49 protein-coding genes and 1 tRNA gene (1 of these 50 cut by a window edge) are annotated in these 57,671 nt (G+C 53.8%); 34 read left to right on the top strand and 16 right to left on the bottom strand.

Features of this window, described 5'->3' with window-relative positions:
- The 10 genes from G340_RS0111285 to G340_RS0111230 form a co-directional block, all read left to right on the top strand.
- Nucleotides 1-1,011, top strand: partial view of a TRAP transporter large permease subunit gene (locus G340_RS0111285; protein WP_020073764.1) — the 3' portion only. It extends 318 nt beyond the left edge of the window; only the last 1,011 of its 1,329 coding nucleotides appear in the window; its start codon lies off the left edge, out of view; it ends in the stop codon at nucleotides 1,009-1,011.
- Nucleotides 1,012-1,359: 348 nt separating this feature from the next.
- Entirely contained in the window at nucleotides 1,360-1,689 is a 330-nt protein-coding gene (locus G340_RS0111280) for a DUF3870 domain-containing protein (RefSeq protein WP_009060259.1), read from the top strand.
- Nucleotides 1,690-1,724: 35 nt separating this feature from the next.
- Complete coding sequence (gene ald / locus G340_RS0111275; RefSeq protein ID WP_020073763.1) at nucleotides 1,725-2,837, top strand: alanine dehydrogenase; 1,113 nt, start codon at nucleotides 1,725-1,727, stop codon at nucleotides 2,835-2,837.
- Nucleotides 2,838-3,204: 367 nt separating this feature from the next.
- Nucleotides 3,205-4,149: a dipeptidase gene (locus tag G340_RS0111265; RefSeq protein ID WP_020073761.1), complete on the top strand. Its 945-nt coding sequence runs from the start codon at nucleotides 3,205-3,207 to the stop codon at nucleotides 4,147-4,149.
- A gap of 250 nt (nucleotides 4,150-4,399) precedes the next feature.
- On the top strand, nucleotides 4,400-4,723 hold the full coding sequence (locus G340_RS17965; protein WP_154653188.1) for a hypothetical protein: 324 nt from the start codon (nucleotides 4,400-4,402) through the stop codon (nucleotides 4,721-4,723).
- A gap of 210 nt (nucleotides 4,724-4,933) precedes the next feature.
- A complete protein-coding gene (locus G340_RS0111250; protein WP_020073758.1) occupies nucleotides 4,934-6,106 on the top strand; it encodes a TolC family protein in 1,173 nt (390 codons plus the stop codon).
- 51 nt (nucleotides 6,107-6,157) lie between these two features.
- Complete coding sequence (locus tag G340_RS0111245) at nucleotides 6,158-6,832, top strand: response regulator transcription factor (protein ID WP_020073757.1); 675 nt, start codon at nucleotides 6,158-6,160, stop codon at nucleotides 6,830-6,832.
- A complete protein-coding gene (locus G340_RS0111240; RefSeq protein ID WP_020073756.1) occupies nucleotides 6,829-7,875 on the top strand; it encodes a HAMP domain-containing sensor histidine kinase in 1,047 nt (348 codons plus the stop codon). Before G340_RS0111245 ends, G340_RS0111240 begins: the two co-directional genes overlap by 4 nt.
- A gap of 58 nt (nucleotides 7,876-7,933) precedes the next feature.
- Complete coding sequence (locus G340_RS0111235; RefSeq protein ID WP_020073755.1) at nucleotides 7,934-9,127, top strand: efflux RND transporter periplasmic adaptor subunit; 1,194 nt, start codon at nucleotides 7,934-7,936, stop codon at nucleotides 9,125-9,127.
- A gap of 12 nt (nucleotides 9,128-9,139) precedes the next feature.
- On the top strand, nucleotides 9,140-12,184 hold the full coding sequence (locus tag G340_RS0111230; protein ID WP_020073754.1) for an efflux RND transporter permease subunit: 3,045 nt from the start codon (nucleotides 9,140-9,142) through the stop codon (nucleotides 12,182-12,184).
- A 413-nt stretch (nucleotides 12,185-12,597) separates the two neighbouring features.
- Here G340_RS0111230 and G340_RS0111225 read toward each other — a convergent pair.
- The 6 genes from G340_RS0111225 to G340_RS0111200 all read right to left on the bottom strand — a co-directional run bounded on the left by G340_RS0111225 (nucleotide 12,598) and on the right by G340_RS0111200 (nucleotide 19,937).
- Nucleotides 12,598-12,673 (bottom strand) — tRNA-Lys (locus G340_RS0111225).
- Between the two features lie 188 nt (nucleotides 12,674-12,861).
- A complete protein-coding gene (locus G340_RS0111220) occupies nucleotides 12,862-14,784 on the bottom strand; it encodes a methyl-accepting chemotaxis protein (protein ID WP_326522387.1) in 1,923 nt (640 codons plus the stop codon).
- 478 nt (nucleotides 14,785-15,262) lie between these two features.
- The gene (locus G340_RS0111215; RefSeq protein ID WP_020073752.1) at nucleotides 15,263-15,526 is read right to left on the bottom strand and encodes a metal-sensing transcriptional repressor; all 264 of its coding nucleotides are present in this window, start codon (nucleotides 15,524-15,526) and stop codon (nucleotides 15,263-15,265) included.
- Nucleotides 15,527-15,554: 28 nt separating this feature from the next.
- The gene (locus G340_RS0111210; protein ID WP_009061578.1) at nucleotides 15,555-15,782 is read right to left on the bottom strand and encodes a heavy-metal-associated domain-containing protein; all 228 of its coding nucleotides are present in this window, start codon (nucleotides 15,780-15,782) and stop codon (nucleotides 15,555-15,557) included.
- 23 nt (nucleotides 15,783-15,805) lie between these two features.
- Nucleotides 15,806-18,121: a heavy metal translocating P-type ATPase gene (locus tag G340_RS0111205; RefSeq protein ID WP_020073751.1), complete on the bottom strand. Its 2,316-nt coding sequence runs from the start codon at nucleotides 18,119-18,121 to the stop codon at nucleotides 15,806-15,808.
- 244 nt (nucleotides 18,122-18,365) lie between these two features.
- Nucleotides 18,366-19,937 (bottom strand): ClC family H(+)/Cl(-) exchange transporter, encoded by a 1,572-nt coding sequence (locus G340_RS0111200; RefSeq protein WP_020073750.1) that lies wholly within the window; start codon nucleotides 19,935-19,937, stop codon nucleotides 18,366-18,368.
- A gap of 610 nt (nucleotides 19,938-20,547) precedes the next feature.
- On the opposite strand from G340_RS0111200, the gene G340_RS0111195 reads away from it, so the two are divergent.
- The 17 genes from G340_RS0111195 to G340_RS17960 all read left to right on the top strand — a co-directional run bounded on the left by G340_RS0111195 (nucleotide 20,548) and on the right by G340_RS17960 (nucleotide 37,834).
- Nucleotides 20,548-21,537 (top strand): LacI family DNA-binding transcriptional regulator, encoded by a 990-nt coding sequence (locus tag G340_RS0111195; protein ID WP_407635365.1) that lies wholly within the window; start codon nucleotides 20,548-20,550, stop codon nucleotides 21,535-21,537.
- An 18-nt stretch (nucleotides 21,538-21,555) separates the two neighbouring features.
- Entirely contained in the window at nucleotides 21,556-22,959 is a 1,404-nt protein-coding gene (locus G340_RS0111190; RefSeq protein ID WP_020073748.1) for an L-fucose/L-arabinose isomerase family protein, read from the top strand.
- Nucleotides 22,960-22,961: 2 nt separating this feature from the next.
- Nucleotides 22,962-23,798 (top strand): transketolase, encoded by an 837-nt coding sequence (locus G340_RS0111185; RefSeq protein WP_020073747.1) that lies wholly within the window; start codon nucleotides 22,962-22,964, stop codon nucleotides 23,796-23,798.
- The gene (locus G340_RS0111180; protein WP_020073746.1) at nucleotides 23,779-24,708 is read left to right on the top strand and encodes a transketolase family protein; all 930 of its coding nucleotides are present in this window, start codon (nucleotides 23,779-23,781) and stop codon (nucleotides 24,706-24,708) included. The genes G340_RS0111185 and G340_RS0111180 overlap by 20 nt, the downstream gene beginning before the upstream one ends.
- A gap of 2 nt (nucleotides 24,709-24,710) precedes the next feature.
- Nucleotides 24,711-26,198 carry an FGGY-family carbohydrate kinase gene (locus tag G340_RS0111175; protein WP_020073745.1) on the top strand — a complete coding sequence of 496 codons (1,488 nt, stop codon included), beginning with the start codon at nucleotides 24,711-24,713 and terminating at the stop codon, nucleotides 26,196-26,198.
- A 102-nt stretch (nucleotides 26,199-26,300) separates the two neighbouring features.
- A complete protein-coding gene (locus G340_RS0111170) occupies nucleotides 26,301-27,329 on the top strand; it encodes a D-ribose ABC transporter substrate-binding protein (RefSeq protein WP_020073744.1) in 1,029 nt (342 codons plus the stop codon).
- A 225-nt stretch (nucleotides 27,330-27,554) separates the two neighbouring features.
- Complete coding sequence (locus G340_RS0111165; protein ID WP_027103976.1) at nucleotides 27,555-28,196, top strand: DUF2291 domain-containing protein; 642 nt, start codon at nucleotides 27,555-27,557, stop codon at nucleotides 28,194-28,196.
- Nucleotides 28,197-28,207: 11 nt separating this feature from the next.
- Nucleotides 28,208-29,749: a sugar ABC transporter ATP-binding protein gene (locus G340_RS0111160; protein WP_020073742.1), complete on the top strand. Its 1,542-nt coding sequence runs from the start codon at nucleotides 28,208-28,210 to the stop codon at nucleotides 29,747-29,749.
- Nucleotides 29,750-29,765: 16 nt separating this feature from the next.
- Nucleotides 29,766-30,842, top strand: coding sequence for an ABC transporter permease (locus tag G340_RS0111155; protein ID WP_020073741.1), 1,077 nt, complete (start codon nucleotides 29,766-29,768; stop codon nucleotides 30,840-30,842).
- Complete coding sequence (gene rbsD / locus G340_RS0111150; protein WP_020073740.1) at nucleotides 30,839-31,240, top strand: D-ribose pyranase; 402 nt, start codon at nucleotides 30,839-30,841, stop codon at nucleotides 31,238-31,240. Before G340_RS0111155 ends, rbsD begins: the two co-directional genes overlap by 4 nt.
- Nucleotides 31,241-31,252: 12 nt before the next feature.
- Nucleotides 31,253-32,137 (top strand): ribokinase, encoded by an 885-nt coding sequence (locus G340_RS0111145; protein WP_020073739.1) that lies wholly within the window; start codon nucleotides 31,253-31,255, stop codon nucleotides 32,135-32,137.
- Nucleotides 32,138-32,384: 247 nt separating this feature from the next.
- Entirely contained in the window at nucleotides 32,385-33,947 is a 1,563-nt protein-coding gene (locus tag G340_RS0111140; RefSeq protein WP_020073738.1) for a dockerin type I repeat-containing protein, read from the top strand.
- Nucleotides 33,948-34,106: 159 nt separating this feature from the next.
- The gene (locus tag G340_RS0111135; protein ID WP_020073737.1) at nucleotides 34,107-34,772 is read left to right on the top strand and encodes an acyltransferase; all 666 of its coding nucleotides are present in this window, start codon (nucleotides 34,107-34,109) and stop codon (nucleotides 34,770-34,772) included.
- 13 nt (nucleotides 34,773-34,785) lie between these two features.
- The gene (locus tag G340_RS0111130) at nucleotides 34,786-35,637 is read left to right on the top strand and encodes a pyridoxamine kinase (RefSeq protein WP_020073736.1); all 852 of its coding nucleotides are present in this window, start codon (nucleotides 34,786-34,788) and stop codon (nucleotides 35,635-35,637) included.
- A gap of 151 nt (nucleotides 35,638-35,788) precedes the next feature.
- Nucleotides 35,789-36,331, top strand: a complete 543-nt coding sequence (locus tag G340_RS17525) for an RNA polymerase sigma factor (RefSeq protein WP_177309668.1) — start codon at nucleotides 35,789-35,791, stop codon at nucleotides 36,329-36,331.
- Nucleotides 36,273-37,676, top strand: a complete 1,404-nt coding sequence (locus tag G340_RS0111120) for a DUF4179 domain-containing protein (RefSeq protein ID WP_020073734.1) — start codon at nucleotides 36,273-36,275, stop codon at nucleotides 37,674-37,676. Before G340_RS17525 ends, G340_RS0111120 begins: the two co-directional genes overlap by 59 nt.
- Nucleotides 37,677-37,696: 20 nt before the next feature.
- Nucleotides 37,697-37,834: a hypothetical protein gene (locus G340_RS17960; protein ID WP_020073733.1), complete on the top strand. Its 138-nt coding sequence runs from the start codon at nucleotides 37,697-37,699 to the stop codon at nucleotides 37,832-37,834.
- A gap of 115 nt (nucleotides 37,835-37,949) precedes the next feature.
- On the opposite strand, the gene G340_RS0111110 is transcribed toward G340_RS17960, so the two are convergent.
- The 5 genes from G340_RS0111110 to G340_RS0111090 form a co-directional block, all read right to left on the bottom strand.
- A complete protein-coding gene (locus G340_RS0111110; protein WP_020073732.1) occupies nucleotides 37,950-38,612 on the bottom strand; it encodes a hypothetical protein in 663 nt (220 codons plus the stop codon).
- Between the two features lie 380 nt (nucleotides 38,613-38,992).
- Entirely contained in the window at nucleotides 38,993-39,187 is a 195-nt protein-coding gene (locus tag G340_RS17955; RefSeq protein ID WP_154653184.1) for a hypothetical protein, read from the bottom strand.
- 326 nt (nucleotides 39,188-39,513) lie between these two features.
- The gene (locus G340_RS0111100; RefSeq protein ID WP_020073730.1) at nucleotides 39,514-40,236 is read right to left on the bottom strand and encodes a DUF4367 domain-containing protein; all 723 of its coding nucleotides are present in this window, start codon (nucleotides 40,234-40,236) and stop codon (nucleotides 39,514-39,516) included.
- On the bottom strand, nucleotides 40,229-40,765 hold the full coding sequence (locus G340_RS0111095; RefSeq protein ID WP_326522386.1) for an RNA polymerase sigma factor: 537 nt from the start codon (nucleotides 40,763-40,765) through the stop codon (nucleotides 40,229-40,231). Before G340_RS0111095 ends, G340_RS0111100 begins: the two co-directional genes overlap by 8 nt.
- A 195-nt stretch (nucleotides 40,766-40,960) precedes the next feature.
- Nucleotides 40,961-41,638 carry an HAD family hydrolase gene (locus G340_RS0111090; protein WP_020073728.1) on the bottom strand — a complete coding sequence of 226 codons (678 nt, stop codon included), beginning with the start codon at nucleotides 41,636-41,638 and terminating at the stop codon, nucleotides 40,961-40,963.
- Nucleotides 41,639-41,798: 160 nt separating this feature from the next.
- On the opposite strand from G340_RS0111090, the gene G340_RS0111085 reads away from it, so the two are divergent.
- From G340_RS0111085 to G340_RS0111060, 5 genes are all read left to right on the top strand, one after another.
- A complete protein-coding gene (locus G340_RS0111085) occupies nucleotides 41,799-42,971 on the top strand; it encodes an NAD(P)-dependent malic enzyme (RefSeq protein WP_020073727.1) in 1,173 nt (390 codons plus the stop codon).
- Nucleotides 42,972-43,115: 144 nt separating this feature from the next.
- On the top strand, nucleotides 43,116-44,471 hold the full coding sequence (locus G340_RS0111080) for a S1C family serine protease (protein ID WP_020073726.1): 1,356 nt from the start codon (nucleotides 43,116-43,118) through the stop codon (nucleotides 44,469-44,471).
- Between the two features lie 396 nt (nucleotides 44,472-44,867).
- Entirely contained in the window at nucleotides 44,868-46,484 is a 1,617-nt protein-coding gene (locus G340_RS0111070) for a peptide ABC transporter substrate-binding protein (RefSeq protein ID WP_326522385.1), read from the top strand.
- Between the two features lie 151 nt (nucleotides 46,485-46,635).
- Complete coding sequence (locus G340_RS0111065) at nucleotides 46,636-47,025, top strand: hypothetical protein (protein WP_020073723.1); 390 nt, start codon at nucleotides 46,636-46,638, stop codon at nucleotides 47,023-47,025.
- Entirely contained in the window at nucleotides 47,003-47,371 is a 369-nt protein-coding gene (locus G340_RS0111060) for a hypothetical protein (RefSeq protein ID WP_020073722.1), read from the top strand. The genes G340_RS0111065 and G340_RS0111060 overlap by 23 nt, the downstream gene beginning before the upstream one ends.
- Before the next feature lie 48 nt (nucleotides 47,372-47,419).
- Here the strand turns inward: G340_RS0111060 and G340_RS0111055 are convergent, their stop codons facing one another.
- From G340_RS0111055 to G340_RS0111040, 4 genes are all read right to left on the bottom strand, one after another.
- The gene (locus G340_RS0111055; protein WP_020073721.1) at nucleotides 47,420-49,324 is read right to left on the bottom strand and encodes an ABC transporter ATP-binding protein; all 1,905 of its coding nucleotides are present in this window, start codon (nucleotides 49,322-49,324) and stop codon (nucleotides 47,420-47,422) included.
- On the bottom strand, nucleotides 49,321-51,054 hold the full coding sequence (locus G340_RS0111050; RefSeq protein ID WP_020073720.1) for an ABC transporter ATP-binding protein: 1,734 nt from the start codon (nucleotides 51,052-51,054) through the stop codon (nucleotides 49,321-49,323). The genes G340_RS0111055 and G340_RS0111050 overlap by 4 nt, the downstream gene beginning before the upstream one ends.
- Nucleotides 51,055-51,409: 355 nt before the next feature.
- Nucleotides 51,410-52,351: a glycosyltransferase family 2 protein gene (locus G340_RS0111045; protein WP_020073719.1), complete on the bottom strand. Its 942-nt coding sequence runs from the start codon at nucleotides 52,349-52,351 to the stop codon at nucleotides 51,410-51,412.
- Nucleotides 52,351-54,720, bottom strand: coding sequence for a YfhO family protein (locus tag G340_RS0111040; protein WP_326522384.1), 2,370 nt, complete (start codon nucleotides 54,718-54,720; stop codon nucleotides 52,351-52,353). Before G340_RS0111040 ends, G340_RS0111045 begins: the two co-directional genes overlap by 1 nt.
- Nucleotides 54,721-55,362: 642 nt before the next feature.
- Here G340_RS0111040 and yfbR point away from each other — a divergent pair.
- Together yfbR and G340_RS0111025 are read left to right on the top strand one after the other, a co-directional pair.
- Nucleotides 55,363-55,977, top strand: a complete 615-nt coding sequence (yfbR, locus tag G340_RS0111030) for a 5'-deoxynucleotidase (RefSeq protein WP_020073716.1) — start codon at nucleotides 55,363-55,365, stop codon at nucleotides 55,975-55,977.
- Nucleotides 55,978-56,109: 132 nt separating this feature from the next.
- Nucleotides 56,110-57,180: an LCP family protein gene (locus tag G340_RS0111025; RefSeq protein WP_020073715.1), complete on the top strand. Its 1,071-nt coding sequence runs from the start codon at nucleotides 56,110-56,112 to the stop codon at nucleotides 57,178-57,180.
- A gap of 50 nt (nucleotides 57,181-57,230) precedes the next feature.
- On the opposite strand, the gene G340_RS0111020 is transcribed toward G340_RS0111025, so the two are convergent.
- The gene (locus tag G340_RS0111020) at nucleotides 57,231-57,485 is read right to left on the bottom strand and encodes a Smr/MutS family protein (RefSeq protein WP_020073714.1); all 255 of its coding nucleotides are present in this window, start codon (nucleotides 57,483-57,485) and stop codon (nucleotides 57,231-57,233) included.
- Nucleotides 57,486-57,671: the final 186 nt, after the last annotated feature.

Raw genomic sequence — 57,671 nt, 5'->3', positions numbered from 1 at the left:
ACAAAAGCAAAAATCACTCTGGTAATCTGTTCCATTCTGGTATGCGGTCTGCTGGGAACCCTCGGCGGCGGAAATGCGGTCATCGCGCCGATTTTGATTCCGCTGATGGCGACCCTGGGCGTAACGCCCACCGTGGTGGCGGCGCTGTTTAAGGTATCGGGAGAGGTCGGCCTGATGGTCGGGCCGCTGACCGGCGTTACGCTGATCACCATGGAGGTGACCGGGCTTTCTTACGGCCAGCTGATGGTAGGCGCCGTAATTCCCTTTGCAATATTCTGGCTGGGCGGCATGTGGTTTGCGGTGAAGCGCACCCAGCGCCGTACAGAGGGCAAGGAATTCTACCGGCTGGACGATATGCAGAACATCAATGAAATTGTTGTCACCCCCAGAGAGCGCACCACCACCATCGTGTTTTTGCTCTCCTTCCTTTTGCTGATCGCCTATGGAATTATGACGAAGCAGGGCACCAGCTACGCGCTGATCGTCATGATCCTTCTGTCGGCGGTGGTCGGCATTGTAGGCCGAATGGATATTGACCACGTGGTCGAATCCATGTCGAAAGGAATCGCGTCACAGGCGAAAATGTTTGTCGTGTTCGTCACCATCGACGTGCTGCTGAACCTGGTCACTCTGGGCGGCGGCTTTGACGCGATCTCGAATCTGCTGGGCGGCGCGGCCGGCTCCAGCCCCACGGCCGTCATGCTGATCGCCTCTGTGGTGGGCGGCTTCGGAATCGAAGCGGCAGCTGTTGCGGAAATCAAGATCATTGCGGAGATGTTCGGCGCGGCGGCGGCTTCCAGCGGACTGCCCATGACCATGTTTGCCATCGCGATTTTGTCCGCGACACGCCTGACGGGCGGCATTTACCCCACCAGCAATATGATGGGGCAGCTGGGGATCGCCCAAAGCGAAAACACCCGCGAAATGCTGGAGGCGAACTGGATCTCCAGCGGTGCGGCCATTGTGTTTGTGATCATTTGGGCTTTGATCGGGCCAATGATTCTCACCTGACCGCACCAGAGACGGCAAAAAGCAACATCCAAAGGTGCTCCCGCAGCCCGCTGCCGCGCAGAGCGGCAATTTCTCTTGACGCTGCGGGCATTTTTGGACTAACATAGCAACGGTTTTATTTTTCAGTAAGGCAGCAAACCTGCATTGCGGTAAAAAGTGGGATCCCGTTGAAGCGCTTGGCCAAAGAGGTCCTTCGGCCAAAATGAAAAAGCAAGGGCTTTATCGAGTTCATTTTGTCCCTGAAAGGCGGTTTTTGAACAGTCCGCTTTTCTCGAATGACCACGTCCGCAGACATGCCGAACGATCGCTGAAAATGGAACCAGAAGCATAAGAAAGGGGTTTCAGGGTATGGATTATCCCGAAAACACGGTGTATCTGGTAGGCCACGCAAAGGTAGCCAGCGACAATCCGATCAGCATTTCGTACGGAATTTTTTTCCTGCCATTTGTGGTGGATCTGCATACACACCAGATTGTGGATGTATCTTGTAATGCGATCCTCGATATCAGCAGGGATTTTGTGCGAAGCCTGCTGGTGGGGTGCGACCTTCTGGATGGGCTGGATGATGCGATCCATCGGGTGCGAAGCCGGTATTTCGGCTCCTCGCAAAAGGCTTTGGTGGCAGCTCTGCGCGACGCAAACGGAAGACTGCGTGATATTTTGTCCGCCCAGCAGTAAGCGGGACGGAACTAAAAATGGGAGGCATTGCTGTTATGAAAATTGGAACCGTAAAAGAGATCAAGAACAATGAGTTTCGTGTGGGGCTTACTCCGGATCATGTGAAAGCGTATCACCGCGCAGGGCATCCGGTTTATGTGGAAAAGGATGCCGGAATCGGCTCCGGCTTTTCCAACGAGGAATATAGTTCCGCGGGGGCCGTTGTGCTTGACACCGCAAAGGAGGTATGGGATGCCGTCGAAATGATGGTCAAGGTGAAGGAGCCGCTGGAGGCGGAGTACCCGTATTTTCGCAAGGATCTGATTTTATACACATATCTGCATCTGGCGGCGGACCGCCCCCTGACGGACGCGCTGCTGAGCGCCGGAGCAAAGGGTGTGGCTTATGAAACCCTGATCGAGCGGGACGGCAGCATTCCGCTGCTGGCACCCATGAGCCAGATTGCGGGCCGCCTGAGCGTTCAGGAGGGAGCGAAGTATCTGGAAAAACCGATGGGAGGCTCCGGTATGCTGCTTTCCGGCGTACCCGGCACACCCAAGGCGAAGGTGGTGATCCTCGGCGCGGGCACGGTTGGCGCCAACGCCTGCAAAATCGCTGTCGGCATGGGGGCCGATGTGACGATCACAGACATCAGCCTGCCGCGCCTCGCGTACCTGGACGATATTTTCGGCGCGCGGATTCAAACCATTTACAGCACCGATTCCGCGGTGGAGAAAGAGCTGGCGCAGGCCGATCTGGTGATCGGCTCGGTGCTGATCCCCGGAAAGAAAGCGCCGAAGATCATCAAGCGCTCCTACCTCAAAAGCATGCGCCCCGGCAGCGTCATCGTAGACGTGGCGGTGGATCAGGGCGGCTGCTGCGAAACAACCCATGTCACTTACCATGACGACCCGGTGTACACGGTGGACGGCGTGGTGCATTACTGTGTGGGCAATATGCCCGGCGCGGTGCCCAGAACCTCCACCATCGCCCTGACCAACGCGACGCTTCGCTATGGCCTGCAAATTGCGGAAAACGGGCTGGAAGAAGCCTGCCGTAAGAATCCGGTGCTGTACTCTGCGGTCAATACCTATAACGGAAAGTGCACCTGCCGGAATGTAGCCGACGGTTACGGAATGGAGTCCTGTTCCGCGGATCAGTTGTTTTAAAACCCTTGGCGCCCGTAACCAATCGGATCACAGGAACAAAGGGGATTCCGGTATCATAAAAAAGCTATCACAAAGATCGGTAGGAGAAGGCGCGCTTTCTTTGGGCAAGGTGGACGGCTGCTACTATGTGATCAACTCTATGGGTGGGTTTGCGCCGGAGGGAACCGTGCGGCCTCTGCCGTCAGAATCCGCAGCGTTGTTGTCAACGATCTCGCCGTCCGCCACGCCGGCGTAGTGCCTGGGGCGGATTGCTCCGCGGGCTGCCGGGTCGTCCGTTTTGGATTCTGCGGTAAATGAAAAGGAGACTCCCTGCCCCTGCCGCAATTTTGCGCGGGAGCGGGGAAGCCTACCGGAAAGAAGGGGAAATATGCCTATTATTGATCTGCACTGCGATACCGTTTCCGTTCTTTTAGAGAGCGGGGAGCCGCTGTTTTCCAGCGACAGGAACGTCAGTATTGAAAAAATGCGCTCGTCGGATGTGTTCTGCCAGTTTTTTGCGATGTTTATCCGCCTGACTGATTTTAAAAGCGTCGACGCCGCGTATGAATACCTGAAAATAATGCAGAGCCATTACCTGCGCGAGATGGAGCAGAACCTCGAGTACATTCGTCCGGTGCTGTGCGCCTCGGACCTGCACAAAAACCGGGAGGAGAAAAAACTTTCCGGAATCCTTACCGTGGAGGAGGGCGGCGTAATCGGCGGCTCCCCGGAGCGCCTGGAAGAGCTGCACGATATGGGTGTACGGCTGATCACCCTTACCTGGAACTACGAGAACTCTCTCGGTTACCCGAATTCGGATGACCCCGCCGTCATGGGCGCGGGCTTGAAACCGCTGGGCAAACAGATTGTGGAGCGCATGAATGAGCTGCACATGCTCGTGGATGTTTCCCACCTGTCCGACGGCGGCTTCTGGGATGTGATGGAGCTGACACGCGGGCCGTTTGTGGCATCTCATTCAAACGCGAGAGCGGTGCGCGATTTCCGCCGGAATCTGACGGATGAGATGCTGCGCGCGCTGGCGGAGCGTGGCGGTGTGACCGGCATCAATTTTTACCATAAGTTTTTGGGGGAAGACGGACAGGGCAGCGTCGCCGACATGGTTCGCCATATAAGGCATATCCGTAAGGTGGCGGGAATCGACGTAATTGCGCTGGGGAGCGACTTCGACGGCTTCTCCGGCCCCTGTGAAGTTCGCGACTGCACACAGTTTTACAAGCTGACGGATGCGCTGACCGCCGCTGGCTTTACCGATGAGGAAATTGAAAAAATCTGCTGGAAGAACGCTCTGCGCGTGATCGACAGTGTGTTGTAATTAAGAAAGGCTTTGAGCACCTGAAAAAGCGTGGGAACAGGATGAATATAGTTTGGGGAATCGCCGCTCAAAATCGTTGGGGGGGTTCCCCGTGACTTGAAAATCGCACGGTTTTTAAGTGAATTGACTTTATTTCGCGCAACAGGAAAAGATTGGTGGTCTGATTACCGGACTTACCAATCTTTTTTCTGTTTTTTCTGATGACCAGGCACTGAATTGGAACAGGCTCTCTGTTTTGGTTTCTGCTGATTTGCAGAAGCTGTTTGACCTTGCGCACGGTTTCTGCCGCCGTCATGCCATCCTCCTGTCATCATTTATTTACCCTGAATTGAAAGCGTATTTATCTGTGAAGAAGCTGCCGATAAAAGTGAAACTGAGAATAAAAACTGCGGCAGCAGGTCTTTGTATGCCCCAAAATGCAGCGGGCAAAAGGTTTGCAGCCGACAAAAACATGCGGCGGAAAGTCGACGGTGACATTGGCAGAATGCAAACAGAGGACAAGCGGTTGAAGGTGGAGCGTGAGCTGCTGCGGGATTTTCTTTCGCTTGCCGAAAGAAAGCGAGTGCCAATATGAAATCGTGTCGTCTGCAAGCACAGGCAAAAGCATATGCCGTCCGGCAATTTTTTCTGAATTTTCTCTCTCAATTCAGATGGAAAATTCACAATGAATTCACACCGCTTTATTATACTTTCCAATGGCAGCCAATAAAAATGTCAAAATTAAGAAAGTAAAATTTTAAAAGATAGACGCCACAATCACTGTTTTATGGAGGGAAAGATTGCAATGAAAAATAAAAAAATTGCAGCGTTGGCAATTGCTATTGTGCTCACCGCCAATATGGCGCTGCCTGCTTTTGCGGCAGAAAACACCGAGCAGGACGCCCCAAAGAGCACCGCTTATCTGGTGTCTTATTCACAGATAGAGCAAATAGTGCTGGACAATAACCTGCAAGTGGAAAATAATGAGCTGACCCTGGATAATCTGATGGAAGAGGATGAGCTGAAAAAACAATATGAAAGAATTTCCGATTCAATCGATCAAACTTCGGCGACGCTGGCAGCGGTAATTGGAAATGCGTCGGCTACTCAGGATCTGAAAACAGTTGCGGCGGGAACCAGTGCCGCACTTGCCGTTTTAAAAACCCTGTTCGCATCTCAGGAGGATGCTTCGGAGGATACGATCAATTTGACGGAACTGCAGATTAAGCAGGCAAATAATCAGCTGGTCAAAGCAGCACAGAGCCTGTTTTCCACATACCATCAGCTGCAATACAATCTGGAGTCGCTAAAAAACAACCGCACGGCTTTAGAGGATTCCGTTCGAGCCGCTCAGGTGCGTTACCAACTGGGAGCAGGAACCGCTGCTGCGGTGGAAGACGCAGAGGCTTCCCTTGCAACATTGAATAAAAATATCACCGATTTGCAGAATCAGTCCTTATCCATCAAATATCAAATGAACCAGCTGCTCGGCCACCAATATAACGACCAGATTGTATTTGGGAAAATGCCTGATCCGGATATCAAATATGTCGAGACAATCCAGCTGCAGGATGATATTGCCGAAGCACAAAAGGCCAGCTACAAAATTCAGATCACAAAATTACAGCGTTCTATTTTGAACGAGGACACCCACCAGGAGAAAGACAAGAGAAAAGCAAAAAGCAACGACATCGACGCAGAAATTCAGAAAATCAGCGCATCGATGGCCACCCAGCTGGACACGATCAAGCAGCAGCAGGCCGCGCTTGCACTGGAGCAGAAAAATCTGGATATTGCAAAACGAAAATGGGATCAGGCGGTTCAGCAATATGAACTCGGCGTCATCTCATCCATTACACTGAATCAATTGAAAAGCAACTATCTGAATCAGGAGATTATTGTGAAAACCGCAAAATCCACCCTGTTCTGGAATATTGAATCCTACCGCTGGCTGGTAAAAGGACTTCCCGCTTCCTGAATTTTCTAATTTTTTTGAGCAATTAAGAAGTATATAAGAGAGGGGTTTTTTATGCTTCATATTTTAGTTGCGGAAGATAATCAGAGTTTGCGCAAATTGATGACAATTTACTTAAAACAGGCCGGTTATCAGGTCAGCGAAGCCAACGACGGCAACGAAGCTTTGAAAATCATAGAAAATACACAGGTGGATTTGCTGATCAGCGATTTGATGATGCCCAACGTAGACGGGTATAGGCTAACCGATGCGCTGCGCAGAGATAACAATATGCTGCCGATTTTGATTGTTACGGCAAAGGAAACCTTAGAGGATAAAAAGAAAGCGTTCACCAGTGGCACAGATGATTATATGGTAAAACCGATTGATATGGATGAAATGCTTTTGCGCGTCGAAGCTCTGCTGCGACGCGCAAAAATCGCCAGTGAGCACCAATTGAAAATTGGAGATGTTCTTTTGAATTACAACGAGCTGACCGTAACGGTGGGGGATCTGGTTTATGAACTGCCCAAAAAGGAATTTTACGTGCTTTTTAAGCTGTTAAGCTACCCAAAGCAAATATTTACGCGCCAGCAGCTCATGGATGAAATTTGGGGGTATGACAGTGAAGCAGATGAGCGCACTGTTGATGTCCACATCAAAAGACTAAGAGAAAAATTCGATTCGTTAACCGAATTCAAAATCATTACGGTGCGCGGTTTGGGATACAAGGCGGAGAAATATCTATGAAGCTACACATTTATTCCATACGGGTTAAGTTTGCCTTTATTTTTATCGGTATATTGTGCATTTGCTCTGTAATGGCCAGTGCAACCACGATCTTTATGACACAAACCGGGATATTTGACGGCGACCTGATGAAAGCGATCTTTATCAGCTTTTCTCTGTATTGCTCCTGCGGCAGTCTGTTAATGTGGCTGGCGGTCAGTCTTATTACCCGACCGATTCAGCAGCTGACTTCTGCCACAAAAAAAGTGGCAAAAGGCAATTTTGACGTGCGGGTGGATTATCACAGCCTTGTTAACGACGAGGTTGGAGTGCTGATTCAAAATTTTAACCAGATGGCGGAGAAGCTGGAAAACATGGAATATATGAGAAAGGATTTTCTTTCCAGCGTATCCCACGAGTTTAAAACTCCCATTGCTTCTATTAAAGGGTCGGCAGCGCTTCTGTTGGAAAAAAGAGTCAGCGAAGAAGAAGCGCAGAATTATCTGGCGATTATAAAAGAGGAGGCAGGCAGACTGTCTAATTTGGTCTCCAATATGTTAAGGCTGACGAATGTTGAAAACCCGGCGGTACCAATAGAACCGGTACGATTTGCGCTGGATGAGCAAATTCGGAAAACCATCCTGTTATTTACAAGCCTTTGGGAAGAAAAGCGTTTGGAAATGGATATTCAGCTGGATAAAACCGAATTTGAAGGGGATGAAGAGCTGATTCAGCAGATATGGATTAATTTGATTGAAAATGCCATCAAGTTTTCTGAGGAAAACGGTACGGTATCCATTTATCTGCGGCAAGTGGGAGACGATGCCGTTGTAACCATCGCCGATGGCGGAATCGGAATTCCAGAAGAAAAGCAAGCCCATATTTTTGAAAAGTTTTATCAGGCAGATCCATCCCATTCCTCTAACGGAAACGGCCTGGGACTTTCCATTGTCAAAAGCATTCTGGACCGGATCGGGGGCTCTGTTGAAGTGAAAAGCAAGGAAGGCCAGGGCGCCGTGTTTGTCGTCAGATTACGGCGCTTTCACGGTATCCATCCAATATAAATGGAATCAAAGCGTCCAAAATAAGCAAAAAATGTTATTCTGTTAAGGGGGGCCATGCATGCCAAAAAAGAAATTACTTTATGTTATCGCAGGGGGAATCGCACTGGTTGTGGTGATTGCAGCGGCGGGCAAAATGATATCTTCCGCCAAAACCGCTCAAGAGGCAAATGCCATACCCAGTATAAAAGAAACCGCCGTAAACGTCGTTATTGCCAAAAAATCCGCAGTGGAATCCAGCGTTTCTTTTAACGCTTCTCTGGAGGCGTCCGAGGAGGGACTGGTGAGTGCGAAGACTCCGGGAAAAATCATTCAGATTTTTTTTGAAAACGGGAAATCGGTGTCTCAGGGAGAGGTGCTCGCAAAATTAGACGAGACCGATATTAGAAATAACATTAAAACCTCGCAGGCACAATTAAATGCGGCAAAAAGCCAGCTGGCCTCTTCACAGGTCGGGCTGCAAAAGATACAGGCTAATTTGGAAAACACGCAGCGGAGCTACGACCGTACCAAAGCCATGTACGAACAACAAATTGTCAGCAAGGCGGATCTGGAGAATGCGGAAGTCGCGCTCAAGGTCGCATTGGCGGATATGGAATCCGCAAAGGCAGGAATTGATGCCCAGAAGGCCAATTTGCAAACGGCAGAAACCAGTTTGTCCATTTTAAACGACTCATTAAAAAACACGTCAATTACTGCTCCGATCAGCGGAGTGATGAGCGGCAAAAACATCGCGATCGGTCAATACATAAATACCGGTACGGTAATTGGGACAGTACAAAACGCTGACCCCATCTACGCTGTGATAGATGTTGCCGAAAGTGATTTATCCTACGTGAAAAAAGGCGCGGCGGCCAGCTTTCAGCTGAGTGACGGCAGCGAAACAAAATATAACGGCACGGTGGAAATTGTCGGCGGCGCCGCTGATCCCGTATCCAGAAGATTTCAGTGCAAGATAAAGCTGGATAATTCAAAAGGGGTACTAAAACCCGGGGTTTTTGGAAGGGTAAGGTTTGCCGCCGATGGGAACAAGCAGGTTATCTCCCTCCCTGTAAAAGCGCTGGGAGAGAGCGAAGGAAGTTACTATGTTTTTCTGAATGAAAACGGAACTGCGAAAAAGCAGTCCGTCACGGTTGGCAAACTGTTTCAGGATTCCGTTGAGATAACATCGGGAGTGGAAGAGGGAAACAGCATTGTCTGCACCAATGTAGGCACATTGCAGGATGGTGATGCCATTCGGGCCGTAGCGGAATAAGGGGGCAAAAGGATGTTTTTAACAAATATCAGTTTAAAACGGCCTGTGTTTGCCACCGTTATTTTTATTGCCTTGTTGGCGGTCGGTGTCATAAGCTATGCAGGCCTGCCGGTCGACATGATGCCGGACGTGGATGCCCCCACCGTTTCTATTACCATTGTACAGTATGGCGTGGCACCGGATCAGATGGAATCCAAGGTGACAAAAAAAGTAGAGGATGCGGTCGGGCAAATATCCGGTGTAGAACACATCAGTTCCACCATTACGGAAGGTGTTTCCACTACCGCCGTTTCCTTTGAACTGGATAAGTCCTCCACAGAAGCACTGCAGGAGATTAAAGATAAGCTGTCCAATATTCGCGGTAATCTGCCAAATGATATTCAGGAGCCGGTAATCGCCAAATACGATGCTGATGCTGCTCCTATTTTTTCTCTGGCGGTAACCGGAACCCTGCCGGAGAAAGAGCTGTCGCAGATAGCGGACGACAAAATTGCGAAAAAGCTGCAGACAATCAGCGGCGTTGGAGCAGTAAATCTTTACGGCCAGCAGGAGCGGGAAATTCAAATTAAGTTCGACAAAGAAAAAATGAATGCGTTTGGTCTGACGATTTCAGAGATCACCAACAGTTTGGGCAGCGATAATATCACTCTTTCCAGCGGCAAGGTATCGAATGACGATTCGCAGATCGGCCTGAAAACCAACGCCAATGTTGAAAAAGTCGATGATTTTTTGAATATTATCATTGCCAAGCGGAATGGCAGCGCAATCTACTTAAAAGATGTTGCTCAGGTGGTAGATGGAGTGAAGGAAAGAGAGAGCCTGTGCTTTTATAACGGCAACCAGGCGATCGGCATCGACGTTTTAAAACAGTCTGGCTCCAATACCGTGCAAGTGGCCGAATCGGTGAAACAAGCCATTGCACAACTTCAAAAGACCCTGCCTGCCGGGGCGGAAATTCAAATAGTCAGCGACAACTCCATTCCGATTCATGAATCCGTTAACGATGTGATGAAAACCATGATAGAAGGATGTATTCTGGCCGTCATTATTGTTTTCATTTTTCTTACAGATATTGCGAGTACGGCGATCAGCGGCATTGCGATCCCGGTATCCATTATTACAACCTTTGGCGTAATGAAGGTCATGAATTTTACACTGAATACCGTTTCTCTGATGGCACTGTCTTTGGCCGTCGGACTTTTGATCGACGACGGTATTGTGGTCATTGAAAATATCGTGCGGCATTTGCGCATGGGCAAAAATCCAATTCAGGCAGCCAGGGACGGTACCTCCGAAATCGGTCTGGCCGTTCTCGCCACCACGCTCTCACTGGTAGCAATGTTCTTGCCCATAGCCATGATTAATGGTCTTGTCGGTAAGTTCCTGATTCAATTCGGCATGACGGTTGCCGCCAGTGTTCTGATTTCGATGTTTGTATCCTTTACTTTGGTGCCCATGCTTTCCTCAAAACATCTGAAGTCCGAAGAAAAGCCCGTTCCGCTGATCGGCGGTCTTTTAAAGCGCTTTAACCACGGCTTTGATCGTCTGGCAAATGCTTATTCTAAATTATTGAAGTGGTCATTAGAGCATAAAGCGATTACGATAGCGGTCCCATTGGCTCTTTTGGTTGCCAGCCTGTTGGTGGTAACCAAATTGGATGTGGGATTTATTGCTACGAGCGACACGGCACAAATCGATGTAGAGGCCGTTCTGGATTCAGGTTCGCCTCTGAACAGCGCTTCCCAAACAAACAAACAAATGGAAGAAATCTTAAAAAAGAACGGTAACGTAAAATATATATACGCAACCGTTCAACCGGAAAAGGTCAATCTGCTGGTAAAAATCTCCGACAAGCAGGAGCGCAAGGAGAGCATTCAGCAGGTGGCGGCGCAATTGCGGGAAAGCCTGAGGGAGGTGCCGGGAGTAGAATTATCTGTTCTTGTGGGCGGCGGATTTATTCCGGGAAAAATGGCGCAGTACCACCTGAAGGGCTCTGATTTCGCCCAGCTTGAGGAGTATTCTCTCCTGGCGAAAAAAGCGGTGAAGGAAATACCCGGATCGGAAGATGTCAGTCTGAGCTACAAAGCGGGAAAACCGGAGGTAACACTTGAGGTTGACCGCGAAAAGGCCGCCGATTTGGGAGTAAGTCCGGTTGTCATCTCCAACACCCTTGGCGTCCTGTTTAACGGATCCGTAGTCAGTCAATATGAAACGGAATCAGACCGGTATGATGTTCGCATGCAGCTGCGCGACGAAGACAGGAAGGATTTTGACAGCCTTGAGGGGATTTTTGTGCCCAGCACCAGCGGGAAGATGATCCCCATCGATCAAGTCACAAAAAAGGTCTTTACTACCTCCGCCTCTACGATCAACCGGTATGACAAAGAGCGGGAGATTCAGCTGTCGGCCAATTATGTTGGCATTTCGCAGGGATCTTTTGATAAGGTGTTCAAAAGCAAACTTAGCAGTGATGCTCCGATTCCGGACGGCATAGAACTTACCTCCGGCGGCACACAGGATCAAATGAACGACAGCATGATGGGCCTGGTGACCGCCCTGCTGATGGGCGTGCTGTTTATCTTTCTGGTTATTGCGGCACAGTTTGAAAGCTTTTTGGATCCATTTGCAATTCTGCTGTCTTTGCCGCTTGCAATTATTGGAGCCATTCTGGGCTTGCTGGTCGGTCAAAAAGAACTGGATATGATGTCCGGCATCGGCGTTATCATGCTGATGGGTCTGGTATCTAAAAACGCCATTCTGCTGATCGACTTTGCAAAGCAAAATTACGATCAGGGAATGCCGTTAAAGGAGGCCCTCATTCAGGCAGGGCATACGCGTTTAAGACCGATTATTATGACCTCACTGGCGATGATCTTCGGTATGCTTCCCTCCGCTGTCTCAAACAGCGCCAGTGCAGAGCTCCGCTCCGGTATGGCCTTTGCCGTAATAGGCGGACTCATTACCTCTACGCTGCTGACACTGATCGTAGTCCCTGTCATTTATACATTACTGCATAATATGAAGGATTTTTTTAAAAAGAAAAAGTCGAAGCTTTAGAGTCCTCTGCAATGATCACGATAAAGAAACAGCCGGAAGAATTACGGTAATTCTTCCGGCTGTTTCTTTACGCTTTATGTCAAAGGGAAGGAATCCTTGAATGAAAGTCATGATGAAAACCACCAGTTTGACCGGTGGGACGCGCCAGACCCAAAGTGCAAAAAAATATACCGGCTCATCTCTAAAAGGCCCTGAAAGCCCTCCCAGGGGCATCCCGTGCGCCGTATATGCTCAGGCAGTTAATGTTGCAAGCCTTTCGTTTGCATCGAGGAAGATCGATTGTCGTTCACTTCGCTCAGTGCCTGAAGGCGAAAGCAGACGGGGGTTCTCCACCGGCAGAACCGTCGATTTGATGTGCTGAAACCAAAAGAAGAAAGAGAGAAAGGAATTTGTCCTTTCTCTCTTTCTTCTTTTGGTGAACCATCGGGGATTCGAACCCCGGACACCCTGATTAAAAGTCAGGTGCTCTGCCAGCTGAGCTAATGATTCATCTGTGTTGAGAACTTGTATATTATATCAATTCAACCGGGGCTTGTCAACACAAAACGGGATTTTTTTTGATTTTGGAGCGCATTTCGACCCGAAAAATAGAATTCCCCACTGTGCTCGCATCATACGTTCGGGCGGAGGAAGGATTCCCCCGCCCGAAACAACTGAGTTTGCGTCTTTTGGTTGGTTTATTCTTCGTCCTTTGCGACGTTTCCGCCCCTTATCTGGAAGCGCTTCATCAGCTCTTTGAGCATTTCAGATTGGCTGGAAAGCTCTTCGCTGGCTGCCGCACTTTCCTCTGCGGTTGCAGAGTTCGTCTGTGTGACCGAAGAAATTTGCAGCATGCCGTTGTCCAGCTCTGTAATCGCTTTGGCCTGCTCGTTGGAGGCCTCGGCAATCCGGTTGATCAGCTCGTTGACCTGACCGCTTTTTTCCACAATCTGATCCAGTGATTTTGCGGTCTGGTTTGCAATTACCATTCCCCTTTTCACGGAATCTATAGCTCTCTGAATCAGGTCGGAGGTGGTGGTGGTCGCCTGCGCGCTCTTTGAGGCCAGGCTGCGCACCTCGTCCGCTACCACGGCAAAGCCCTTGCCGGCCGAGCCTGCGCGCGCCGCCTCTACGGCCGCGTTCAGCGCCAGAATATTCGTTTGCGCCGCAATATCGTCGATCACCTTGATGATATTCAAAATCTCGTTCGCCGCATGGTCGATGTCGCGCATGGACTGCAGCATCTGGTTCATCTGCTCGTTGCCTTGCTGCACAAAACGGATCGTTTCATTCGAGAGCCCTTCCACAGAAGTAGCGTGAGAAGCATTGTTTTTGACATGCTCAGAGACATTCTGCAACGACGAATTCAGCGTTTCTACCGTGCTGGCCTGCTCCGCGGAGTTCTGCGCCAGGTTCTGCGCGCCCAGAGCCATCTCTTCGGCGCCGGCGTTCACCTGATATGCCGCCTGAGAAATGCCCTCGAAGGTTTCGTTGAGCGAATTCAAAATCCGGGTCAGCGATTCACGAATCGGGGCGAAATCGCCGCGGTACTCCACATTGCTCTCTGTGACCAGATTATTGCGGGACACTTCATCCAGCACATGGGAGATATCCTGAATGTACAGTCGAAGCTGCTGTACAGTGTGGCCCAAGGCACTGGAGAGACGGGCAATTTCATCGCGGCCCTTTACCTGTGGCACATCGGTCTGCAAGTCGCCCTGTGCCAACAGCTCGATTCTCTCGGTGGCCTCCTCAATCGGCTTTGTCATCTTAGCGGCAAACAGCAGCGAAGCGACCAGTGTGATCAGCTGAAGCAGCACCGCAATCCCCACGTTGATCAGCAGGGTGCGGTACAGATCCTGCATGATCTGGCTGATCGGGCGGGAAACCGCAATCGCCCATTTTTCGGGGCCCGAAATCTGTGTAAAGCCCACCTGCCTTCTCTGCCCCTGATACAGCGTATACTGGACGCCGGTTTCTCCGCTGGTCGCACGCTGATACAGCTCCGCCACAGGCGCTACGCTTGGATCCGTCTTGACTTTTTCGGCGTAATTCACCGGCTTCGCCACTGTGTCTTTGGTGGGGTGCAGCACGGTTTTTCCGTCCTGACTGATGACAAAGGCATACCCCTCGCTGCCGATTTTAATGGAATCGAGCATTTTGGCAAACGCATCGTAAGTTATTTCACCATACATCACTCGACCGCCGCCTGCCGGCGCACCGATGGTCACGGTCAGGTCGTCGCCACGGCGGCTCTTTACCGGGTCGGCAATATAGGCCGCTCCGCCCTTCGCGGACTGGAACCATTTTTCCTGCGACACGTTACCGTCCTGCTGCGTATTGCCCTGACTGTCGGCAAGCGCAAAATACGCAAAGCCTTCCAGACCGGCCTGCTCCTTTAAGTATTGCTGCTGTGCCGCCGCATCCGCTGAGCTTAACACAGAAGCTTTTGCGATTTTCTCTACCTCTCGTCTATACTCGTCCAGCTTGGAGCCCAAATACTGCTTGTAGGATTCCGCCAGATATGACGAGGTCTGTTCGGCCTGCGTCATAGAATTGAGGTAAGACAGCCAGCAGGTAATTCCCGTAGCCATTATGTTGGTGAACAGCACCAATATCATTATGAAAAGATGCAACTTTGTTTTTAAAGATTTCACAGCGTCTATTCTCTCCCTTGCACAAATTTAACCGGGTCGAAAAGTAATAGCCGGTTCTCATTTTTCGGCTACTTACAGAGATTTCTTCCTTATGAGTATACCTAATTATAATTATCGGACGCTATTTGCTTTTTTTGAATGAAAAATGTGTGGAAAATGAAAAAAGTTGGAGAAACCACGAGCTTTCAGAGGATCAGTGTAGAATTTTGTCAATTTACGAAACTTGCTGTATTTTTCAGAAAAGCGTCAAAATGATATCGGCCGTATGAAGGTGATTTTCCTTTTCAGCCCTTTTGACAGTGAAAAGAAATTCGTTGTTTTATTTCGGAATATGACAATCCGGAAAGTCTTGCGATATTGGTAAAAAACGCCGGATTGCGCAATCAAAATCGATTTTATGTAAAAAAGGTTCTGCCGCCCGGCAGAACCTTTTTTATCTCAATTATTTCGAGAGTTTATCCATCACGCCGATAATCTCATCGATTTTTTTCTGTTGCTCATCGCTGTTTAACGCCTGACTGACACAACCGGTCAAATGGGCGTGCAGCACTTCGCGGTTAATGCTTCGCAAAATCGCCTGCGTGGCCATCAGCTGGTTGGAAATATCGATACAGTACCGATTCTCCTCCACCATGCGGATCAGGCCGTCGATCTGGCCGCGGGCTGTTTTGAGCATCCGCAGCGTTTTTTCTCTATCTGCCTGCATCCTTACCACCTCCTTATTTGGAGCCGGATCAGCCGAACAGCCCCTTCTTCTCTTTCACAGAAACCAGCTTGTAGCCGGCGTCCTCCACCACTTTTGAAAACTCCTCGTCCGGCACGTCACGGCTAAGGGTAACCGTGGCCTCTTTGTGCTTCAGGTTTACCTTGGCCTGTACGCCCTCGATTCCGTTCAGAGCCTTTTCCACACGCGCCTGGCAATGCTCACAGGTCATTCCTTCAATTGCAAGTAGCTTTTTCATAGTACCGTTTCCTTTCTGATTTGTCAAATTTCTGGTTCCCCGTCAAACCGGCGGCGGGGCTTAAAGAATTTCAGACGCAGGGCGTTCGTCACCACGCACACGGAGCTCAGGCTCATCGCCGCCGCCGCGAACATGGGGTTCAGCTTCCAGCCAAGCAGCACGTAGAACACGCCGGCCGCCAGCGGGATGCCGATACTGTTGTAGAAAAATGCCCAGAACAGATTTTCTTTGATATTGCGAATGGTCGCGCGGCTCAGCTGAATCGCTGTCACCACGTCCATCAGATCGCTCTTCATCAGCACGATGTCTGCGGATTCGATGGCGATATCGGTACCGGCGCCGATGGCGATGCCGACATCGGCCCTAGCCAGTGCGGGGGCGTCGTTAATGCCGTCGCCGACCATGGCCACACGCTTGCCGGATTCCTGTATGGAGCGGACTTCTTCTTCCTTATCCTGCGGCAGCACCTCCGCCACTACGCGGTTGATGCCCATTTGCCGGCGAATCGCTTCGGCCGTGCGTTTGTTATCGCCGGTCAGCATGACTACATCGATGCCCATGGCGGTAAGCTCACGCACCGCCTGACGGCTGGTGGGCTTGATCACGTCGGCCACGGCGATTACACCGAGAAGCCTGCCGCCCTTTGCGAAGAACAGCGAGGTTTTTCCCTGCTCCGAGAAGGCTTCGGCCTGCTGCTGCAGGAGGCCGGTATCCACCTTCTGCTCCTGCATCAGCGCGAGGTTACCGGCGGCATACGGTTCCCCGCCGATGCTCGTAAGGATTCCGCGGCCCGATACGGCCTGGAACTCTCCGACCGGCGAAAGCTCCAGAGCGAGCTCGGCGGCCCTTTCAACGATCGCCTCCGCCAGCGGATGCTCCGACGGCTTTTCGATCGACGCGGCGGCGGCGAGCAGCTCCTGCTCTTGAATGCCGGGTGCGGGAACAATATCTGTGACGCGCGGCTTGCCTTCGGTGATGGTGCCGGTTTTATCGAGCACCACGGCGCTCACGGTGTGGGCGGTTTCGAGCGCCTCGGCAGATTTGATCAGGATGCCGTTGGAGGCGCCCTTGCCCGTACCGACCATAATGGCCACGGGGGTTGCAAGTCCCAGCGCGCAGGGGCACGAAATCACGAGCACCGCAATCGCGATGGAAAGCGCAAACTCAAACGACTGCCCCAGCAGCAGCCACACGACGGCAGCCAGCAGGGCGATCCCGATGACCACCGGGACAAACACGCCGCTGATCTTATCCGCCAGCTTTGCGATCGGCGCTTTGGAGGAGCTGGCTTCTTCCACCAGCTCGATAATCTGCGCCAGAGTGGTGTCGCCGCCCACCTTTTGGGCTTCCATTTTGAAAAATCCGGTTTTGTTCAGCGTGGCGGCGATGACGGAATCACCTACGGTCTTTTCCACCGGGATGCTCTCGCCGGTAAGCGCGGACTGGTCAACCGCGGAGGAACCCTCCACGATCACGCCGTCGACCGGGATGCTTTTTCCGGGGCGAATCAGCACGATGTCTCCGACTCTGACCTGCTCGACGGGAATATCCACTTCTTTTCCGTCGCGCAGCACCTCCGCCGTTTTCGGCGCCAAGTCCATCAGTTTTGAAATCGCTTCGGAGGTTTTGCCCTTTGAGCGCGCCTCCAGATATTTACCAAGGGTAATCAGCGTTAAAATCGTACCCGCGGACTCAAAATACAAATCCATCAGGTAATGGTCGACCACCGCCATATCGCCTGCACCCAGCGCGTAGCCGATTTTATAGATGGCAAAAATGCCGTAGGCGATCGCCGCCGTGGAGCCGATGGCGATCAGCGAATCCATGTTGGGCGAACGCTTCCACAGTGTTTTGAAGCCCACCTGGAAATACTTGCGGTTTACGTACACAATCGGCAGCAGCAGAAGAAGCTGGGTAAATGCAAACGGAATCCCGTTCTCTGCGCCGTGGAATGCGTTTTTGATCATATCCGGCACCGGCAGGCCGATCCACTCTTTCAGCATGTGGTGCATCGCCAGGTACATCAGCGGTATCCAGAACGCGAAAGACACAATCAGCCGCGTACGCATGGATTTCAGCTCTTCCTGCACCGGGTCCACGGTCTTCTGCGCGGCCGCAGCCGCCCCGTGAGTAAAGACGCTTGCGCCGTAGCCCGCGCTTTCCACCGCTGAAATGATGCCGTTGTCATCGAGAATGCTTTCGTCAAAATGAACCGTCATGCTGTTTGAAAGCAGGTTGACGTTTACGTCCTCCACGCCCTCCAGCTTTTTTACGCTTTTCTCCACCGCGGCGGAGCAGGCGGAGCAGCTCATTCCGGTCACATTATATTTTTGATTCATATAGCCACCTCCCTATACCCCGGGTGGGGTGTACCTATACTCTACTCCCTCGGAGTGCGTTTGTCAAGAATTACAGAAATTTTTTCTTTGAAGATAGCCTTCCCGATGGATGCTCTTTCTATTTTCACAGGATATTTATTTTTTAGAGGCGGTTTTTCCAGTGAAAGCAGCGGTGGCCTGTCATTGACTCCAATCTGCAAAAAAACAGGCGCTGCTCCTTCAAAGAAACGGCGCCTGTTTTATTTTAAGGCGATTCACCCTGCGCGGTTCGGCACAGGCTGCGCACCTGCTCGCGGATATTGCTCTCCTGTGTTTCCGAAGAAAGAATGACCAGATAATCCCCTGGCAGAATCCGCGTTTTGCCGCTGGGAATCAGCTCCTTGGTTCCGCGCCGCAGGCCCACAATCAAAAGGCCCTGCGGCCATTTGACCTCTTTTATCGTGCGGTTTGCGGCGGTGCTGCCGTATTCCACCGGGAACTCAATCAGGCCGCCCTGCTCAGGATGAGGGGAGGAGTTTCCGCTCTTTTCCAGATAGCGGTCCAGCAGGGAATCGTAGATCGGCTCAATTTTCAGCATGTCTGAAACGAGGAGCGCGACAAATGCGCAGGCTGCTACCGGCAGCAGATGAACCAGTGAGCCGGACATCTCTGCCGTGAGCAGAATGCTGGTAACGGGCGCTTTTACGGAAGCCGCAAGCGCGCCGGCCATGGCGCAAACGGCAAAAGCCGAAACATACTGCGACGGCAGGCCCATTCCGGCGGCAACGTACCCTACGATGCTGCCGGAGAGCGCACCCACGGTGAGAATGGGGAAGAAGATGCCGCCCGGCACACCGCTGCCGAAGCTGGCACCGGTAAACAGTAGCTTTACAATCATGTAAACAAACAGCATGCCAAGGCCGAGCTGCGTGCTTTCGGAAAGACGGATCAGGTCGCGCCCGCCGCCGAGCGTCAGCGGCAGAAACAGGCCGCAGGGCAGTGCGATCAGCAGTGCTGCGCACGGGCGCGCCGGCGCCGGGAGCTTGGCGTACAGCTTTTGAAAATCGAGCAGCGTACGGTTGAGGAGCGAACCGATCAGGCCCGAAATGATGCCCAGCGGCAGCAGCCACCCGTAATAGGGGATGGGCAGGACGGGTACGTCGGTAAAATCAAGAACGGGCCTCAGCCCGAAAAAGTTTTTGGATAAAAAGTCCGCTGTCAGAGAGGCGGCGGTCGCCGAGATTAAAATGAGCGGAGAGAAGCTGCGGTGGATTTCCTCGAGCGCGAACACCATTCCCGAAAGAGGCGCGCTGAATGCCGCGGAAAGTCCCGCTGCCGCGCCGCCGGTGATCAGGTAATCATCCTCCAGCGTGCCGTGGCGGCCGCAGCGCTCCGCCGCAGCCTGCCCCGCCGCTGCGCCGATCTGGATCGACGGGCCTTCCCGCCCCAGGGAGAGGCCGAAAAAGGAACATAGAATACCGCCGGCAAACCGCACGGCCAGAATCGACTTCCACTTCATTTTTAGGCCGAGCAGTACAACGCCCTTCACCTGCGGAATGCCGCTGCCGGAAGCCATCGGCTCAAGCTTTATCATCCAATTCAGCAGAAAACCGACTCCCGCAATCAAAGCCAGCCACGGCAGCAAGAGCAGGGGGTGTGTTTTCAGGTAAGCGTAAATTTGCACGGAGGTATCCACTCCGTTCTCAATGCTCATTCTGTAAAAGATGGAGAGGAAACCCGCCAGCACTCCAACCCCAATTCCTTTCAGGGTCAGGCTCCATTTGAGCTGGTTCATTCCGGAGAGGATGCGGTAGATTCTGGTTTTTGCTTTTTCCACGTAAAATACAGCTCCTGTTCAGGAAAACGCGGCCCCGCAGGCCGCATTTTGAATCCTGTTATAAATCTTAAAATGAATCACAGAAAAGCAGCTCAAGTGGCGGAGCCACTAAGCTGATGGTTCAATCATCTCTTCCGCCCGAAGCTTTGCTTCGGCTTGCGGCGTGAGGTTATTATAACACTTTGTCTGACGGCCTTCAAACCGAAGGGTACGTCCAAAGTGAAAAAATTACAAAATATTTGTGAGAGTTTTTATATAAAATCCACAATTCCTTTTTCGATAGGGTTCTCTGAGAAACAAGTGATTTTTCATAAAATCTATAACTCGAAATAGATATTTTGCAGAATAATTCTGCTTAGATTTGAAAATTTAAAAAAATATTTATATAAAAATTTATATAAATAAACATATAAAAATATGAAATATCAATTACTTTTAGACAAAGAGCAGTCTTTTTAAACAATAATTTAGATTAATATTTATTATAACTATATAAATTTATGAAATAATATGAAAATAACTAAAAATTAGATTGTAAATTTTTAAATGATGTGTATAATGGTGAGCAACAGGAAGGAAATGAGGGATTCCGTTGAAGGGAACCATAAAATTGATCAGCGAAATGACCGGTTTTTCTCCGGCAACCGTTTCAAATGCGCTGAACCATAAAAGAGGGGTCAACAAACAGACGGTGGAACGTGTTTTGCAGGCTGCGCAGGAGATTGGGTACTCCGTAAAGCCCAGAATATCCAAAATCAAATTTGTCATTTATAAAAAGAACGGCCTGATTATCAACGACAGTCCATTTTTTCCGGCTGTGATCGAGGGAGTGGAGCGTCAGGCGAAAAATCTGCAGTTTGAAACCATGTTCTGCAATATCGACAGCAGCAGCTCCGACTGCGCGGAGCAGGTACATAGCATTTTGGAGGATACCAGCGCCGCGGTGATTCTTCTCGGCACGGAAATGACGGAGCAGGATTTTCAGCTGTTCCGCAATCCCAAGTGCCACCTGATTCTGCTCGACGGCTGGAGCGATACCATCACATTCGACAGCGTTTTGATCAGCAACACCGACTCCGCCTGCCATGCGGTGGAATACCTGATCAAAAAGGGGCATAAAAAAATCGGCTACCTGCGTGGGCGCTTTCGCATTAAGGCGTTTTCGTACCGCAGCATCGGCTACAAGCGGGCGCTTGGCAGGGCGAATTACTCCGTTGAGCCGCAGCACATCATCACCCTGGGCACTACGACGGAGTCCGCTTACCGCGACATGGTGGCCCACCTGGAATGGGCAAGGGATTTGCCCACGGCCTTTTTTGCCGACAACGACGTGATTGCCCTCGGCGCCATGCGCGCGCTGCAGGAAAAAGGCTACCGCGTGCCGGAGGATGTTTCGATCATCGGGTTTGACAACATTCCGTACGGCGAGATTTCCAGCCCGCGCCTGAGCACCATCCACGTGTTCAAGCAGGAGATGGGCGAAATCGCCGTTCGGCGGCTGAACGACCATATCCGGCAGGAGAGCAAGGTCAAAACGAAAATACAGGTCTGCACCGAGTTTGTGGAGCGCGAGAGCGTTCGGGACCTGAATGCAACGTGACAAAGGGAGGTTTTTTGAATGGAAAAAATCAAGCTGGGGTTTGCGCCGACCAGAAGAAGCATTTTCAGTGCGCCGGACGCGCTCAAATACCGGAACCTGACGGCCGACCGGCTGCGGGAGCTGGGCGTGGATTTTGTGGATATCACAGACGTCAACGACGAGGGCCTGCTGTTCGACGACACCGATATGCAGAAAATTGCCGAAAAGTTCAAAGCGGAGAGGATTGACGGCCTGTTTCTGCCGCACTGCAATTTCGGCACCGAATATGTGTGCGCAAGGCTTGCCAAAGAGCTGAATGTTCCGGTGCTGCTGTGGGGCCCGCTCGACGAGCGCCCCGAACCGAACGGTGTGCGCCTGCGCGATACCCAGTGCGGCCTGTTCGCCACCGGCAAGGTGCTGCGGCGCTTTCAGGTTCCCTTTACCTACATGACGAACTGTCGGCTGAACGACCCCGTATTCGAGCGCGGCCTGCGCGATTTTATGGCGGTGTGCAACGTGGTCAAAACGTTCCGGCATACCCGGATTCTCCAAATCTCCACCCGTCCGTTCGATTTTTGGACCACCATGTGCAACGAGGGTGAACTGCTCGAGCGCTTCAACATTCAGCTTTCTCCCATCCCGATGCCGGAGCTGACGCAGGAAATGCGGCTGGCCAGACAGCAGACCCCCAACGAGGTGGAGCAGGTGCTCGGCTACATACGCGAGAACATGGAGGTTCGCATCGCGGAGGAGGCGCTTGAGAATGTGGCGGCGCTGAAGGTCGCGATGAAGCATCTGGTGAAAAAATACGGCTGCAACGCGGTGGCGATTCAGTGCTGGAACGCCTTGCAGCAGGAGATCGGGATCATGCCCTGCGCGGCAAACGCGCTGATGAACGACGAGGGGATTCCGGTGGTGTGCGAGACGGATATTCATGGCGCGATCACCGCTCTTCTGGTGGAGGCCGCCGGAATGGGCGAAACCCGTTCGTTCTTTGCGGACTGGACGGTGCGCCACCCCGATATTGAAAACGGGGAGCTGCTGCAGCACTGTGGCCCGTGGCCGGTTTCGGTCGCGCAGCAAAAGCCGGTTTTGGGCTATCCGCTGGCGTTCAAGCACCCGGGGAGCCTGACCGCCGAGGCAAAGCACGGCGAACTGACCCTATGCCGGTTCGACGGCGACAACGGCGAATACTCCATGCTGCTGGGCAACGCCAAGGGCGTTGACGGCCCGAACTGCATGGGTACCTACCTTTGGATCGAAGTGGAAAACATCAAGCGCCTGGAAGAAAAAATCGTCTGCGGCCCGTATATCCACCACTGTGTGGGCATCCACAAAAATGTGGTGCCGGTTCTGTATGAGGCCTGCAAATACATTCATGTAAAACCCGATTTTTATGATCCGATTGAGGAGCAGGTGCGCGCTTATCTCAGGGGGGAATAAAAATGGTGAATTTGCAGGAAAAGGCATGGCAGATCAGACAAGAAGTGGTGACGCTGATTCACAGGGCAGGCAGCGGCCACATTGGCGGCGACATGAGCGTGACCGATATTCTGGTGGCGCTGTACTACAAGCACATGAACTGTTCGCCCGAAAATCAGAACGACCTGAACCGCGACCGCTTTATTTTGAGCAAGGGCCACTGCGTGGAAGCGCTGTACTGCATTTTGGCGGATCGGGGCTATTTCCCGAAGTCGGATCTGGACAATTATTCGGGCTATCTTTCCAAATACATCGGCCATCCCAGCGATAAGGTCAACGGCGTCGAGATCGGCTCCGGCTCTCTGGGGCACGGCCTTTCGTACAGCATCGGCATGGCGCTGGCCGGAAAAATGGACGGTGCGCCGTACCGCGTGTACACCGTGATGGGCGACGGCGAGCTGGCCGAGGGCTCTGTGTGGGAGGGCGCTATGGCGGCGGCCCACTACAAGCTCGACAACCTGACGGCCTTCGTCGACCGCAACCGCCTGCAAATCTCCGGCTCAACGGAGACGGTGATGGCGCAGGACAGCCAGGAGGAGCGCTGGCGCGCGTTCGGCTGGCATGTGCTCTCGGTGGACGGGAACAGCACCAAAGCGCTGGATTTTGCCTTGCAGGAGGCAAAGCAGGTAAAGGGCCGGCCCACGATGATCATTGCAAACACCACAAAAGGCTGCGGTGTGTCGTTTATGGAGAATCAGGCGGCGTGGCACCACAAATCCTTGGACGACGAGCATTATGAAATCGCGATGCGCGAGCTGGAGCAAAGGAGGGCGGCGGCACATGAACAAGATTGCGAATAAGCAGGCGATCTGCGACGTATTGCTGCAGGAATCGGAGCGCGACAGGGATATTGTCGTGCTGTGCAGTGATTCCCGCGGTTCCGGCTCCATGACTCCCTTTGCCGAGCAGCGGCCCGGGCAGTTTGTGGAGACCGGCATCGCCGAGCAGAATCTCGTCACAATCAGTGCCGGGCTGGCCAAATGCGGCAAAAAGTCGTTTGCCGTTTCCCCCGCGTGCTTCCTCTCCACCCGGAGCATGGAGCAGGCCAAGGTGGATGTGGCGTACAACCACGCGAACGTGAAGCTGATCGGCATTTCCGGCGGCGTCAGCTACGGCGCGCTGGGCCTGACGCACCATTCCACCAATGACATCGCGGCGATGGCCTCGATTGTGAATATGCGGGTGTACCTCCCGAGCGACCGCCTGCAGACGGCGTGTTTGATTCGGGCGCTGCTCAAGGATGCAGAGCCCGCGTATATCCGGGTGGGCCGCAACGCCGTGGAGGATGTTTACGAGGAGGGGAAGGTTCCCTTTACATTGAACAAAGCTACTTTGCTGCGCGACGGCACGGATGTGACGATCATCGCGTGCGGCGAGATGGTTTCCGCCGCAAAGCAGGCGGGCGAGCGGCTGGAGCAGCAGGGTGTTTCGGCCCGTGTGCTCGACATGTACTGCCTCAAGCCCATTGACCGGGAGGCGGTTGCAAAGGCCGCGCGGGAAACGCGGGGAATCGTTACGATTGAGGAGCACACCGCGTTCGGCGGGCTCGGCTCCATGGTCAGCCAGATTGTCTGCGCGGAGCACCCTGTGCGGGTAAAGAGCCTCACGCTGCCGGATGAACCGGTGATCACCGGAAAATCCCAGCAGGTATTTGATTATTACGGCCTGAATGCCGACGGCATTGTAAAGGCCGCGATGGAGTTGATCTGACGATGCGGCAAACCTATTTGCTTGCGATAGACCAAAGCACTCAGGGCACCAAGGGGATGCTGTTCGACGCTGAGGGGCAATTGACCGCCCGGTGCGACCGCTCCCACGCGCAGCACATTGACGACAGGGGCTGGGTGGAGCACGACCCGGAGGAAATTTACCGCAACACCGTCGCCGTTGTGCGCGATGTGGTGGAGCGGGCGGGGATCGACAAAAATCAGGTCGCGGCCGTCGGCATCAGCAACCAGCGCGAAACCGCCGTGGTGTGGGATCGCGAATCCGGCCGACCGGTTTACAACGCCATTGTGTGGCAGTGTGCACGCGGCGAGCAGATCTGTGAGGAAATCCGCGCGGCGGGCTACGCGGAGCGGGTTCGCGAGAGCACGGGCCTACCGCTTTCGCCGTACTTTTCGGCGGCGAAGATCGCCTGGGTGCTCCGAAATGTGGACGGCGTGGAGGAGCGCGCCAGAGCCGGGGGCGTTTGCTGCGGCACGGTGGACAGCTGGCTTTTGTACCGCCTCACCGGCGGAAAGACCTATGCCACCGATTACTCCAACGCGTCGCGCACGCAGCTGTTCAATCTTCGCGCCCTTTCGTGGGACCCGGAGCTCTGTAAGCTGTTCGGTATTCCGCTGGACTGCATGGCGCGGGTTCGGGGTTCCGACGAATGGTATGGGGATACGGATTTTGAGGGCTTTTTCGATCACCCCGTTCCCATTCTGGCAGTGCTGGGCGATTCCCACGGTGCGCTGTTCGGGCAGGACTGCCGGGAGCCGGGGCTGGTCAAGGCGACCTACGGCACGGGCTCTTCCGTGATGCTGAACACGGGCGATGACCTCATCGTGAGCCAAAGCGGGCTGGTCACCTCGCTTGCGTGGTGCATGCAAGGCAAGGTGCAGTATGTGCTGGAGGGAAACATCAATTACACGGGTTCGGTCATCGGCTGGCTGAAAAACGATTTGCAGCTGGTGCAGACGGTGCGGCAGGCCCATGAGCTGGCCGCCGCCGCGAATCCGCTCGATCAAACCTATTTTGTCCCCGCGTTCACGGGGCTTGGCGCACCATATTGGGACAGCGCCGCAACCGGGCTGTTTACGGGCATTACCCGCCTGACCGGCCGGGCCGAGATGGTCAGGGCCGGGGTGGACTGCATCGCCTATCAGGTGGCGGATATCGTGAACCTGATGCGCGAGGAGTCGGGCCTTGCCATCCGCGAGCTGCGGGTGGACGGCGGACCGACGGAGAGCACGTATTTGATGCAGCGCCAGAGCGATATTCTGGGCATTCCCGTGTGTGTGCCGCGGTGGCAGGAGCTTTCGGGCATGGGCGCGGCCTATGCCGCCGGAATTTCGGCGGGCATTTACGACCGGGAGGCGATTTTCTCCCGTATGGAGCGCACGGCTTATGAGCGCGGAATGCCGGCGGAGCAGAGCGAAGCGCTGTACCGGGGCTGGAAGCGTGCCGTACAGACGGCACTGAGGCACGGATAGAAGACCAACGGGAAATTTGGGGTCCTGTGGTCTCTATTGGGGCAGGCCGCAAAGAGTGTTTGGCGGGCCCCGAATATATTACAGAAATTGGGAGGAAACAAAATGAAGCACACAAGAAAACTGACAGCGGGTCTTTTGGCCATCGCAATGGCAGCCAGTATGGCGGGCTGCGGCGGAAACAGCGCGAGCTCCGCGGCGCCGGCGCCCAGCACACCGGCGGCAACCTCTTCCGCGGCTGCGGCAGCAAAGCCCCTCACCGGCGGCGGATCGAAGATTATGTACATTATCACTCCCTCGCACTCCAATCCTTTCTTCAAGACAGAAGCGGAGGCCGCTTCCGCCAAGGCCAAGGAGCTCGGCTACGAGGTGAAGGTCGTTTCTCACGATGACGACGCGACCAAGCAGGCCGAACTGTTCGACAACGCCATCGCCGATAAGGCCGCCGCGATCATTTGTGACAACGCCGGAGCCGACGCGACCGTTGCGGCCGTGAAGAAAGCCCGCGACAACAATATCCCCACCTTCCTCATTGACCGCGAAATCAACGAATCCGGCGTGGCAATCTCCCAGATCGTGGCGAACAACTATCAGGGCGCCAAGGCCATCGCAGAAAAATTTGTTGAGGCCATGGGTGAGAAGGGCGAATACGCCGAGCTGCTCGGCAAAGAGTCCGACACCAACGCGGGCGTGCGCTCCACCGCATTCCACGAAATCATCGACCAGTATCCCGATATGAAGATGGTTGCACAGCAGACCGCGAACTGGGAGCAGACCGAAGCATACCAGAAGGTGGAGACCATTTTGCAGTCCAACCCCAACATCAAGGGCATCGTGTGCGGCAACGATACTATGGCGGTCGGCGCGGCCGCGGCCATTAAAGCGGCCGGCCTGAAGGATATTGCGATTGTCGGCGTCGACGGCTCCGATGAAGCGGCAGAGCAGATTAAGGCGGGCAACATGGTCGGCACCGCATTGCAGCAGGCGGCTCTGATCGCTGAGATGGGCGCGGAGCAGGCGGACCAGTACCTGAAGACCGGCACCACCGGCAAGGATGAGAAGCAGCTCGTAGACTGCATCGCCATCACCAAAGAAAACGTAGACAAACTGAAGAACTTCGTGTATTCCGGCTGATGCGGCAGGCACACTTTCAGAACCAGAGAAGATCGATTTTTTGAAGTGGCCTTGCCATTCAAAACCAAACTGAGCAAGCAGCACAGATTTTGACGGGTGAGGATAAGGAGAAGGGTAAAGAAGAGGGCTCTCCCCTTATCCTCACTGATTTTAAAACGGCGTGTAACTTGGAAAACAAAGCCCCCAAAGGGCTTTCAGCGATATTTCAGAAATGGGGAGTGCAAGTTGAAAAGACGATTAGCCGCACTGCTTTTGGTTTTGGCGTTTGCAGCATCCTCCCTGACGGGCTGCGTAAAAGTGGTGAAAATCGGGGAAGAAGACAAGCTGACAGGGGAGGTCGCCTTTAACGCGGACAGCGATGTGGAAAGCATCTGGCAGTCGAAGGCGGTACCGGAACTGGCGGAAAAAGCGGTGGACCTCAAGGAGTTTTTGACACAATCCAAAGGGGATCTCAAAACACTGGCAGACAAATACGGGAAATATTCCATGGGCTCCTCCGGCGAGCTGAACTACGTGGTAAAAGGCACTGCCGAGGTGGTGAAGGTGGACCAGTCAAAGAAGGCCGGCGTGATGGATGTCAGGCTCCAGGGCTACGACGGCCCCGAAGCCATTCAGCTGCAGGTCGGCTCGGTGTTCAAGGGCTCCGCGGTGCGCGATTCCCTGAGCTTTATCAAGTATGAGGATTACAAGAATCAGGTGCAGTGGGCCAGCGTGTCCCAGAGCATCCACGCGGTGATTCAAAAGCAGGTGCTCGACCCGCTGAATGTGGCGTCCCTCACCGGAAAAACCGTGGAATTTGTCGGCTGCTTTACCGTGGACGGCAACGACAAGCTGCTCATCACCCCAGTACAGATGACAGTGAAATAGGGGGTCACAGCATGGATAATCAAGAGGTCTGCCTCAGGGCGGAGCATATCTGTAAGATCTACCCCGGCACCAAGGCGCTGGACGATGTGTCGTTCAACGTGCGCAGGGGTAAGGTGAACGTGCTGATCGGTGAAAACGGAGCGGGAAAATCCACGCTGATGAAGATTATCGCGGGCATTGAGCAGCCCAGCTCCGGACGGCTGTATATGGACGGCGAGGAGGTTTCCTTCCGGGATACCACCGAGGCCCGCGCGCACGGCATCGGAATCATCCACCAGGAGCTGAGCCTGTTCCCCAATCTGAACATTTATCAGAACATCTTTATGTCGCGCGAAAAAACAAAGAATCATATTCGGCTCGACAACGCGCGGCACGCGGAGCTGACCGAAAAGGTGCTGCAGCGTCTGGAGCATCCCATCCCGCCGGAAACGCTGGTGGGCAACCTGCGTGTGGGGCAGCAGCAGATTATTGAAATTGCCCGCAACCTGATTCAGGATGATCTGAAAATTCTGATTATGGATGAGCCCACCTCGTCGCTTTCGGCGCAGGAGGTGCAGATTCTGTTCAAGATCATGCGCGAGCTGACCGCCGAGGGCATTTCCATCGTCTACATTTCACACCGTCTCGAAGAAATTTTGCAGATCGGTGACCATGTTACCATTCTGCGCGACGGCAAGTACGTTGCGGACGAAGAGGTTGCGAACATCGATGTGCCATGGATCGTCAAGCGGATGGTCGGCGAGGAGAAGGGCTACGCCCGCCGGGAGCGGAACGTGGACTGGAGCGAGGTTCCCACTGTGCTGGAGGTTCGCGACATCACCCTGCCGAAAAGCGGGGGCGGTTATTTGCTCGACCACGTCAGCTTTCAGGTGAAAAAGGGTGAAATCCTCGGCATTTACGGGCTGCTCGGCGCGGGGCGCACGGAGCTGTTTGAGTGCATTATGGGTCTGCACCCGGAGCATACCGGCCAGGTGCTGCTCAACGGGGAAGAAATCAAGATTGAAAGCGTGGCCGGGCAGATTCAGCGGGGCTTTGCGCTGGTGCCGGAGGACCGCCAGCGCGAGGGTCTGGTGCAGACGATGAACATTGCGAAAAACATATCCCTCTCCAGCCTGAAGGCCTGCACCAAAGGAATTTTTCTGGATAAAAAGACAGAGGACGAACAGGTGGAGCGGCAGATCAGGGACATTCATATTAAGGTGGCGGATAAGCGCCTGCCCATCTTGTCGCTCTCGGGCGGCAACCAGCAAAAGGTGGTCATCGGCAAGGGAATTCTGACGGACCCCAAAATACTGCTGATGGATGAACCCAGCCGCGGAATCGACGTGGGCGCGAAGGCCGAGGTGTTCGACATCATCAATCAGTACGCGGAGCGGGGCCTGACTATCCTCGTGATTTCTTCGGAGCTGAAGGAAATTCTGGCGATCGCCGACCGGATTCTCGTGCTTTCAAACGGAAAGAAAACGGCGGAGCTGGCCGGGGATGAAATTACGGAAGATCATCTTGTGATGGCGTCCTATCAGGGACATCATTTGCAGGCATCGGGAACATAAAGGGGAGAATGCTGGTATGAAAAAGAATCAATCCAACCATGGGCTCGCGATGACGCTCCTGAAGGGCAGAACCTTCATCGTGCTGATTGTTTTGCTGATTTTCTTCAGCTTTGCGGCGCCCAACTTCTTTTCGCAGAATACGATGCTTCTGATTGCGAAGCACGTGGCCCTGTACGGGATTCTGGCGATCGGTATGACCTACGTCATCATCACGGGCGGCATCGACCTTTCGGTCGGCGCGGTGGTCGGTTTGGCCGGCATGGTGGCGGGCGGCCTGATCAACAAGGGCCTGACCCTGCCGATGTTCGGCGTTACGCTGTATTTTGACGTGCCGCTCATCGTGCTGATCACCATTGTGGTGGGCGCTCTGGTCGGCTGGCTGAACGGTATTGTGATCACCCGGTTCAACGTCGCCCCGTTCATCGCCACCCTGGGCATGATGTATGTGGCGCGCGGCCTTGCGATGCTGCATTCAAACGGCGCCACCTACTCCAACATTGTCGGCAAGCCGGCGCTCGGCAACACGGGCTACGATTTCTTCGGCAGCAGCGTTCTGGGCATCCCGGTCGGCGCGATCATTCTGGTCTTTATTGCCGTCATCACCGCGGTGCTGCTCAAATTCACGCCCTTCGGCTGGCATGTGTTCGCGATCGGCGGCAATGAAAAGGCCGCCAGACTTTCGGGCATCAAGGTCAATCGGGTGAAGATCATGGTTTACATTTTGTCCGGCATATGCGCGGCAATCGTCGGCATCATCAATTCCGCGCAGCTGGTGGCCGCACACCCCGCCTCCGGCGAATCGTGGGAAATGAACGCCATTGCGGCGGCGGTTCTGGGCGGAACTTCCATGGCCGGCGGCATCGGCACCATCGGCGGCACCATCGTGGGCGCGTTCGTCATCGGTGTCATCAACGACGGCATGGTCATGTGCGGCGTTTCGGAGTTCTGGCAGATGGTCATTAAGGGCCTTGTAATCGTATTTGCGGTCGTCATTGACCAGTTCCAGCGGAATTTGCAGGCCAAAATGGCGCTTCAGGCGCGCAATGAAGAAAAAGAAACGACGGCTTCTAATCCGGGAGGGAATCTGGCATGAAAAAAGCAGGTATTTTGAACGCCCAGCTGGCGGGGTATCTTGCCGGGCTGGGGCATAAGGAGTGTTTTTTGATCGGCGACGCGGGGATGCCGGTTCCGAAAGGGATTCCGATTGTCGACCTGGTGCTGTGCGGCGGAGTCCCGACCTTTCAGCAGGTGGTGGACGCTGTGCTGAACGAAACGGTAGTGGAGGGCTATACCCTTGCCGCGGAGGCCGAGGAGAAGAACCCCGCCATGGTGGCGTATGTGCGCGGCAAGCTTCTGGGGATTCCCGAACAGACGGTTCCGCACGATGAGCTCAAGCGCCGAACGGAGAACGTCAAGTTCGCCGTGCGCACCGGCGAGTTCACGCCGTATTCCAATCTGATTTTACAGGCGGGAGTGGCGTTCCCCGATTAAAGGAGCCTTTCTATGAAGATACTCAATTTCGGTTCTTTGAATTACGATTATGTGTATTCGGTCGATCACATCCTGCTGCCGGGGGAAACCTCCGCCGCATGGCGAATGGAGACCTTCATCGGCGGCAAGGGCCTGAATCAGTCTGTGGCGCTGTCCCGCGCGGGGGCCAAGGTATGGCACGCCGGGCAGGTGGGCGAAGAAGGCGGGCAGCTCCTTGCAATGTGCCGTGAAAACGGTGTGAACACCGAATATATTCGTCAGGTGCCGGGCAAAAGCGGTCACACGGTGATTCAGGTGGATAAGCGGGGCCAGAACAACATCCTGCTGTTCGGCGGAGCCAACCGCAGTATTCCGCAGAGCTTTGCCGACGAGGTGCTTGCCGCGTTCGGTGAGGGAGATCTTCTTCTGCTGCAAAACGAGATCAACGGGATTCCGCGCCTGATTGAAAATGCCCATGCGCGCGGCATGTGCATCGTTCTGAACCCCTCCCCGTATGACGAGGTGGTCGGCGAGTGTGACCTCTCCAAGGTATCCATTCTGCTGGTCAATGAAATCGAGGGCTGGCAGATCAGCGGGCGGCGGGAGCCCGACGAGATTCTGGAGGTTCTGGCGCGCCAATACCCCGAGATGGCGGTTGTGCTGACGCTGGGCAGCCAGGGGGTAATTTATCAGCATCAGGGCGAACGCTTTTCGCACGGGATTTACCCCGTGCCGGTGGTGGATACCACCGCGGCGGGCGATACCTTTACCGGCTACTTTCTGGCAGGGATAACGCGCGGCCTGAGCGTGCCGCAGTCGCTGGAGCTGGCCTCGAAGGCTTCCTCCATTGCGGTTACCCGGCACGGGGCCGCGCCGTCAATTCCCCTGCTGCGGGAAGTGGAACAGTACGCGTTTTAACACTTTTTTTCGTGATTCTCATATTCCTCCTGAACGGCCCGAAGCATACTGGATGCGGTGGGCCGTTCTTTTTTGTGGGAATCGAAAAGGAAAAGGAGAAACCGTTATTTTCCCTTCGCCAAAGGCGTGGACAAACGCAGAGAATCATTTTTGATATCTTGTAAAAAATTGTACATGGTCATTTTTCACATAAATGGAAAAAATTTTTTCTCCTCTACTATAATGAATGAAAAAGGAGGGGGAAAAGATGAATTTCGGTCGAAAAAGCTCTGTTTTGGTTGCGCTGGCGTTGACTGCCGCTCTGCTGCTGACGGCGATTGGCACACGCTCTATTTTTGCGGGGGCCTCTGCCACGGCGGTGTCGCTAGTGCTCCCCTCCGGCTTCTCGAACCCGGAAGGCATGGAGCTGCTGTCTGCCGGAGAGAAACATTATCTGCTCTGCGGAACCGAGGACGAGCAATCGTTTGTCCTGCTGCTGGACGAAAACGGTCAGGTGGTCGATCAGTCCACCGTTTCGGCCCACATGGTCTACCCCTTGTACCGAAAAGGAAATCTTTCGCTGGTTTGTCCCTATCGGGGCGGCAGCAAGGAGGAGTTCGGCGTGGGCGTGTATACCTATACGGTTCGGCGCGATGAGCTGGATACAAAGCTCTTTATTGATCTTCCCCAGATTTACGTGGAGGGACGCAACGATTTCGATGTGGATTCCGCCGGGCGGTACTACGCGCCCCATACCCCGATGGAGGAAACGATCCTTTTGTTCGAGTATTCGGGCTGGCTTCTGAATCAGATCGCTTCGTCACATGGCGAATTTTCCTCTCTGGCGGTGTCGCCGGATGATGTGCTTTACACACGGTATTCCGATGAGAGCAAGCTCGGCGTGAAGGTGCTGCCCGATTCCATTCGGGAGGAGACGCAGCTCGAGGAGCCGCCGCTCTTTGACAGTGAGATTCCGCAGGGCAGCTTCCGCTTTTTGAACGCGGATTTGGTGATCGACGAGTCCGGCGATCTGTTCGACGTGCAGCCCGACACGCACCTGTTCAGCCGAACGGCGGAAACAGGGGGAGACCTCAATTGCGCCGCCGCGCTTACTTCCGGCCGAGTTCTGGTCAAAACAGGTGATTCCCGCGCCGATGCGTTTGAGAACGGCGAATTGATTGGCTCCTATGAATTCGGTGAGGAGCTGATCTCTCTGGCCGCGGACGAAGATCGTGCGGCCGCGGTGGTACGGGGGGAGGAGGGCTGGTATTTTGTTCCGGTGACGGACGACCTGCTGGAGGAATCCGACGGCTCCTCGCGGGGAGAGAGCAGTGCAGAAGGCTCCTCGCAGACCGGGGGATCTTCGTCTCCCGAAGAATCTTCCCAGCCGCCCACCGGTTCTGATCAGACCGCGGAGATTTTCAGCCTGAGTGAATCTGCCCGAATAGACCGCGACGCGCAAAAAATCTATTTGCCTGCAAATACTACTTATGCGGCGCTCAAAAATATGCTGCGGGTGCAAAACGGGACGCTGGAGGCGCAGAAGCCGAACGGCGTGCCGCTTGTGAGCGGCTATGTGATGACGGGAGCGGTGCTGCTCGCCAAAAACGAAAGCGGAGAGGTGACGGACGGCCTCACCGCGGTTGTGCCCGGCGACCTGAGCGGTACGGGGCGCCTGACACAGACCGACAGCAAGCTGCTGTACCGTGTGCTGAACGGTACGGCGGAGCTGGACGAGGCGTCGTTTTCCGCGGCGGATCTGGATGGTGACGGGCAGCTGACGACGGCGGATCTGCTGATCCTGAAAAAAGAATTGAGTAAATCCCCTTGACATTTGCTCTGTTTCAGATAAAAATAAAATAACACCCTTAAAATGGCGTTGATTTCCTTCTCTGCCGAAGGCAGGGAAGGAAGCCGCCATTTTTCACAGCAAGCGGAATCAACGGTGACAAGAAACAAAAATAATACCAATTTTTAGGAGATCAGCAGTATGTCAAGCATTGAGACAAGAGATTTATTGGATCTGACGCATACGCTGGCGGCTCCGTTTCTGCGGGACTGTCGGTATCCCTGGCAGGCGTTTCCCCAGATCAGCGGATGGATCCGCGAGCTGGGAGCGGTACTTTCAGCGGAAGAATACGAACAGCGTGGGGAAGACGTTTGGGTTGCGCGCAGCGCCAAGGTGGCCCCTACCGCCTTTATTGCGGGGCCGGCGATCATCGGGCCGGGCACCGAGGTGCGCCACTGCGCGTTCATCCGGGGCAGCGCTCTGGTGGGTGCGGACTGCGTGGTGGGCAATTCCACGGAGCTGAAAAACGTTATTCTGTTCGACAAGGTGCAGGTTCCGCACTACAATTACGTGGGCGATTCGATTCTGGGCTATCGTTCCCATATGGGGGCCGGTTCCATTACGTCCAATGTAAAGTCCGACAAAACCCTGGTGGCAGTTCGCAGCAAAGACGAAATACTGGAAACGGGGCTGAAAAAGTTCGGCGCCGTTCTGGGCGATTCGGTAGAGGTTGGCTGCAACTCGGTTTTGAACCCCGGTACGGTTATAGGGCCCGGCAGCACGGTGTATCCGCTTTCAATGGTGCGCGGGGTGATACCGCCGAACAGCATTTACAAATGTGCCGGCGAAATTGCAGTAAAGAAATAGAGGTGTTTTAGGGATGGAACGGCAAAAAAGAGTAGCGGCGATCCACGATATTTCGGGGTTTGGAAAATGTTCCCTCACCGTGGCGCTGCCGATTATTTCGGCGGCCGGGATTGAAACCAGCGTGATGCCCACAGCGGTGCTTTCCACTCATACGGGCGGGTTTACCGGCTTTACGTATCGGGATCTGACGGAGGATCTTCCGCCGTTCGCGGCGCACTGGAAGAGCCTTGGACTGCAGTTCGACGCGCTGTACAGCGGCTTTTTGGGCTCCTTTGAGCAGATTGATATGGTGGAGGATATTTTCCGCCAGTTCCGGACGCAAGACAACCTGATTATGGTCGACCCTGTTATGGCGGACAACGGGAAGCTGTACTCCATTTACACGCCGGAAATGGCAAAGGGAATGGCTCGCCTGTGCAAAAGCGCGGATCTGGTCGTGCCGAACCTGACCGAGGCGGCGTTCCTGCTGGAGAGGGAGTATCAAGAGGGCCCGTATGAGAAGCGGGAAGTGGAAGAGCTGCTCAAGGCGCTGGCGGCGCTCGGCCCGAAAAAAGTGGTTCTGACCGGTGTTTGGTTCGACGAAAGCCAGCTTGGCTCCGCCGGGTACGACAGCACCACGGGCGAAATCAGCTACGCGTTTTCGGAGCGGATCGAGGGCTCTTACCACGGTACCGGCGACGTATTCGGCAGTGCGCTGCTGGCAGGGCTACTCAACGGGCTCGGTTTACAGAAGTCTATGCAGCTTGCGGTCGATTTCACCTGTGGGGCGATCCGCCGAACCAAAGCGGCGGGAACAGACATGCGCTTCGGTGTGAATTTTGAAATGGAGATTCCCGCGTTTTTAAAGAATCTGGGATTGGTATAAACTGTATAGTAATCGGAAAATCTGTGTTTTCCTTCTAAATGTGCGGCATAGTCGGTTTGACTATGCCGTTTTGATTTTTGTGTTAAATTTTTTATTATTCCGTCAAGATTTTTGCAGGGAATACGTATTTAACATGAAAGGGGGCGAAAAAGTGACTGTGATCGACCGGCCTGAAGATGCAGTGGACCGATACGGTGCTCTGGTATATCGCCTGGCTGCTGCACAGACTCGAAATTTTGCCGACGCAGAAGATGTTTTTCAAGAGGTTTTTCTACGCCTTGTACGGAACAAAAAAGCCTTTGAGAGCGACGAACATCTGAAATCATGGCTTATCCGTGTTACGATCAATTGCAGCCGCAGCCTGTGGCGGACTGCTTTTCGGAGTCGTGAAGTATCAATTGCAGAAAAGGACTTGCTTGCGGCAGAAGTGGGGATTCCCGCAGATCATTCGGAGGTATATGACAGTGTAATGCGTCTGCCTTCAAAATATCGCGCAGTGGTTCACCTGTATTATTATGAGGACATGTCACTTCAAGACATTGGCAACGCACTCAACATTGGATATAGCGCTGCGGCAAAACGGCTTAGTCGTGCGAGAATACTTTTAAAACAAGAATTAACGGAAGGAGAGCGTTATGAAGAGTTTTCAGATGGAATACCAGAAAGCAGTCGATGCACACCCCATTCCAAATGATCTTTTTACGAAGACAAAAGCATCCATGAGAGATCATGAGCCGCGTTCCCGAAAAAATCGCTGGGGCGTTTTGGTGCCGGTTTTTACGCTGGCGGTACTTGGTACCGTATCTGCCGCGGCGTATGGAGTATATCGTTTCACGCAGCCTTATTATCAGCCTAGAATCAATGATTCGCTGCCTGTGGCAATTTCACAAAACGCAGGCGCAGCAGTAGGGAAAACGGATACCAATCAGAATTTATCCATTACGATTTTAAAGTCACTGTGCGATAATCAAAAGCTGTATCTTTCGTTGAAAGTGAAAAGCACCGACGGTAAACCGCTTCAGGAATCCTCAGAATTTCGCAAGTCCCAGCTGATGCGGCAGCGGTTTGCTCAATCCACCCTGAAGATTGACGGAAAAGAATATGAATGTAATTTGTTCCGTACGGATCATGCGTCGGTCCCGGATCAGGCCAGCTTTGAATTGATGGCAACAGGAGATTTTACCGCTATGAACGGAAAATCTGTCTTACTTAATCTGAAAGATTTTATTGATGAGGTGGAAACCTGTGAGGATGCGGACTTTCTGTTTCAGAATCTGGGGCAGCTCTATGCGTCGGTTACGCCGGAACAGCCGCAGAATTTTTTCCGTACCGGCCTTTTTGAGGTCTATGCGGATAAATCCCTGATTGCTCCCAGCTGGACCATTCCGGCGGGCAGCCAAAAGATCAGATTCTCTAACCAGTTTCCGAACGCTTATATTGACAATGTCGGGTTTCATAAAACAGGAGAATTTGACGCGCAGAGTAACACGTTCTACATCAGCATTGTGCCCGGCAGTAAGTCACAGATTCCCGAACTGAAGAAGCTGTGCTTTCAGAATCTGGAAACCATGCAGCCGGTTCCCTTTGAGGACAGTATAATCACCGGAAATGGAATCGAAAAGGCAGGGTATTCCAGCCAGGAGGAGTATCAAAAAGCATGGGAGCAAGAGCAAAACCGAAAGCTGTCCTATCATAATGGCAGAGTGGTTATTGCGCTTTCCACCTTTTTGGATAATGGCGCTGAGTCGGCGGACTGCACTGTTGCCGATTTGAGCCGCTATCGAATTGTAAAAAACTACAAGACAGAAACCGTAGTCCGCTATTCCGGAGCTTGGAAGATTCCTTTTACGCTTCATTTTCAGGATACTTCGCGGAGTTTTACCCCGAACAAGAGCTTTCAAACGGCCGGGGGAGTTGAGGTTACGATTCAAAAAATATCCCTATCCGATATTTCGCTGTCTTTTTCCGGAAAATACAAGTCCGCCGCTTCTTCTAATGATTTGTTGAAGTCGGAGCTTTCTACAAATCAGATAAAATAATTAGGAAGGATGGCTCGATTGTGGAAGTGGGCCAGAAAATCGGAGGAGGGACAGAAGCTAACAATTCTTTTGCATTTCAGGGGGATTTGCAAACCGTTATAGAAGCTAGAGAGGTGACGGCGATTGAAATTTTCGGCTCGCGGGTTTCTTTGGAATAATACATGATGGAATACCCGAAAAGAGAAGCGCCCCTGTGCCAAGACACAGAGGTGCTTCTCTTTTCGGGATAAATAGACTAGGATAGAACCTACGTCGTAAGCAATATAAAAAAGATCAGGAGGCCGGGAGGACGATGATGTTGTCGGACGGTGAGAAGGCCCCCGCAAAGGTGGCCCGCGGGAAGGCGGCTTTCATCAGCTGAATCGCTTTTTCCAGATTTTTCTGGAAAAGCTTGACCTCCCGTTTATCGATCAGGTTGTCCGCGCGAACATTCATATACGGAATCAGGTCAGCCAATTCCCGGGTGTTTTTCTGAAACGCTTCCTCCTGGGGGACACGGCCGTCTGTCTCAAGCCGGCTTTTGAGCTGCTCCAGATAATCCGATTCCGCGGCGGTAAAGAAATCCAGAGACTGCCTGACCTCCGTTGGAATCAGCTGGTCTTTCAGCTCGGACTGGATGAAATAATCATTGCGCAGAAAATAGCCGGGCCGAGAGGGACTGCCGCCTTGCAGGTAGCCCAGCAGGTAGTCGGCAGATTTTCCGGGCTCCTGCCCGATTGCCATTTGTGCAACATTTTGCAGGGTGTTGCATTGATCGAACCAGCCTCGTGTAAACAAATTGGAAAGTGTGGTCGCCAACTGTGTTTCCGACTGCGCTCTTGCTGAGGAAGATGGGAGAGTGCAACCGGTAACCATCAGCACCATCACTGTAAAAAGCAGAATTCCGATTTTGGGGGGAGAGAGTCGTTTCTGTTTTTTATCGACAGGTAAACGCACGGCAATCTCTCCTCCTCCAATCCTTTATTGATTACTTTCGTTTGAAAAATAACGATCAATAGAATATATCATTTTGAAAAAACTGTTAGGCGTCGCGCATTTATAGGGAACTTCGTTTGACATTGTCGGGATCAGTTGATTTTAAAAATAAAGCCGGTAAGACAAAAGAAGAAAATGATAGAGCTATTGTGCGTTGGGAGGGTTCCGTTTCCCATCCGTTCCAATGCGGATGGGAAACGGAAAATGGAGGAATGTAACAGCATGAAAAGGCGAATAGGTTGAAATTGTATTTTGTTATGAGAGGTTTGGGCGTTACCAAAATCAAAAGCGCTTAAATCTGCGCAGTGATATTTTTTGAAGTGGAAACCGTTTCGGTGTCATCAGCAGGAATCTCTGTCGGAAGCAGTGATATACTCTACCGTGCCGTTTCGATACACACTTGCGTTGACTTCCAGTATATAGGAATGTCCGCTCGCAACGTAATACGTTTTATCAAGGTACAACGTATCACTGGAAACAGTCTTTTTCCATGACTTTACCGTTTTGGTTCCGTTGCTGGTAACCTGCTTCAGCAAAAGAGTAGCGGAGATTTTGTTTGTTCCGGGTCGGGCATAAATTTCGGCAGAACATGCCGACTTATTCCCAGAAAAATTTAAGGTTACAATGACAATATCCGTATTATCCCACATAACGTGATAATCGGAGTTTGCTTTTGGTACATTCAGCTTTTCCGCCGCAAAAGCCGGGACGCTCATGGTAAACATCATTGAAAAGGCCAATAAAAACGCGAAGATTTTTTTACACATAACCATTCTCCTTTATTTTTGAATTTTCCTTACATTGATATAACGATTGAGACCCCCGTTTTGTTACAGAATTTTCCAAAAAAAATTATTTTTTTTTACTTTGAAATGCTTTCTGCCATTTTTACAAGTTCTTTCGGGGAGATTTTGGAGCTTAACAGGAAACTGTAAGAATGATTTTGCCAAACCAGAGAAGACATTTCATCCGGCTCATTTGCAGTGAAAAGACTGGCTTTTTCTCCTTGTATTTCGATTTCTGTACGAGTGGTGCGTTCGGTATCGATAAAAAAAGCGCCTTCCATTGGAAGGGAGCTTCTCCGGAAAAGAATAAGTTCCCCTTGATCGTTTCGATATTTTGCAATAAGGCTCGAATTGATTTGACTTGTCTCTACTTCTACAAATCCCTCTGGTAGATAGCGCGGCTTTCCCTCGGAATTTTCGGGCGGGGATGGTTCGCCGGAAGAAGCCTGTCCGTCCTGATACTGAATAGCGGCATGGTCGGAGGCCCAATTTATCACGGCATTAAAAATCACGTTGCGGGAGGCCTCCACGCTCAGCAGACTGACCACGGAAACCGGTACAATGATCGCCGCGATCACCGCCGCCCTTTTCGCCGCCTTCTGCATCCGCAGACGTGAGGCTTTGTGATTGGCGGCCTTGATCCATTTTTCGATTTCTTTTCGGGTGGATTCAGATAAATCATAATCATCCGTCAACTCTTTTGCTGCTGGAAGCTCGTGCAGTTCTTTTTCAAAATGTTCCTTCACCGCTGTTTGGAGCATAACTTCAAAAATTTGGTTTTTCATTTCCGGCTTATTCATGGGCCGCACCCCCTTCCGTCAGCTTTTGTAAAAGGGCAGCTTTGGCCCGATGCAGCCGCACCCGTACATTCTCCTGCGAAATATTCAGCAATGCCGCGATTTCACGGTCGGAGTAGTCGTAAATATATTTCAGCTTTAAAACGCTGCCCGATTTTTCACTCAACTCGGAGATCCCGCTTAAAATTGTGCGGTAGCCTTCTTCCGACGCGAGCGTTTCATAGGGAAGATCCTCTAAATTGCCGGGCAGGTTGGTTTCATCCAGAGAAACCAGACCCCATCGATTTTCTGACTTCAGCATGTCGTAACAAATATTCCTCACTAATATAACGATTAATCCCTTTGTTTTGTTACAATCTTCAAAAGAAAATTTTTGCAGGTTGTCGATAATCTTGATATAGGTTTGAGAAACCGCGTCTTCCGCTTTATCATGATCCTTTAAAATCTCTCTGGCTATGTACATCATCAACCGGTGATAGTTATGGTATAAGTTTTCTATTATACTTCGGTCTTCCTCATTTTGAATTACCATGCTGAAAATCAGCACTGATCATCACCTCTTCGCCTTTTGCTGCTCTCATTATATAGTATATACAGAAAGAAAACCAACGTTGTCTTTGTGTTTTTTACAATTTTTGTGTGATTGTGACACAGAAAAAGAGCATGGGCCGCGGCATCACACCGCGGCCCATGCTCTTTTTCTTCCGTGCTTTCTTATGTTCCTGTATCAGTCTGCCTCAGCCTCTCCCAGCGCGATCGACAGAATCTCATTCGGATGGCGCACAATATGTTTTGCGTGACTTTGCTCCAGTTCACTGCGGCAGCGAAAGCCCCACAGCACGCCTACGGTGTCCATCCCGGCGGCGGTACCGGTTTGCATATCCACATTGCTGTCGCCGATGTAAAGACAGTTCTTCGGTTCTGCGTCAAGCTCTTTCGCGATTTCCAGAGCGCCCTCCGGCGACGGCTTGCGCTCTACGTTGAAACGCTGGCCGTAGCACACGTTGAACAGCCCCGGAGAATACAGCATCGTAATCAGGCGCGAGGTAATGTGGTGCGGTTTGTTGGAAAGCACCGCCAGCTTGATTCCGCGATTCTTCAGCTCCCGCAGCATATCTTCCATGCCGGCGTACTGATCTACAAAATACATCGGGTCCTGCTCGTAAAGATTTTCGTAGGTTTTGCGCAGCAGAATCACATCATCTTCGGTGTATCCTTTCGGAGAAACCTCCTGAAGCATTCCGCGCATCAGAAGATCCGAGCCTTTTCCAACCAGGTAGCGATATTTTTCACGATCAATTGCCGGGTAACCGCACTCCTCCAGCGCAGAGTTGCCGAAATGCGCAATGGAATCGAGCGTATCTGCCAGGGTTCCATCCAAGTCAAAAATACATGCTTGGTACATGATAAGCAATCTCCTTTCTGTATGGTATCTGAAATATTGCTTACATTCTTATCTAAACATATTTTTCGCCGTTTTGCAAGGATTTGCAGGAACTATTCTTGAAAGCTGCAGAAAATATGTTATACTGGAATCAAATGTGCAAAAATTGGAGGAACAGCAAATGAATTATGCAGCAGAAGCATTAAAAAGGCATAGAGAATGGAAAGGAAAGATTCAGATTCAGGTCAACTGCCCCGTTGAAACCAGAGACGATCTCTCCGTTGCTTATACACCCGGCGTGGCGGAGCCCTGTAAAGAGATCAGCAAGGATGTGGACAAGTCTTACGAATACACGCGCCGCGGCAACCTGGTGGCAGTTGTAACGGACGGTACGGCCGTGCTGGGGCTTGGCGACATCGGCCCGGAGGCCGGAATGCCCGTCATGGAGGGGAAGGCCGTTTTGTTCAAGACGTTCGGCGGTGTGGACGCGATTCCGCTGTGCATCCGCTCCAAGGATACCGACGAGATCGTGCGTACGGTAGAGCTTCTGGCCGGTTCGTTCGGCGGCATCAATCTGGAGGATATTGCAGCGCCCCGCTGCTTTGAAATCGAGCGCCGCCTGAAAGCGTCGCTGGATATCCCGGTGTTCCACGACGACCAGCACGGTACGGCGGTTGTGGTGGGTGCGGCGATGATCAACGCGCTGAAGGTCGTGAAAAAGGATATCGCCAAGGTGTGCGGTGTGGTTAACGGCGCAGGCTCCGCGGGCATCGCGTGCGCAAAGCTGCTGCTGTCTCTCGGTGTGAAGAATCTGATTCTGTGCGATCGCAAGGGCGCCGTCTGCGAGGGCGAGGACTGGCTCAACCCGGGGCAGGCCGACATGGCGAAAATCACAAACCGGGAGCATGTTCGCGGCACACTGGCCGACGTGATGAAGGGTGCGGATTTCTTTTTGGGCGTTTCCGCCCCAAACTGCGTGAGCGCAGAGATGGTAAAAAGCATGGCGCCGCGCCCCGTTGTATTTGCGATGGCAAACCCGGTGCCCGAAATTTTCCCCGAGGAAGCGTTGGCTGCCGGGGCGGCTGTGGTTGGCACAGGCCGCTCCGATTACCCGAACCAGATCAACAATCTGCTGGCGTTCCCCGGTATTTTCCGCGGCGCGCTCGACGTTCGCGCGAAAGACATCAACGACGAAATGAAGCTTGCGGCTGCGTTTGCCATTGCAGGGATGATCCCCGCGGAGGAGCTTTCTCCGGAATATATTATTCCCTCCCCGCTCGATAAGAGCGTGGCGCCCGAGGTGGCAAAGGCCGTTGCCGAAGCCGCCCGCCGCACCAACGTGGCCCGCATTTGAGCTCTTTCATCATATTTTCAGTTCACGGTCACATTTTTTTCTCGATTCCGTCATAAAAAAGATAAGCAGTCTTCACAGGTTTTTCACATTCCTTTGGCATACTAAAGCTATCGAAACAAGCCACATAGGAAAGGACCTGATGTTATGTATCCCTATGATGATTACGACAAACAGAACAACACGCCGCGCGACAACTATACAACGAGGGGCAGCTACCAGTGGAACAACCCACAGCAGCAGGTGCAGTGGGACGGCAGCACTTACCGTTCGTATGGTTCTCAGCAGCCGGGCGGCTACAACAGCTCTTCCTCCGGGCCAGAGCCCCCCAAAGGGCCAAAAAAGAGGACAGTCACCAAAATTTTGTGCGGTGTTTTGGCCTGTCTGATGATTTCGGCGGGCTCCGTCGGCGGTTTTGTCGCATTGGTCAATAACGGATATGTCACCCTGAACGGCGGCGCCGCTTCCAGCAGCGCTTCCTCGAGTCAGGCTCCCGCCTCCTCCTCCATTCTGACGACGCCGACCACCACGACGAAGGCCGGCTCGCTCACAGTACAGGAGATCGCGAAAAAGGTGATTCCCTCCGTCGTTTGCATTCAGAATTATCAGGTGAGTCAGTCGCTGAGTTTACAGCGCCGCTCCGGCAGTGATGAATCGGCGGTTGCCCCCGCGAGCGAGGGCTCGGGCATCATCATTTCTTCGGACGGCTATATCGTCACAAACGCCCATGTGGTCTCCGGGGCGGATTCCCTGAAGGTGATTTTGTCCGACGGGAAATCTCACGAAGCCAAGCTGATCGGCAGCGATACCGTAACCGACCTGGCGGTGGTGAAAATTCAGGCGACCGGCCTGACAGCCGCCGAGCTGGGCTCCTCCTCCTCCCTGCAGGTGGCGGACACCGTTATGGCGATCGGCAACCCCGGCGGCCTGGAATTCAACTCCAGCGTAACCATCGGCTATGTTTCCGCGCTGAACCGTGAAATCACCAACAGCGAAAACGGCTACACCATGAAATGCATCCAGACCGACGCGGCGATTAACCCCGGCAACTCCGGCGGCGCGCTGGTCAATTCCACGGGCCAGGTCATCGGCATCAACTCCTCCAAGATTGTGGCGGAGGGCTACGAGGGCCTTGGGTTCGCCATTCCGATCGACGATGCCAAGCCGATTATTGAAGACCTCAAAAAGTACGGCTATGTGAAGGACCGCGCAATGCTCGGAATTTCGGGCCAGTTTGTCGATACCATGATTTCCCGCCTGTACGGGCTGCCGGTCGGGTACTATGTGTCCTCCGCGGTGAATCCCTCCGTCAGCGCGGCGGGGATTGAAGCCGGCGACGTTATCACCAAGATAGACGGCAAGCAAATCAATTCCAGCACCGTGCTCACGTCCGCAATTGCGGCGAAAAAGCCGGGAGAAACCGTTTCGCTGAGTGTGACAAGGCCGAAGACGGGCAAGACCTTTACGGCGAGCGTCACGCTGGCGCAGTCTACCGGCAGCTGATTTTACTAACAACGATTTTTCACAACGAGAATTAGAGAGTGCCAAATGTTTCCTCTTCAAGCGGTAGACATCTTCTGCTTCGAGTTTCAAGGCTCTCTCAGCCGTCGGCAGCTATGCTGCCGCTCACGGCGTGAGGTTCTTATAAACTCTCTTCCTTCCAAACAAAACGGCGGCCCCATTTCGGGCGCTGCGGAAAAGCAGCAAAGCAAATTCAATGCCTTGCTGCTTTTTTCGCGTTTTCCGGGCCTCCCGGCGCGTTGCAAACGCCCGTGAAACATGCTAGAATTGAATGGAAAAGAAAGAAACACAGGTGTTTTCTTTTTCCTGCCGAAGGCGCGGGAAAAAAGCAGATATTTAACCTTTTAAATTGACATACTATGATAAGAATACGAATAGGTGATAAAGTTGAGAAGGATGCTTTCTGCGCTCCTCGTCGCGTGCATGCTGCTGGTGTTTCCGTCCTGCGGGCAGCAAAAGAACGAGGCCGCGGACAAAATAATAAAATACTACGTTGATCAGGAGCCACAAACGCTCGACCCGCAGGTGGCTACCGATTCTTCCGCAATTCTGGCCATCGGCGCCCTTTACGAGGGCCTGACCCGGCTCGACCAAAACGGAAAAGCGGTTCCCGGCGTAGCGGAGAGCTGGAGTGCGAATGATGCGGCCACCGTGTTTACCTTTCGGCTGCGCGAAAACGCTGTGTGGTCCGACGGTCAGCCGGTAACGGCGGCGGATTTTGTGTTTGCGTTTCGCCGTGCGCTGGCCCCGCAGACCAAATCGGAGGCCTGCCGCCCGCTGTATGTGGTGAAGAATGCCCGCAAGGTCAGCGCCGGCTCCCTGCCGACCGACCAGCTGGGTGTGCGGGCTGAAAACGATACAACACTGGTGGTGGAGCTGGAGTACGCGTATGCGGATTTTCCGTCGCTGACCGCTGAGGGCGTATTCATGCCCTGCAATGAAGCATTCTTTCAGCAGACGCAGGGCAAATACGGCCTGGAATACAAATCCATTTTAAGCAACGGACCGTTTGTTTTGGGGAACAAGTACAGCTGGGATCACGGCAAGCAGATCAAGCTGACCCGCTCCGACACGTACCGCGGCGCACAGGCCGTGCTGCCGGCCGCTCTGATTTTTTTCATGAGCGGTTCGGATGTGGACGTCGCCGACCCGATCAAGGCGCTTACCACCTCGGCGGTAGACGCGATCGCTCTGCCGGAGCAGCAGGTGGCGAAGGCGCAGGAGCTGGGTCTGCCGATCACCTCGTTCCAGGATATCACCTGGGGGCTGGCGTTCAACACCCAGGACCCGCTGATGCAGAACGAAAAGATCCGGCAGGGCCTGGTGCGGGCGCTGCCGCGGCAGAAGCTTTTGGAGCACCTGCCCGAAAAGGCGGCGCAGGCGGAATATATCATTGGCCCGCAGGCCATGCTGATGGGCCGGAATTACCGGCAGCAGGCGGGCACGGCGGCGGGATACCTGAAGGAGGGCACGCAGGGCGGCACATTGGTGCAGGCCGGCCTGAAAGAGCTTGGGCACCCGGAGTTTTCTCACGTTACGGTACTGTGCCCGGACACCGAGCAGAGTAAGCTGATGGTAAACGAAATGCTCGTGGCGTGGAACCGCCTGACAGGCCAGTATTTCAGCATGCAGCCTATGGCGGAAAGCGAGCTCCGGAAGGCGGTGGATTCGGGAGAATACCAGATTGCGCTCACCGGGATTTACCCGGAGAAGGACGGCAAGATGCTCTCCGTGTTCCGATCCGACAGTCCGCAGAATCCGTCGCGCCTTGCCAGCCCGGAGTTTGACCGTTTGCTGCTCGCAGCGGAGCAGTCCGGCGGCGCCGCCGCGCTTTCTTCGTATCTTCAGGCGGAAAATTACCTGAGCGCTCACGCGGTTTTTTACCCGATTTATTATAAGAACAGCTATTACGCCTGCGGAAAAGGAGTCACCGGAATCGTATTTCGCCCCAACTCCGCCGGAATTGATTTTTTACTTGCTGGAAAAACGGACTAGGGATTGACGAAAGACGGCAAATTCTATATAATGTAACGACGGAGCCGCGGGGGATGTTTTCCCCGCGGGTAACATGCACGAAGCAGGCCTGCCCCATTGCGGGATACGGCTTTGACAGAGAACCCTGACGGGGTTAAGGGAGGACGAAAGGATGTTGGACACAGCCTTGTCGAAAAAGCTTTCTTTGATCGTTGCGATTGTAAACCGCCATCAAGGGGAAAAGGTATCAAAGCTTCTCAATTCCGAACATCTGAATTTCAACTATATCTTTCTGGGACATGGCACAGCCAGCTCAGAACTGCTGAATTATCTTGGAATCGGCGAAACGGAAAAGGATATTGTGCTCAGCTCCGCTCCGGCGGAGAAGGTTCCGGAACTGATGAAAAAGCTGCAGCATGAGATGCAGCTGGATAAAGCGGGCAGCGGCGTTGCATTTACAATCCCGATTTCCAGTGTAGGCGGATCAAAAACCCTGTCGCTTATGACGGGCGAGTTTCAAAAAGGAAAGGGGGATTCCTGTGATTGCTGCGAGCCAGTATAATCTGATCATTACCATTGTAAGTCGTGGGTATTCGGAACAGGTAATGAAAGCGGCGAAACTGGGCGGCGCCACCGGAGGAACCATTGTGTTAGCGCGCGGAGCGGGAATGCACGAGGCGGAGAAAATCCTCGGGTTCTCGATTCATCCGGAAAAAGAGATCGTTCTGATTTTGACCCTACGGGATAGAAAGCAGGGCATTATGCGGGCCATTTGTGAGAGCTGCGGGTTCTGCACCGAGGCGCACGGCATCTCGATCGCGGTACCGGTAGAGGATGCGACGGGACTGCCGGTAGCCGATATGGAGCGGGAGCTGCGTGCGCAGGAGCTTCGCAAAACAGGTACGTGAATTAAAAAAGACAGAGCTCTTTCCCTTTTGGGAAAGAGCTCTGTCTGCTTATGAGAGCTCGGATATGCCGCGGTACAGCTGGTCATATCTGCCGTGCAGGGACAAAAGCTCCTCATGGGTGCCCTGCTCTACCATGCGGCCGTGCTCCAAAACGAGAATGCGGTCCGCACCGCGCACGGTGGAAAGGCGGTGGGCAATCACAAGCACGGTGCGGCCCTGCATCAGGCGGTTCATTCCCTGTTCAATCAGCACCTCGGTGCGCGTGTCGATGGAAGAGGTCGCTTCATCCAGAATCAGCACGGGCGGGTCTGCCACGGCGGCCCGGGCAATTGCCAGCAGCTGTCGCTGCCCCTGCGACAGGTTGGCCCCGTCGGCGGTCAGCACAGTGTGGTACCCCTGCGGAAGATGCCGGATGAACGAATCGGCATTTGAAAGTGTTGCGGCGGCGACGACCTCGTCGTCGGTCGCGTTCAGTCTGCCGTAGCGGATGTTTTCCATCACCGTGCCGGTGAACAGATGGGTGTCCTGCAGCACCAGAGCGAGGGAGCGGCGCAGGTCATCCTTTTTGATGCTGCCGATTTCAATGCCGTCGAAACGGATGCTGCCCTGCTGCACCTCATAAAAGCGGTTGATCAGGTTTGTGATCGTGGTTTTTCCCGCTCCGGTGGAGCCGACAAACGCGAATTTTTCCCCGGGGTTCGCACACAGCGAAAGATCGCTGAGCACGGGCTTTTCCGGGTCGTAGCCGAACACCACGTGTTCAAGCTCTACCCGGCCCTCCAGCCTGCGCAGAGAAGCGCCCGCATGGGGGGCGGGAATCTTCCAGGCCCACAGGCTGCCGTGCTCTTTGCTTTCGCACAGGGTGCCGTCGGCGTTCTGCTCCGCATGCGTCAGCGTGACGCGGCCTTCGTCGATTTCCGGCGGTTCATCGATCAGCGCAAAGATGCGCTCGGCCCCGGCCAGCGCGTTGAGCACCGAGCTAAGCTGCTGCGACATCTGCGTCAGCGGGGAGGAGAAGCTGCGGGTGAACTGCAAAAACAGCACCACGGTGCCGAGCGTGAGAATATTGCCGATAGCCAGTATGCAGCCCAGAACAGCGGTGAGAGCGTATTGCAGACTGGCCAGATTGGTCATGATGGGCAGCAGAATATTGGCAAATGTGTTGGCCCGGTCGGCGGATTCGCGCAGGGCTTCGTTGATGCGCCGGAATTCTTCGCGCGCGGCCTGCTCATGACGGAATACCTTGACGACGCGCTGCCCCTCGATCATTTCTTCAATATAGCCGTTGAGAGAGCCGAGCGCGGCCTGCTGCTTTTGAAAGGCGTCCCCGCTCCTTCCGCCAATCACGCGGATGACGTTCACCATCACCGCCAGCAGGAGGACGGTAAGAAGCGTCAGCTGCCAGCTGTACCAGAGCATGAGCACAAAAATTCCAGTAACGGTGAGAAGGGACGAAAGAAAGCTGGTCACACTGCTGTTGATCATATCGCGCAGTGTGTCGGTGTCGTTGGTAAAGCGGCTCATCAGCTCACCGTTCGATTTGGAATCGAAATAGCGCAGGGGGAGGTGCTCCATTTTTGCAAACAGTTCTGTGCGGATTTTGTAGAGCGTTGTGGTGGAAATTTTGAGCATCAGGTAGCTGTACAGATACGACCCAAGCGCGCTTGCCACGAACAGCGCGAGCATGGCAAACGTCAAACGCAGAAATTTGTGCATCAGCGCGCCGTCGTACTGCCGAACCAACGGGGTCAGGCAGTCGTCGATAATGGTTTTCAGCAGGGCGCTGCCGGCAATTTGTGCGCCTGAGCTGACGAGGATGGCGGCTGTTACAACCGCGAGATGGGCCCGGTAGGGGCGCAGATAGCCCAAAATGCGCCGGATGGTTTTGCCGGTATTTTTCTTTTCCGCAGGGGAATCGTTTTTTTCTTCGGGATTTTTTTCTGCCGCGCTCATATCGGCATTCCTCCCTTCTGCTGGGATTCGACAATCTCGCGGTAAATTGGATTGCCGTCGAGCAGCTCCTCATGGGTGCCGACCCCGCTGATCGTTCCGCTGTCCATGACGATGATGCGGTCTGCGTCGCGCAGGGAGCTGATGCGCTGGGCGATGAGCAGTACGGTCGCACCGTGAAGCTCCCTGCGCAGGCCCTCGCGGATTCGGGCGTCGGTGGCGGTGTCCACCGCGCTGGTGGAGTCGTCAAGAATCATGATTTTCGGGCGGCTGAGCAGGGCGCGTGCGATGCACAGCCGCTGCTTCTGCCCGCCGGAGAAGTTGGCGCCGCCCTGCTCCACGCGGGTTTCAAGGCCATTCGGCAGGGCGTCGATGAATTCTTTGGCCTGCGCGGCCCGGCAGGCGTTCTCCAGCTCCTGCTGTGTGGCGTTCGGGTTCCCCCACAGCAAATTTTCCCGGATGGTGCCGGAGAAGAGGGTGTTTTTCTGCAATACCATCGAAATGCCTTTGCGCAGCGCGTCGAGGGAATACTCCTGCACCGGGCGGCCCCCTACCAGCAGCCGGCCGCCCGACAGCTCATACAGACGGGGAATCAGCTGCACCAGAGTGGATTTTGCCGAGCCGGTGCCGCCGATGATGCCGATTATCTCGCCCGGGCGGATGGAAAGGCTGATGTGCTCCAGCGTCAGGTTGTCACCCGGCCCGCCGTACGAGAAAGACGCGTCCACAAACTCGATGGAGCCGTCGGTCAGCTCTGGCGACGGTGCAGGGATGTCCTGAATGGAGGGCGCCTCGGCGAGCACCTCCTGAATCCGTGTGACGGACGCGCGGGACAACACGCACAGCAGGAAGATCATCGACAGGAACATCAGCGACATCAAAATCTGGGAGACATAGCTCAAAAAGGCGGAAAGCTGCCCGAGCTCCAGCCCGCCTGCAACCACCAGATTGCCGCCGAACCACACCACGGCCACAATACAGCCCGAAATCGTCAGCTGTAAAATGGGCAGGGTCAGCAGAACCAGGCGCTCGGCGAAAAATTGAGCTTTGCGCAGGGCCTCCGCGCCTTCAGTAAATTTTTCGGTCTCGTATTCCTCACGCACACAGGCCTTGACAACCCGGATGCCGGTCAGGTTTTCTTGAACGGAGGCGTTCATGGCGTCTACGCGGCGCAGCATCTGCTGAAAGCGCGGGTACCCGTTTTTCATCATATAGACGATTGCGGCAGCCAGGATGGGTACGGCGGCGAGAAAAATCAGAGAAAGCCTGCGGCTGAGGAGCACCGCCAGGAAGGCCGCGCCCACCAGCAGAATCGGCGCCCGCAGGCCCATACGCAGAATCATCAAAAACGCGTTCTGCACGTTGGTCACGTCGGAGGTCAGGCGGGTGATCAGCGACGCGGAGGAAAAATGATCGACGTTGGAGAAGGAGAAAGCCATTACCCTGTCGAACAGGGCGGTGCGAAGGTTTGCAGCCAGCCCGGTACAGGCCCGGGAGGCAAGGCGCCCGGCCAGCGCGCCGAAGACCAGCGCCGCCAGCGCCATCAAAAGCATCAGCCCGCCCATTTTTACGGTATAAGAAATTCCGCCGCCGCCCAGCACGCCCTGATCGATCAGGCCGGCCATTGCATAGGGGATGAAAAGCTCCATCAGCACTTCCCCGAGAATCAGAAACGGAGCCAAAAGAGCGTCCCGCCGGTATTTGCCGAGCAGGGTGTACAGCTGTTTGAGCATGCAGTTCCTTCCTTTCGCCGCGCAGAGCGGCAAACTGTGCGCTCGGCTCTGTGGGAAAGCCCGGCTGCTTTACAGTGCGAACGCATCTGCCTATAATTTGCGCAGATGGGTACCGTTCCATTCGCAAAGCGGCCGCTGTTCGGCACAAAAAAGCCCGGCCCAAGATTGGACCGAGCTCAAAGTTGCCGAAAAGGTCATACAAGCATAAATTGTTTTCTGCGTTGGCTCCGCAAAGAGCCGCCCCATAACTTATTGGCAGGCTTTCTTTTGTTTGTCGCGTTTTCTTTTCGCCTGGCGGAACTCTCGACGGCCGCGCGTTTTTCGGCGCGCGGCGATTCTGCGCAGCACAGTGAGCTCAGCGGAGCTCTTCTTCGATTAAGTAGCGGGGTCTGTCCTTGACCTCATTGTAAATTTTCCCGATATAGCCGCCCAAAACGCCGATGCAGAGCAGCTGAATGCCGCCGAGCAGCCAGATGGAGCAAACAATGGCCGTCCAGCCCGCCACGGCGTTGCCGGTAAAGTAAGAGATGAGGGCGTACAGCAGGCCGAGAATGCTCAGAACGGAGACCAGCACCCCCAGATTCGCGATGATTTTAAGGGGCTTGACGCTGAACGAGGTGATGCCGTCGAGCGCGAAGGAGATCATTTTTTTGAGCGGATATTTGGATTCGCCCGCAAAGCGCTCGTGCCGTTCATACGTTACAGTGCCGCTGCGAAAGCCGATGAGCGGCACAATGCCGCGCAGGAACAGATTTGTTTCGCGGTAGTCCGCCAGCGCGTCCAGCGCCCGGCGGCTCATCAGGCGGTAATCGGCGTGGTTGTAGACGAGGTCGACGCCCAGCATTTTCATGACCCGGTAAAAGGCCAGAGCGGTGCTGCGCTTGAAAAAGGTATCGGTTTCGCGCTTGCTGCGCACGCCGTACACCACGTCGCAGCCGTCCTGAAACTGGCGCACGAACTGGTCGAGCACCTCAATGTCGTCCTGCAGGTCGGCGTCCAGACTGATGGCGCAGTCTGCGTATTTTCGCGCGGTCATCAGCCCGGCCAGAAGCGCGTTTTGGTGGCCCCGGTTATGCGCCAGCTTGACCCCGCCCACCAGCGGATTTTCGCGGTGGTAGCCCTCGATCAGCTCCCAGGTTTTGTCGCGGCTGCCGTCGTCCACAAACAGCATGCGGCTTTCGGGCGACGCGATTCCGCTTTCGATCATGCTGCCGAGCTTTACGGTCAGGCGCTTGACGGTTTCGGGCAGCACCTGCTCCTCGTTGTAGCAGGGAATCACAAAATAGACAATAGACATTACAATTCCTCCTCCGCGGTTCCGTTTCCTGAAGATTTGATCCGGAAAATGCGGCGCTTGCGGTTTTTCTGCAGGCGGTTGTCCATGCGCAGGGTCAGGCGGTGGTACAGCACCAGAAGAACCGCCGCCGCGCCGGACAGGGCGATCCCCTCGCCAAGGCCCGGGGTGCGGTATTCAAAGCGGATGTCCGATTCCCCGGCGGGAACCTTCACGGCCATGAAGCCGACGCTCACCTTTTCCACCGGAACCGTCTGCCCGTTTACGGTTGCGCTCCAGCCGGATTCATACGGAACGCTGAAAAAGACCAGCCGCTCACGCTCCGCCGAATAATGCAGGGAAAACCCAGTGCTGTCGTGAGAGAAGCCAGTTCCCGCGCTGGCCCGCCGTTCCAGGCACGCCTCGTAATACGCGTTGTGAGTAAAGTCCAGATCCGCGGGATCGAGGGGCGTCAGCAGGGAGCCGTACGTTTGAATCTGTTGGTCGGAAAGCACCAGAGCGTGCAACAGAATCTGGTCGCGGTCCCCTTCGGAGGCTTCATCGTACTGCTCCTGAGTCACGTAAGAATCATAGGAAAAGCCCATGGGAATATAGTATTCATTTTCCCAAACATCAAAGCCGTTCTGGGTGCCGTAATAGTGCCAGCCCGGCATTTCGGGGTTTTGCCGGTTTTCGCCGCCGAAATAGTTGTCGTCCCCCGCATAGTCGAACAGCCAGCGGCAGGAGGTCAGCGCGCGCAGCCCGTACGTTTTGGTGTCCGGCCGCGAGCCGACGTCACGCGTGACGCCGATGGTGGGATAAAACTCCATAATCGAGCCGGGCACAATGCTGTGAAACGCCTGAATACTTGGGATCTGCCAGTACATGGCCTGATTGTCCATCGCGTGGTAAAAATCGGAGCGCACGTTCTGCAGATCGGGCAGGGAGACATCCGCGCCGCCGTTGAGCGCATAGGGAATCAGCTGTCTGCGCACATCCTCCGACTGGGTTTTGCCCAGGGAGATAAAGTAGATGGAGTATAGAAAGGAAATCGCGGCAATTCCGGCAAACATCCGGCGCTGAAAGATTTTCTTGTCGCGCTTCCAATATTTCATCACGATGCACAGCGCGAGCAGGCTGAGCAGAGCCAGGGCCACGTAGGCCCAAAAGCGGGTGGGATATTCCTCGAGCCCGATGGTGCGGGTGGTGGTACCGTTGCTGGTTTTCGACTGCGGCATCAGACCGATCGGCAGTGCGATGCCGAGTGTGATGCCCAGCACCCAGCGCACGGCCCTGCGCCAGTCGCTGCTTTCGCGCTCCAGAGAAATCAGGGTGGCAAGGCACATCATGAGCACCAGCATATAGAACCACCGCGCGTAATACGAGGCGTTGAACAGCTGAAACGCGGAATTCAGAATCGGCACCATGGCCATCAAAAACAGAATGCCGAGCAGCTTTTTCAGCCAGTGACGGCGGCGGTTCTGCAGAAAAGCGAAGACGCCCGTCATGCTGAACAGCGGCAACCACGCCCCAAGGGACGCCCATTTTGCCTCGGAGTTCGGGGTGAAGTTCGGCCGGGCCGGGATGTCCGGCGGGAAAAAGAACGACTGCAGAATGTGCATATAGCGCTGGTTCCAGCCGTACAAAAGCGCGCCCCAGCCGTCCGGCGGATTGTCGACGCGGGGGTTCTGGATCACCGTCAGGATGGTCGGCACCAGCAGCGCGCCGGAGAGCGCGACGCCCAGCACGGATTCGGCAAGCAGGAGCAGAAAATCCTTTACCGTGATTCTCCAGCTGCCGCAGAACGCCCGCACCAGCCAGTACAGGATGCAGAAAACGACCTGTCCCACAAAAAAGTAGTAATTGACAAAGCAGCTCGCGAACACCGTCACCGCGAAGATACCGCGCCGGCGGTGGTACATATATTCATCCATCGCCCACAGCAGCAGAGGGAATACGATGATCGCTTCGTGAAAATGATTGAAAAAGATGTTATAGACGGAAAAGCCGGAAAACGCGTACAGCATCCCGCCGGCCACGGCAAATTCGGGGTCGCGGACATAGCGTTTGAGATACAGGCAGCCGGCGCAGCCGGAGCAGGCAAATTTTAAAACCAGCAGGGGGCCCATCAGGTAGGGAACGGCGTTGCTGGGGAACGGGAGAGTCAGCCAGAAAAACGGGCTGCCCAGCAGATAAAAGGAGTAGGAGCCGATGAAATTGGCGCCCAAATCGGTCGTCCAGCTCCACCGCCAGCTGCCGCTGCGGATCGCGTCGTGGCACATGCGGTAGAAAGGAACCTGCTGAACATTAAAATCGCCGTAAAATAAAAAATAGCCGCTGTCTACCAGCTGAAAGGGAAGAAAAATCAGCGTGGCAAGACCCAGACTATACAAGAATGCTTTCAAGAGTACGTTCTTGTTTTCCATCGTTCTGGAAAGCAGATTCAAAACCGTTCACTCCTTTGCGCAGAAAATAAGCGTCTGCCTGTCCGCCGGAGAGTCAACCTGTGGAACAGTACGCAAACCGGCAGCCGAACGCGGCGGGCGGCCCGCGGAAGATTCCGCGAAAGCGGCGCTTTCGTCTCTTTCAATTTGTGCCGGCAGGGAGCCCAAACGCCGCGGCTAACGGGGTCGTTTAAGGTCAGGAAGACAACAGATATAAAGTATAACAGAGTTCATCTGCAGAAGGTACCTGATAGAAATGAATTTGCGGTGAGAAAATTAAGCAGCCGTTCAGGCTGGTTTGCAGCGTGAGGAGATGATAACAGAATGCAAAATAAATGGTTTAATTCATGGCGGCAGGACCGCCTTTTAATGTGGCTTATTCTGTTTCAATGTTCTCTCAGCCACCCGAAGCTCTGCTTCGGCTTGTGGCGTGAGGTTATTATAACATAGGAATTCCCCTGAATGAAGAGGAAATCATGCCAATTGTAAAATAATTTCGATTTGTTGTATCCTGCGATTTTCTCTGTTATAATAACTGTCGTAGTTGCTTTGAGCCGAAAATTGTCACATAAGCGGCCGGGAGGAATGGAAATGTATCATTTTTATGCGATGCTTTCGCGGATGAAATACATTAACCGATGGGGCCTGATGCGCAACACCAGAAGCGAGAATATCTGCGAGCACAGTCTCGATGTTGCGGTGATCGCTCACGCGCTGGCACTTTTGCGCAATACCCGCTTCGGCGGCAGCGTGAATCCCGAGCGGGCCGCGGTACTGGCCATGTTCCACGATGTTACCGAGATTTTAACGGGCGATTTGCCGACGCCGGTGAAATACGATAACCCTGAAATCCGGCAGGCGTACCGCCGGGTGGAGGAGATGGCACAGCGGCGCCTTCTGGCTTTGCTGCCGGAGGATCTTCGGGGGGCATACGAGCCGCTGATTTGTGAAAGCGGGCCGGGCGACGAGGAGCTTTATCCATTGGTGAAGGCAGCGGACAAAATTTCTGCTTTGATCAAATGCGTGGAGGAGCGCGGAATGGGCAACGCCGAATTCCACCGCGCCGAACAGGCGCAGCGGGAGACGATTCTGGCGATGGGCCTGCCGGAGGCGGAGTGCTTTTTAACGGAATTCCTGCCGTCTTACGAGCTGACGCTGGACGAACAGGACTTACCGGCAGAGGAATCCGATCCTGCGAATGTGTAAAAAATAAGGCGATTTGCCGCAGGAATGCAGGACATAAAAATGGATAAAACAGAACAAGATAACACATAGGGGAGTGCCTGCGGTGAAGACAAAAGCTTGCTCTGACCGAGGCGCCGAAGAAGGGATGATGTTGTGAAAAAGAAAGAGCCAACGAAGGGTCGCAGGCCCGCTTCAGGCAAAGGGAAAAGGGCGGTGATCCTCAATGTGGCGATTCTGGTCGTCAGCCTTGTTTTAATTACGGTGGGCGGGACGCTGGTTTACGCGGATCATCTGCTGGGTCGCATACAGTTTGAAACGGACCCGGTGCAGTCCTCGACGCCGGACAATTCGGGAGTGACCTCTTTTGATAACATGGGGAATTCCAAATATGTTGTCAACGGGCTGTATCACGACGACAAAATCCTGAACGTGCTGCTGATGGGTGTGGACGATTACCAGGCAAACGACAAGGGCCGCAGCGACAGCATGCTGATGGTCTCTTTGGATCGCAGACACGAAAAGCTGAAAATGACGTCCTTTATGCGCGACATGTACGTTTCCATCCCCGGCCATCAGGCCAACAAGCTGACGGTTGCGTATTCGATCGGCGGCCCGGCGCTGACGGTGCAGACCATTGAAAACGGCTTTGGCGTGGATATTGACCGCTATGTGCTGATCAGCAACGATTCCTTCAATAAAATTATCGACCGCCTGGGCGGCGTTACGGTGGAAATCTCCAGCGCGGAAGCAAGGCTGATCAATACCTATTCCGGCGAGTCCTCCTCCAAACGGCTGACCGGCGGGTTACAGCATATGACGGGGCGGCAGGCACATTATTATTCGCGTATCCGCGATATCGGCAACGATTATGAGCGCACGCTGCGCCAACGCAAGGTGCTGCAGGCGATTATCGATGAATTCAAAACGTCCGATCTGGGAACAATCAACGGAATTCTGTACGATGTGCTTCCTCTTGTGACCACCAACATGACCAAGAACGAGATTTTGTCGCTTGCTACCAACTCGCTGACGTATCTCAATTACCCCACCAGCCAGAACCGAATTCCCGTGGACGGAACCTTTGACGACCAGAGCATTCCGGGCGTCGGCTCCTCCCTGGTTGTCAATTTTCAGAAAAATCATGAAAAACTGGTGGAGTTCATTTACGAGGAGAATCTAGGGTCATCCGATTCCTCTCAGGGATCTTCTTTTGAAAGCCGCTGAGATCGATTTAAAAAGCCCTGGGCTGGCAGTAAAACAGCCCGGGGCTTTTTTTATCGTTCTTTTAGCAAAAGCCGCGTTTGCCCCTCATTCAGGGAGAGCAGCCTGCTTTGAATCCGCGTGTGCTTCAGCTCAAGGCGCACCATGTTTTTGAGCACCTGCCCGTGGCTGTACCCGTGAATCACCACGATCTCGCGCACGTCTTTTCCGGCGCGGGAGAGCAGCCGCTCCAGCTGACGCTTCGCGTCGTCTGAACGCATACCGTGGATGTCTACGGTCAACACGCTCCCTTTTTGGCTTGTCAGCATATGCGGCTGCTCCTTTCTCCTGCAGAAAATTCCCACACGGGGAATGCAAAATATGGGGGTTTATGTTATAATAACCTCACGCCGCAAACCGAAGCGGAGCTTCGGGCGGCTGAGAGAGCATTGAATCATCCAGAGCGAAAAAGAACAAAAATCTGGCGGATTGTTCTGAAAAAAGCTGGAAACGGG

The sequence above is a fragment of the Faecalispora sporosphaeroides DSM 1294 genome (assembly GCA_000383295.1).
GTDB lineage: Bacteria > Bacillota > Clostridia > Oscillospirales > Acutalibacteraceae > Faecalispora > Faecalispora sporosphaeroides.
The sequence above is the reverse complement of the archived record's forward strand: the minus strand, read 5'-3'. Positions and strand labels throughout refer to the sequence as shown.

Coding starts and splice junctions, on each gene's coding strand:
- G340_RS0111280 (WP_009060259.1), top strand. CDS start 1,360: ATGGATTATCCCGAAAACACGGTGTATCTGGTAGGCCACGCAAAGGTA.
- ald (WP_020073763.1), top strand. CDS start 1,725: ATGAAAATTGGAACCGTAAAAGAGATCAAGAACAATGAGTTTCGTGTG.
- G340_RS0111265 (WP_020073761.1), top strand. CDS start 3,205: ATGCCTATTATTGATCTGCACTGCGATACCGTTTCCGTTCTTTTAGAG.
- G340_RS0111250 (WP_020073758.1), top strand. CDS start 4,934: ATGAAAAATAAAAAAATTGCAGCGTTGGCAATTGCTATTGTGCTCACC.
- G340_RS0111245 (WP_020073757.1), top strand. CDS start 6,158: ATGCTTCATATTTTAGTTGCGGAAGATAATCAGAGTTTGCGCAAATTG.
- G340_RS0111240 (WP_020073756.1), top strand. CDS start 6,829: ATGAAGCTACACATTTATTCCATACGGGTTAAGTTTGCCTTTATTTTT.
- G340_RS0111235 (WP_020073755.1), top strand. CDS start 7,934: ATGCCAAAAAAGAAATTACTTTATGTTATCGCAGGGGGAATCGCACTG.
- G340_RS0111230 (WP_020073754.1), top strand. CDS start 9,140: ATGTTTTTAACAAATATCAGTTTAAAACGGCCTGTGTTTGCCACCGTT.
- G340_RS0111220 (WP_326522387.1), bottom strand. CDS start 14,784: ATGATATTGGTGCTGTTCACCAACATAATGGCTACGGGAATTACCTGC.
- G340_RS0111215 (WP_020073752.1), bottom strand. CDS start 15,526: ATGCAGGCAGATAGAGAAAAAACGCTGCGGATGCTCAAAACAGCCCGC.
- G340_RS0111210 (WP_009061578.1), bottom strand. CDS start 15,782: ATGAAAAAGCTACTTGCAATTGAAGGAATGACCTGTGAGCATTGCCAG.
- G340_RS0111205 (WP_020073751.1), bottom strand. CDS start 18,121: ATGAATCAAAAATATAATGTGACCGGAATGAGCTGCTCCGCCTGCTCC.
- G340_RS0111190 (WP_020073748.1), top strand. CDS start 21,556: ATGGAAAAAATCAAGCTGGGGTTTGCGCCGACCAGAAGAAGCATTTTC.
- G340_RS0111185 (WP_020073747.1), top strand. CDS start 22,962: ATGGTGAATTTGCAGGAAAAGGCATGGCAGATCAGACAAGAAGTGGTG.
- G340_RS0111180 (WP_020073746.1), top strand. CDS start 23,779: ATGAACAAGATTGCGAATAAGCAGGCGATCTGCGACGTATTGCTGCAG.
- G340_RS0111175 (WP_020073745.1), top strand. CDS start 24,711: ATGCGGCAAACCTATTTGCTTGCGATAGACCAAAGCACTCAGGGCACC.
- G340_RS0111170 (WP_020073744.1), top strand. CDS start 26,301: ATGAAGCACACAAGAAAACTGACAGCGGGTCTTTTGGCCATCGCAATG.
- G340_RS0111160 (WP_020073742.1), top strand. CDS start 28,208: ATGGATAATCAAGAGGTCTGCCTCAGGGCGGAGCATATCTGTAAGATC.
- G340_RS0111155 (WP_020073741.1), top strand. CDS start 29,766: ATGAAAAAGAATCAATCCAACCATGGGCTCGCGATGACGCTCCTGAAG.
- rbsD (WP_020073740.1), top strand. CDS start 30,839: ATGAAAAAAGCAGGTATTTTGAACGCCCAGCTGGCGGGGTATCTTGCC.
- G340_RS0111145 (WP_020073739.1), top strand. CDS start 31,253: ATGAAGATACTCAATTTCGGTTCTTTGAATTACGATTATGTGTATTCG.
- G340_RS0111140 (WP_020073738.1), top strand. CDS start 32,385: ATGAATTTCGGTCGAAAAAGCTCTGTTTTGGTTGCGCTGGCGTTGACT.
- G340_RS0111135 (WP_020073737.1), top strand. CDS start 34,107: ATGTCAAGCATTGAGACAAGAGATTTATTGGATCTGACGCATACGCTG.
- G340_RS0111130 (WP_020073736.1), top strand. CDS start 34,786: ATGGAACGGCAAAAAAGAGTAGCGGCGATCCACGATATTTCGGGGTTT.
- G340_RS0111120 (WP_020073734.1), top strand. CDS start 36,273: ATGAAGAGTTTTCAGATGGAATACCAGAAAGCAGTCGATGCACACCCC.
- G340_RS0111100 (WP_020073730.1), bottom strand. CDS start 40,236: ATGAATAAGCCGGAAATGAAAAACCAAATTTTTGAAGTTATGCTCCAA.
- G340_RS0111095 (WP_326522386.1), bottom strand. CDS start 40,765: ATGGTAATTCAAAATGAGGAAGACCGAAGTATAATAGAAAACTTATAC.
- G340_RS0111090 (WP_020073728.1), bottom strand. CDS start 41,638: ATGTACCAAGCATGTATTTTTGACTTGGATGGAACCCTGGCAGATACG.
- G340_RS0111085 (WP_020073727.1), top strand. CDS start 41,799: ATGAATTATGCAGCAGAAGCATTAAAAAGGCATAGAGAATGGAAAGGA.
- G340_RS0111080 (WP_020073726.1), top strand. CDS start 43,116: ATGTATCCCTATGATGATTACGACAAACAGAACAACACGCCGCGCGAC.
- G340_RS0111065 (WP_020073723.1), top strand. CDS start 46,636: ATGTTGGACACAGCCTTGTCGAAAAAGCTTTCTTTGATCGTTGCGATT.
- G340_RS0111055 (WP_020073721.1), bottom strand. CDS start 49,324: ATGAGCGCGGCAGAAAAAAATCCCGAAGAAAAAAACGATTCCCCTGCG.
- G340_RS0111050 (WP_020073720.1), bottom strand. CDS start 51,054: ATGCTCAAACAGCTGTACACCCTGCTCGGCAAATACCGGCGGGACGCT.
- G340_RS0111045 (WP_020073719.1), bottom strand. CDS start 52,351: ATGTCTATTGTCTATTTTGTGATTCCCTGCTACAACGAGGAGCAGGTG.
- yfbR (WP_020073716.1), top strand. CDS start 55,363: ATGTATCATTTTTATGCGATGCTTTCGCGGATGAAATACATTAACCGA.
- G340_RS0111020 (WP_020073714.1), bottom strand. CDS start 57,485: ATGCTGACAAGCCAAAAAGGGAGCGTGTTGACCGTAGACATCCACGGT.